Here is a 42,162-nt window from a genome sequence, read left to right as displayed (position 1 = left end):
GGACCCGTCCTCTCCCCCCGCGGCCTGTCATCGGACGGAAGGCCGCCGCCGGGAGGCTTCGCCCGGACAGCGCGGCGCGGCGCGAGATCCGGGGATCGGCCGCCGCGGCCCGGTCCGTCGCACTGGGCTCCGGTTCGGAAGACCTCACCAAGTCGCCCTGCGCGCCGGCCCGGTCCACGTCGGCCTCCGTGCCTACCTGCGGCGCGGTGACACGGCCGGCGGGGCGGGGCGTCCATCGACGCGGCTCAGGGCGCGGTGAGCGGGGCCGAACCACGGGTCTCGCCAAGCGCGGCGTAGACCGCCCACCTGCGTCAGGGCACCGAGCCGGACGGTGGCGGCGTGGTGATCTGGCCGTGGGGGTATGGGGGCGCGAGCCTGTCCGGAGCATCGGAGGAATCGTGCACCGGGACGACCGATTCCCGAGTAAAATCAGCCGCGCCTTCCCCGCCCCTTCCCAGGCTCAGCATCGGAGGAGTCATTGTGAGGAACCGTCTGTCATCAACCCGGCTCGCGGTGGCCCTGTTCGTGGTCGTCGCGCTGGTCGGCGCCTACCAGGCGTACGTGCACGCACAGGACGATCCGGTCGTCGCCAGGATCATCCAGCTCGGCAAGACCGACAACCAGGTCATGACCTGGAACGACTATGCGAGCAACCGGTTTGGCGGTCGAGAGACCGGCACCAACGCCTACACGGATGCGACGGCGTGGGCGGCCTGGCAGTTCAAGCAGTTCGGCCTCGAGGCGGAACTCGAAGAAGTGGGCGAGGTGCCCGTCGGATTCAACCGCGGCCCGTGGTTCGGCAAGATGGTGAAACCGACGGACAAGGCGCTGCGCTTCGGCACGCCCACCTACACCGCCGGCACCAAGGGTGTGCAGCGAGGCCCGGTCGTCATCCTCAAGGCGGACCCGTTCTCGATTCCCGGCCGGAACGCGAAGCCCGACGACGTCGAGAAGAAGCGTGCCGCCGTCCAGGTGGCCATCGCCGAGGTGAATGCGAACAAGGCGATCATCAACGGCGCGTGGGTGCTGATTCCTGGAGCGAGCACCGGCTTCGCGCGCGACGGGCGGCGCTCGACGAAGGAATATGCCGATGCGCAGTTGATCCCGGCTCTGACCAAGGCGCTGGTGGACGCGGGCGCGCTCGGCACGATTCAGTCGGCCAAGGAACCGATCAGCATGCTCGACGGCAACGTCCAGTCGTGGGACAAGCTGCCGGTCCTGCCCGACATCAAGCTGCTCGACACGCAGTACACGGAGATCAAGGACCTCGTCGAGAAGAAGCAGCCGGTCGAGCTCGAGTTCGACATCCGGAACTGGTTCAAGATGGGGCCCATCAAGTACCACAACGTCGTCGCGACGCTGCGCGGCTCGACGTACCCGGACGAATACGTGGTCGTCGGCGGCCACTTCGACTGCTTCAGCTCGGCGACGGGCGGCGTGGACGACGGATCGGGATTCGCACCGGGGATGGAAGCGCTGCGCCTCATCAAGGCGGCCGGCGCGCGCCCCAAGCGCACGATCGTCATGATTCTGTTCGCGGCTGAAGAGAACGGTCTCGTCGGATCGCAGGCGTGGCTGAAGAAGCACCCGGAGGTCCAGCCGAAGGTCGTGGTGATGATCAACCGCGATGGCAGCCCGAGCGCCATCACGGGTGCGGCGGTGCCGAGCGACTGGTACGGCGACTTCGAGAAGGTCGTGGCGCCGGTTCTCAACGTGAACCAGAAGTGGCCGTTCAAGCTGACGCGCAACATCTATCCGGGCGCGAGGCCCGAGACGCCGGGCGGCAGCGACTATTCGTCGTTCGCGATGCTCGGGATCCCGACGCTGAGCTTCCGAACCGAGACCGACTACACGTACTCGCGCGCCTGGCACACGCTGAACGACACCTACAGCGAGTTGGTGCCGTACATCGAGCACCAGCGCCACTCGGCGCTCGTCACGGCGGTCGTGGCGTACGGCGTGGCCAACCTGGACAAGCCGCTGCCTCGCGCCGGCATCTACCTGCCGGATGGACTCTACGCCGACATGTCCGTCGGCAGCGGCGATGCGCAGAAGCGGGTGATGGCGTCGCTCGACTTCGTCAACGCCCCAGTGCACACGGCGAACTTCATCCGGATCCTCGAGGGGAAGACCGGCCCGCCGGCAGCCGGCGGCCGCGGACCGATGGGGCCGGGCGGTCCGGCGGGGGCCGCGCGCCCGGACGCGCCGCAGGTCGGCAAGATCCTGGAGACGAAGGGTGGGGCGATTGCCGGCATTGTGGCGTCCGACACGCAGAAGGCCGCGGCGGTTGCCGTGCTGCCGAAGGAGCGGAACACCGCGATCAGGCACGACGTCGCCGGCGTGCTCGGAATGTCCGCGCCGAGCGCGTTCTATCTGACCACTGAGAAGAAAGCGGCGTTCGACAAGAAGAACACCGCCATCGGGAAGATCATCGCGGGCGCCGGCCTGTTGCAGGACATCAAGAAGGATGACGCGATTCGTACGGTGCGGTTCATCCGTGTCGGTCAGGCCGCGAAGGACTTCAAGGTGGACGACGAGTCGTTCAAGACACTCGTCGCGGCGGCCGGCAAGAAGAAGTAGAGACGGGGCGGGCCGTGCCCGCCCTTTCCTCGCAAGGATCTCTCAGCGATGACACGTACCTTCGTGAGGCGACTGTGCGGGAGCGGCCTCCTGCTGGCGTATGCGCTCGTGACGCCCGGCATCGGGTCGGCTGCGGCGGTACGGGCACCCCAATCGGGTGCGAGGTCTGCGGCGACACCAGCCACAGCGGCGAAGGCCGCAGCGAAGGCCTGGCCCAAGACGCGGCCCGAGGCCACCGGGTTTGCCGAGACGAGCCGCTACGACGACGTCATGGCGTTCATGAAAGCGATGGCCGGCGCGTCGCCGCAGATCCACCTCACCACCTACGGCTACACGTTCGAGGGACGGCCGATGCCGCTCGCGGTCGTCGGCGCACCCGACGGCACGCCCGAGAGCGTGCTGGCGACAAAGAAGATCCGCATCTACATCCAGGCCAACATCCACGCCGGCGAGGTGGAAGGCAAGGAAGCGTTGCTCTGGATGCTGCGGTCGATTGCCAAGGGCGAGCGGGCCGAGTGGTTCAAGTCGGTCGTGCTACTCATCAATCCGATCTACAACGCCGACGGCAACGAGCGGGTCACCGTGGCCAATCGGGGCAGCCAGAACGGTCCGATCGGCGGGATGGGGCAGCGCGCCAACGCACAGAACCTCGATCTCAACCGCGACTGCGTGAAGCTCGAGTCGGCCGAAGCGCGGTCGCTCGCGAGACTCCTCACACGGTACGACCCGCACATGGCGATCGACCTCCATACGACCGACGGCACCCCGGACAGCGGCTTCTACCTGACCTACGAAACGTCCCTGAGCCCGAACGACTCGAAGGCAACGGTGGGTCTCCTGCGCGACACCCTCCTGCCTCAGGTGACCCGGACGATCAAGGCGAAGCACGGGTGGGACTACTTCTACTACGGCGGCGTCATGCGAGGCAGCGCCGAGCGCGCGTGGGCCTCCGACGAAGACCTCGCGAAGCCCCGGTACACGTCGACGTACTTCGGCGTCCGCAACCGCCTGGGCATTCTCGTGGAAACGTACTCGTACGCCTCGTTCGAGGACCGCATCAAAGCGAACTACTGGTTCCTCGAAGAGGTCATCGACTTTGTCGTCAAGAACGGGGAGGTCGTGCGCAAAGCCGTCGCGACCGCCGACGGCGAATCGATCGTCGGCAAGCAGCTCGCGGTCCGCGAGAAGCTGGTGAAGTCGCCGGCGCCGGTGCAGGTCGTGTTCGCCGACACGCTGACCGAACGGAATCCCTACGTGGCCGATCGCCCGATCAGGCGCATGGTGCCGGGGACGCAGCGCACGGAGTCGATGGGGCATTACGCGACGACCGAGCCAACCGAGACGAGTGTCGTGCCGGCGGCCTACATCGTGCCGGCTGTGTCACTGGCCCCGGTGCCGTCTGGCTCGCCCTTCGGTCCGTCGCTCTCGCCGGCGGCGCGTTCGTTCAACGCCGTCATCGACCGGCTGGAGGCGCACGGCGTGCAGTACGTGAGGACGACAAGGCCGCTGGCGGTGAAGGGGGAGCGCTTTCGCATCGAATCGAACACGCTGGCCGCACGGGAGTACCAGGGCACGCACAAGATGCGGACGTTGACCGGCACGTGGGACGCCTCAGAACAGAGCGTGCCGGTCGGGTCGATCGTCGTTCCGATGGATCAGCCCCTCGCGCGTCTCGCATTCCTGTTGTTCGACGCCCGGTCCGACGACGGTCTGATGGCGTGGAACATCCTGGACGGGCTGATGGGTGAAAAGCCAGAGTTCTATCCGGTGCTCAGGACGATGGGCAAAGTGCAGTGAGGCCGGTGGCCCAGTGCTGGCGGGGCGCGCTTGGCCCGCCCACCGGAGTACGTCAAGAGAGGGCACCATGCCGGAAGCGACTGGATTCGAGAAGATGGCGCGGCCAGGCGTCGCCGAACTCGACGCGATCCTCGGCGAGCCGATCCTCGTGCTCGACGACGGCTTCGTGCGGGTCGTGGACTACATGGGCGACGACGCGGCGATCGTGCAGGCGGCGCGCGTATCGTACGGCAAGGGCACCAAGCGTGTGCACGAAGACCGTGCGCTCATCCGCTACCTGATGCGGCATTCCCACACGACGCCGTTCGAGATGTGCGAGATCAAGCTTCATGTCCGCGTACCGATGGACATCTGGCGGCAGTGGATCAGGCACCGGACGGCGAGCGTGAACGAGTACTCGACGCGTTACTCAGAGGCGATCGACGGGGCACAGCGGACGGCGGCCGACGCGTGGCGTGCACAGTCGAGCGGCAACCGGCAGGGGAGCGGGGGCTACCTCGCGGAGGACGTCGGCGCGGGGCTGACGGCCGACGAGCGGGCGTTGCAGGGTCGGGCGCGTGAGGTGTACGAGGCGCGCCTCGCGGCCGGTGTCGCCCGGGAACAGGCCCGCAAGGACCTGCCACTGTCCACCTTCACGGAAGCCTACTGGAAGATCGACCTCCACAACCTGCTGCATTTCCTCGATCTGCGCATGGATGCGCACGCACAGCAGGAAATCCGCGGGTACGCGACCATCATCGGCGAGCAGATCGTGTCGCGGTGGGTGCCGATGACGTGGGAGGCCTTTCTCGACTACCGCCGGCACGGGCTGCGGTTGTCGCGCGTCGAGGCCGAGGTCATCGCCGCGATCTCGTCGGGTCGGCCGACGCGCGCGACCGATTTGGCCGCCGAGCACGGCCTGCTGGACCGCCGCGACGACGGCCGCCTGAGGCCCAGCCGCGAGCGGAGCGAACTCGAGGCCAAGCTGTCGCGGCTCGGAATTCGCGCTCCCTGGAATGAGTGAATCGGACTGACCCTGCAGCCATTTTTCGATTTGTGCTATACTGCCACGGTCAGGTTGGATAACAGCACTCCGCTGTCCGCGTAACAGAAGAATCGAGCTTCACATCTCGCTTCCCCACACACGGCATCAGTCAGGAAGAGCCTTTCTCCACCCCGCTAGAGGTCCATATCCGGATCGACAGCGCTATCAACCGATGAACGGACGTTGACGGTCCGCCATCAAAAACCTCCCGCCCAGCGGGAAGGAGAGTGAGCCCATGGCTCGTAAGCTCTACGTCGGAAACCTGCCGTACGAAGTCGGTGAAGCGGAACTCCAGCAGCTGTTCGGTGCGGCCGGCACGGTCGAATCGGTCAACGTCATGCGCGACATGGCGACGGGCCGCGCGCGCGGCTTCGCGTTTGTCGAAATGGCCACGGACGATGAGGCCCAGAAGGCGATCAGCCAGTTCAACGAGTACTCGATGGGCGGCCGCAACCTGACCGTCAACGAGGCGCGTCCGAAGCCCGAACGGTCGGGCGGCGGCTTCGGCGGCAACCGTCGCCGCTCCGAACCGCGCTGGTAGTCGATACCGCGATACGTCCGGAGTGACGTCGGCAAATACTCCAACGTTTGCAGGGCCGGATGAGACGGGAATCCCCCGACTCGCCCGGCCTGCTTCGTCAAGGAGTCTTCATGAAGCCCTACGTCATCCTGCTCACCCTCACCCTCACCCTCGCCTTCCCAGCCAGCGCCGCCCGCGCCCAGGAGCAATCGTCCGGGTCGAAGGCCCAGGCCGCGACGCCGCGTCCCACGCCAGACCGTGCGCAGTTGATTGCCGCGGCGCGCGAAGTCATGCAGGCGCAGACCTACTGCGGCCTCGTCACCATCGATGCCTCCGGACGCCCACAGGCCCGGACGATGAACCCGTTCCCGCCGGACGACGAGATGGTCGTCTGGATGGCGACGAACACAGGCAGCCGCAAGGTGCAGGAGCTTCGCAAGGATTCGCGAGTGCTGCTCTACTACTCGGACCACGCCAAGGCCATCGGCTACGTCGCGCTGTCCGGACGTGCCGTGCTCGTGGACGACATGCAGGAGATCCTGAAACGGAAGCGGGCGTACTGGGACACGGCGTTCCCCGGCCTGAAGAACCTCGTGCTCATCAAGGTGATTCCCGAGCAACTGGACGTGATCAACTACAAGCAGGGCGCCGTCGGTCACACCGTGACCTGGCGGTCGCCTTCCCTCCCGCTCGAGGCCGTCCCTGCGAAGCAGTAGAGCACGGCCAGGCCGTTCGGCACCGGGGCGCACGGCGGACGGGTTGCACGACGCGCGCATTTCCGGCACGATCTACCAACCCCGTTCGTTGTTCGCCCCACGCCCCATTCCGCATCCGTCGACCGGGTTTCGACGGCAACCGGGGCGTCCCACACGCGCGACCTACGCGCGCAGTCGAGGAGAGACATGGAGTTCAAGCGGCTGGATGCCGGGGATATCGATCTGATCGTCGGGACGTTGAAGGAATTCACGGAGCGCGAGGCCCCGCTCGAGAAGCGTCTGAAATGGGACGAGTCCGACACGTGCCCGACCGACGTCGTTCGGGCCATGCTCGGTCCGGATGTCGGCCTGCACCTCGTGTTCCTCCCCGACGAGTACGGCGGGATGGGCGGCGGCGCGTACGACGTCTACCGCCTGTCGATGGAGTTCGCCAAGATCGACCTCGGACTCGCCACCGCGATGCTGGCCGTTGCGCTCGGCACCGATCCCATTCGTGTCGGCTGCACCGAGGCGCAGAAGGCGAAGTGGATTACCCGGATTGCGGAACAGGGACTCATTGTCGCCTACGGCGTCACCGAGCCCGAGGCCGGCTCGAACGTTCAGAGCCTGAAGACCGTCGCGGAGCGCATCACCGACGCCGACGGGAAGGTCACCCACTACCGATTGAACGGCGTGAAGCAGTTCATCTCGAACGGATCGATTGCCGATCTCTACACGATTCTGGCGAAGGCCCCCGAGGGGCCGACCTTCTTCGTCGTCGAGCGGCAGACGCCCGGCCTGACGCCGGGCCGGCACGAGATCAAGCACGGCATCCGGCTCTCCGATACGGCGCAGGTGTTGTTGCAGGACGTGGTGATCCCGGCTGACAACCTCGTGGGCGAGCGCGAAGGCCAGGGGCTCAAGCAGGCGAACGAGGTGTTCGGCTACACGCGGTTGATGGTGGCCGCGTTCGGTCTCGGCGCCGGCCTGGTGGCGCTCGAGAAGGCGGTGGCGTTCTCGAAGCAGAGGAAGCAGTTCGGCACCTATCTGGCTCAGAAGCAGGGGTTCACGCACAAGCTGCTGGTGCCCAACAGCGTGCGTCTGGCCGCCGCGAAGGCGTATATCGAATACGTGGCCGACCTGCTCGACAGCGGGAACACGGATCGCCAGGTCGAGGGTTCGGTCGCGAAGCTGTTTGCCACCGAGGCCGGCAACGTCGCCGCGGACCACGCCGTGCAGGCGCTCGGCGGCTACGGCTACTGCGTGGATTTCGAGGTGGAGAAGATCCGCCGCGACGCGCGCATCCTGACGATCTACGAGGGGACGTCCGAGATCCAGCAGAGCATCATCAGCATCTTCCGGATGCGGGAGAACGTTCGAAGCAAGGGGCAGTTCTACCTGCGCATGGCCGAGGAAGTCGAGCCGTTTGCCGAGGCGGGAGGGCCGGCCGTCGCGCGCGCCGCGCGGTTCCTGGCCGATGCCGCGCAGGTGGCCTTTCGCGCGAAGCTGGTGCGCCAGCAGCACGTCGCATTCGAATTCGCGACCGCGATGGCGGACGTCGAGACGGCCGTCGCGCTTTCCCGCGCCGCCATGCGGCAGGACGACGCCCTGCTCAGGGCCCAATCGCGCCTGTGGGCGAGCCAGGTGGCGCTCTCCGTGCCGACGCGCCTGCTGGCGGTCTTGAGTGCGGCGAGCGCGTTGCACGCGGACGACATGGCACGGCTGCAGCAACTCGGCGACCTCCCGGGCGGTGTGGCGCTGCAGGCCGGACGCCTCGCGGACATGAATTTCGTCGCCGAGAAGCTGACCGGGCTGGCGATCGGTGATTGATGCGGTGTAACGAGCTTCGGCTGACCGGGTCTGGCGGCGCCAATCGTGTCATGGAGGCGGAGTTGAAGCGCCTCGTGATGCGGTCTTGCTTCGAGGTCCGGGTTCCCAAACCCAGGCGCGAGGGTGAGGCGACCCTGCTCTATCCATTCGACGCCCGCATGGCCTGGGTGGCCGCGTGTCATCACCGGACGTCGTCGCGAATTTCGTGGGATCTCTTCTCGAGTCCCGCCGTGCGGCTCGAGCCGCTCTTCGAGGAGCTCCTGCCGGCGCTCCAGACCGACGACCGACTGCCTGCCGCCAAGACCGTGCGCATCTCGGTGGACCTCGGATCCGCCCACGACTTCGAGGCGTCGCCGCTCCAGTTGCGGGGCGTCGTGAAGAATGCGCTCGTCGAAGCACTGGCGTCGCGCGGGGTGACGGCAGAGGTTGACGCCGACTCGCCCGACGTGGTGTTCGTCGCGCGGCGCGCCGGCACGCCGGAGAGCCGCCGCACCGTGGTCGGCATCGACATCGGCCTCGGCGCGCGGCATCGTCGTGGCGCGCGAGTTGCCGCCGGCCCCGCTCCGCTGCGCGAGACCCTGGCGGCCCAGCTGATCATGCTGTCGCGGTGGGACGCACGAGTCGAACCGCTCGTCGATCCGATGGCCGGAAGCGGCACGATCCCCATCGAAGCGGCCGGCCTGGCAGTCGGTGCCGCGATTCGGCGTCCCGCGGACCTCCCGTTTCGGCACCTCGCGGCGTTCGCCGGGCTGCCGGCCGAGACGCCAGATCTCTTTCCCGGCACCGTGCCGAGGATCCTCGCGCTCGATGTCGACGAGGAGAGAATCCCGACAATGGTGGGGAACCTTCGTGCGGCCGGTCTGACCGGGCCGTCGTACAAGGAATCGATCGTCATCGGGCAGAAGGATATGCGTGCGTTGACGCCGGACTATGTGGCCGGCATGCTGCCGCGCGCGGCCGGCATGCAGCCGGGCGTATTCTGTTTCAACCCGCCGTACGGGGTCCGGATCGGCGGCGAGGGAGGGGAGCGGAAGCTGCTCGACCTCTACGCCGGCATGGGACACGCGCTCTCGCGTTTCTGGGGCTGGCGCGCCGCGTGCTTCGTCGCCAACCCGCGCTTCGTCGAGGCGTTTGGTCATGTCCCCGCGATGACCAAGCCAGCCACGAATGCCGAGTTGCCCGGCGCGTTTCTCGTGTACGAGCTGTAGTCCGCACGTCGCGGCCGAAGCCGAGACGGCCTCCGGACACCACTCCTCGATGCCCTGACCGTGTCGGATCGACGATGGGGCGATGTGTGCACTTTGACACAGACGCATCCTTGCGTCGGCGATACCGTGGAGCACTTGGCCATCCCATCCGAAGGTGCCCCGGCATGAACGAGCCCCTCGATCTCTTCTGGACCGCTGCCGTCGCCGACGTGCTCCGGCGGCTGGAGACGATGCCGCAGGGACTGACGAGCGCCGACGCGAGGCGGCGTCTCGACCGTGACGGCCCCAATGTCCTGCAGCCGAGGAAGCGAGCCGGCGAGCTGATCCTCCTCGTCGGCCAGTTCAAGAGCCCGCTCATCCTCATCCTGCTGTTCGCGGCCGGCCTGTCGTTCTTCCTGCACGACTCCGCAGACGCCCTGATCATCCTCGGCATCGTCCTGGCGAGCGGCGTGCTGGGGTACTGGCAGGAGCGCGGCGCCGCCCACGCGGTGGACAGGCTGCTGGCCGTCGTGCAGACGAAGGCGACGGCGCTCCGGGACGGTGCACAGAAGGAAATTCCGGTGACGGAGGTGGTCCCGGGCGACGTCGTGGTCCTGTCAGCCGGCAAGAGCATTCCGGGGGACTGCCTGTTGCTCGAGTCGAAGGATCTCTTCCTGGATGAAGCGACGCTCACGGGCGAGACCTATCCGGTGGCGAAGGCTGAGGGAACCGTCGCTCCAGACGCACCGCTCGGCCAGCGGACCAACACACTCTTCATGGGCACGCACGTGGTCAGCGGCAGCGCGGTGGCCGTGGTGGTGCGCACGGGGACGACGACCGAGTTCGGCAAGGTGGCGGAGCGGCTGCGTCTTCGTTCTCCTGAGACCGAATTCGAGCGCGGCGTCAGACGCTTCGGATACCTCCTCATGGAGGTCACGCTGGTGCTCGTGATCGCCATCTTCGCGATCAACGTCTACTTCCACCGCCCGGTTCTCGAGGCCTTCATCTTCTCGCTGGCCGTGGCCGTCGGTCTGACGCCACAGCTCCTTCCCGCGATCATCAGCATCAACCTCGCGCACGGCGCCAAGCGCATGGCGGTCGGCAAGGTGATCGTCCGGCGCCTCTCGTCGATCGAGAACTTCGGCAGCATGAACGTGCTCTGCTGCGACAAGACCGGCACGTTGACCGAGGGTGTGGTGCGCGTCCACTCGGCGCAGAACCTCGAGGGCCAGGAGAGCGAGGAGGTGCTGCGCTACGCCTACCTCAACGCCTTCTTCGAGACCGGCCTGGTCAACCCGATTGACGAGGCGATCCGCAGCCACCGCCAGTTCGATCTCGGCGGCAGCCGGAAGCTCGACGAGGTGCCGTACGACTTCATCCGCAAGCGCCTCAGCGTGCTGGTCGCCGACGGGAACCGGCACGTGATGATCACCAAGGGGGCACTGGCGGAGGTGCTCGCCATCTGCTCGAGGGCGAAGACGGCCGAGGGTGCGGACGTTCAGATCGCGACGGTCCGTGATCAGATCATGAAGCGATTTACGGACCTCTCCGGCCAGGGATTCCGGACCTTGGGCATCGCCTGTCGCGACGTCGGGTCGGCCTCGGACATCTCGACGGACCAGGAGTCGGAGATGGTCTTCGCCGGCCTGCTCGTCCTCGACGACCCTCCCAAGGCCGGGATTGGGGCCACGATCAGCGAACTGAAACGCCTCGGCGTGTTCGTGAAGATGATTACAGGCGACAACCGGCTGGTGGCGGCCCATACCAGCGCGCAGGTCGGGCTCTCGAATCCTCAACTTCTGAGCGGCACGGATCTTCGGCACATGAGCGACGAGGCGCTCCTGGGCCGGGTGAACGACGTGGACATCTTCGCCGAGATCGAGCCCAACCAGAAGGAACGGATCATCCTCGCGTTGATGAAGGCCGGCAATGTCGTGGGCTACATGGGTGACGGCATCAACGACGCGTCCGCTCTCCATGCGGCAGATGTCGGGATCTCGGTCGAGAGCGCGGTGGACGTGGCCAAGGAGGCCGCGGACATCGTGCTCCTCGAGCGAGACCTCGGCGTCCTGGTGCAGGGCGTGCAGGAAGGACGCATCACGTTCGGCAACACGCTGAAGTACGTGTTCATGGCCACCAGCGCGAACTTCGGCAACATGTTCAGCATGGCCGGCGTGTCGCTGTTCCTGCCGTTCCTGCCGCTCCTGCCCAAGCAGATCCTGCTCACGAACCTGATGACCGACTTCCCGGAGATGACGATTGCGACCGATACGGTGGACGCCGAGATGGTCGAGAAACCGCGGCGTTGGGACACGCGGTTCATCCGGAACTTCATGATGACGTTCGGCCTGGTCAGTTCGGTATTCGACTACGCGACGTTCGGCGTGTTGTATCTGCTCGGCTCGACACCGGAGCAGTTCAGGACGGGCTGGTTCCTGGAGTCGGTGGTGTCGGCGTCGCTCGTCGTGCTCGTTGTCCGGACGCGGAGACCGTTCTTCATGAGCCGGCCCAGCCGCCCGCTCGCCGTGGCGACCGGCGCAGTGGTTGCCGCGACACTCGCCCTTCCATACACACCGCTCGGCGCGATCTTCGGCTTCACTCCCCTGGGCCCCTGGTACCTCGCGGCGCTGGGAGCGGTGGTGGTGCTTTACATCGCGGCCGCCGAGTTGGCGAAACGAGCGTTCTATCGATCGTGAGCCGCAGGCCCGCCAACGGTCCCGAGTGACACGCCGGTCTGTGCAATCCGGGACAGACACATCCCCGCATCATCGGTACAGTGGAAGGCACGGTTATGCGAACCACCATTTCTCCATCTGCCGTGGCCGTTGTGCCCGCGGCGGCGAACCTCTACGGGGGTCAGCTCGCGCTGCCAGCGGTGGGCGACTCGTCCTTCCTCGAGGCGCCGCGAGCGGGAACACGTCCCGGCCTCATCGCTCGCGCCGGCGCCGGCGTCTACCGCGGACTCGGACGCGTGCTCTGGGTGCTCGGTGGCCTCGGCGAGATGCTCATCGTCGCCTACGCGTTTCCCATTGCCATCCTCGCCATCGGTGTTCCCCTCGCGCTGTTCGTCCGCCTGCTGGTGGGGATCGTGAGAGCGCTCTAGCGCCTGTAGGTGCACTCGGGGTGGGGCTTCGACGCCATGGCTCTCTGCACCTACGACACCGAGCGGTCGGGCGCCGCCTGGCCGTCGTCCGTCTTTGCGTCCGCTGCGTATCGCTCGACGGTTCGTGCGCCTTTGATGACGGTGTCCGCGAGGTCGTCGCGAATCGCCCGTCCTTTGCTCGTGTACTCCGTCGCCACGGCCCCTACCCGCGCGCGCGCGTCCAGGTACCGATCCGACGCGGTCTTCCCGAGGTCCTTCGCAGACGCAGCCACCCGCTTGCGGAACCCTGCGGCGGTCTGCGAGGCGAGGAGCATGCCCAGACCCGCGCCGAGCGCGGCGCCCGCGACGAGCCCGATCAGCAGGCGGTAGTCCCGAGTCTCCGGATCGTGTGAAGTCGTCATTGGCAATCCCTCCGATGTATCCGCTGGTCCAGGTTGACACGGCCGCCGCGCGGCGTGCATGAAGCTCCCAGAATCATCAGCCCCCATGGTAGTCGACGGCATGAGGGCGAGTCTGTTCACTTCGGAACATGCGGATCGGCGCGCGGTTCGGCTTGTGCGATGTTGAACAGACGCGCTGCCGTCTGACTGGTACGCTCGCCTCATCGGCACATGTGTCGCGATGATCGGTCGGGATGGGGCCACAGGATGAAGGCAGTACGATGGTTCCGTCCGGTGTCCGTCGCATGGCGGGTGGCGGCACTCGCGGCCATCGGCGCCCTCGTGTTCATCGGCCGCTGCGAGGTGCCTGCTCCCGGCGACCGGCCTGCTGCCCTTCGACTCAGTCCTTCGATGCACAAATACGGCAGCGTATTCGTGCCATCAGGACTTGGTGCTGAGCGAGCAACACCGGCCGCGTGCGCCGAGTGCGGATTGTGGCCGTAGTTGCGAGTCGAAGTACTCGGTGCCCTGCGCGACAGAAGTGCGCTCAAGGTTCAGGGTGGTACCGTTCACGAAGTTCTCGGGCGGGTGTCATTGCCACCGGGCTGTCTCTCTGGGATCTGACAAACCGCGACACGAGGACGCCGGCGTGGCTCCTGCACTTCGGCCTGCCGCTGGCGAAGAACGCGAAGCACGCGGCGTTCTTCATCGGCGAGGGCCGTCTGCTCTTCGACCACAGCGACGGTGTCAGCAACGCCTATCAATTCTGGGGCGGCGTGCGGGTCCAGTTACGGCGGTAACACCCGAATCCACCGCAGTTGGCGGTGAGGAGGTTGATGTGCGAATCATCGGAATCGTCATCCTGGCAGTCGGGATCCTGGCCCTCGTGTACGGCGGATTCAGCTACACCAAGCAGACCCACGAAGCCAAGATCGGGCCTCTGGATATCTCGGTCAGCGAGAAGCAACGAGTCAACGTTCCGGTGTGGGCGGGTGTGGCTTTGGCGGTCGTCGGCGGGGGACTCCTGGTCGTAGGGAAGAAGTAGCGTTTCACTCGTTGGCCGGAGCCTGGCGCTCGGCGGCGCAGGCGACACAGTAATCGAGGCTTCCGACTCATGTACCGGTTCCTGCTGGTGGTCTTCGCCCTGGCCGTTGGCGTTCTCCTCCTCTATAGGCTGGAACGCGTCGTCCTCGTGTTGATCCTGGCGATGTTCTTCGCGTACTTGATTGCGCCGCTCGTGGCTTTCGCCGAACGCCCGCTGCGTGCCGCCAAGGCTCCGCCCAACCTCTCACGAGGCGTTGCGATCGGCATCGTCTATCTCGTCATATCCGGTGTCGCGTGGGCTGGCGCTGCGATTCTCGTTCCGGCCGTCTCCCAGCAAATCGGTGATGCCGCGTCACGGGCGCCGGGGTATGCGCAGTCCCTGCGCAAGTGGGAGGGTGGCTTGGAGCGATCCTACGAGCGGCTGAGGCTGCCGATTGAAGTGCGACGACGCATCAACCAATCGCTTGTGGACGCCGGCGATCGTGCCGTCGAAGGTCTTCGCGAGTCACTTGTCGCAGGTTTCGGCGTGCTCTCGTATTTGCCGTGGCTGGTGCTGATCCCTGTCCTGGCGTTCTTCCTGCTGAAAGATGCCGAGAGCCTCCGCCAGTCCGCCCTCGATGCGCTTCCCGGTCGCTTTCGCGGTCGCGGTTACCGACTGTTCGAGGAACTGAACACGACGTTGGCGGCGTACATTCGCGCGCAGCTCGTGGCATGCCTTCTCGTCGGCTCGATCTGCGGCGTGGGGTTCGCAATGATCGGCGTGCCGTATGCCGTACTGCTCGGCGTGCTCGCAGGCGTCCTCGAGTTCATTCCGCTTGTCGGCCCTGTCGCGATTGCCGTGATCGCCGGCGTGGCTGCGGCACTGCACTCGCCGATCCTGGCGGTCTGGTCAACCGGGTTTCTCGCGGTTGTTCGAGTGGTTGAAGACTACGTCGTCTATCCACGCCTGATGGGACGGGGAATTCACCTGCATCCGCTCGCGGTCATTGTGGCCGTGCTCGCTGGTGTCGAGCTGGGCGGAATAGCAGGGATCTTCCTGGCGATTCCGGTGGTCGCAGCATTGTCGGTGGCGTGGCGCCATGGTCTCGGGTGGCTGGACGAGCGCCAGTAGACGCTGAATGCCCGTGCGTCCTCAGCGGAACGGGAGGAAAGGACAGGCCTGCCGCGCTGGCGTTGTGGAGTCAGGCCGCCGGCGAGACGGAGATCCCAAGGCGCACGCGCGGCTCTCGCGTCGCACACTCGTGGCTGAACCTGGCGTAGGCGTCGCGGTTGAGTTCCAGATTCCTCCGGTATGACAGGCTTCCAAACAAGGTGATCAGCGGCTGTCGACGGTGCCACACGTTCTTCCAGACGCGGCCGAGAATGCGCGTCATCGCGTAGAAGCGGCGGTCGCACGCCAACATCTCGTCGATCGCCTGATCCTGGGACAGGCGCTTGTAGCGGGCGACCGGGAAGGTCAGCGTGTAGTACTGCCAGTCCTCTGGGAAATCGTCGAGGACGACCCGGCCCTCCGCGATCATCTGGTCCCATAGCCGTGTGCCCGGCAACGGCGTGAGAAACAGCGTGTTCAGGCTGTCCACGCCGTACCGACGAGCGGCGTCGGCCGTCCGTCGCCCGATCCCGGCCGTGTCCACATCCAACCCGATGATGAACGAACCAACCACCATGATGTGGTGCCGCTGGATCCGCGCCACCGACTCGGTGAGATCTCGCCCCTTGAGCAGGTTGAACCGCTTGCCGACCTCCGTCAGGCCCTCCGCCGACGGCGACTCGAACCCGATGAAGACGCCCGCGCATCCTGCCTGCGTGGCCAATGTCAGCAGTTCCTCGTCGTCAGCGAAGTTGATCGTCGCCTGCGCGACCCATTGCTTGCCGAGATTCGCCGCCGCGAGCGCCCGAAACAAGTCCTTGGCGCGCGCGATGTGCTCTGGCCGCGTGCCGATGAGGTTGTCATCCACGATCAAGACGCGTTTCTCTGGAATCGCCTGGAACTCGCGCACGACCTCCGGGATGGCGCGCTGACGATAGCGGGCTCCGTTGAAGGCTGTGACACTGCAGAACGTGCAGTTCATCGGACAGCCGCGGGTGGTCTGAATCGCGCCGAAGGCATAGTCCTCAGTCAGCAGATCGTGGCGGGCCGGTCGGACCGTCTCCATCCCGGCGAGCCCTCCGTCGTACCGGCGCTGCAGGCGCCCGTGCTTCGCGTCCTCCAGCACCTGCGGCCAGATCGCGTCGGCTTCCCCTGTGACGACAGCGTCCACTCGCGGCATCACCTCGTCGACGCACATCGTGGCGTGGATGCCGCCCATCACGACGGGCACTCCCATCCCGCGAGCGCGAGCCGCGATCTCGTAGGCACGGGGTGCCTGCGAGGTGAATGCCGTGATGCCGACGAGATCCGGACGCGGCAGTTCGTGATATTTCGGAACCCCGACGTTCTCGTCGAGCAGGGTGACGTCCCACTCGGGCGGCGTCAGGCCGGCCAGCACCATCAGGCTCAGGGGCTGCCACACCCGGTACCGATTCCACCGGCTCTCCTCGAGTTTGACGATGCTGACCAGCGGGTTCGACGGGTTGATGAGCTGGAGTCGCATGGCACGGCCGGTCCTGCTCACTTCTCTTTGACCGCGTTCAGTTTCGCCGCGCGATAGCCCTGCTTGACGGCTTCCTCCTCGGTCAACCATTTGCCCTTCTTGGTGGTGCCGTACGACGGGTCGCCTTCTTTGTGATAGACCTTCGTGGTGCTGTTCGCCCAGACCATCCCGGCCTGTGGCGGCACCCGTGCCGCGCCGGTCAGCTTCCGATTGACCTTGTCGGCGGCCGACGAGGTGGCTGCCGCGCCCTTCTGAACGCCCTTGGCGCCCTCGCTCACGCCCTTCTCAACCCCTTTCGCGGTCGCCTCGGCGCCCTTCCCGACTCCGGCTGCCGCCTTCTGAGCGCCCTTCTCGGTCGCGACGGCGGCCTTTCCCAGCGGACCCACCTTCACGAGCGGCGTGATCTGCTCGATCGTGCTGGCCGACACCCCGGCCTTCGAGAGGTCAGCCACCGAACCGTACGGACGACCGGCAATGATCTGTTTCGCCGTGGCCGCATCGACGCCCGGCAGGCTTTCGAGAGAGGCCTGGCTCGCGGTGTTGAGGTCAATCTTCTCAACGACGGCTTGGCTGGCTGGCTCGGTCTGCACCGCGACTGCGGGAGCGGCAGCCAGAACGACGATCAGGGCGGCGGACGCCGACCAGAACAAGCGCCGTGCGGATAGCGAATTCATCTGCGTTCCTCCAACTTCCAAGTCACACGTGTTACGCGAAAGCCCTACTGGGGAGCGGGCCGCGCCAGGCACGCCAACGGGAGTAGTCCCCGCCGCCGAGCAGGAACCGGACGAGGGCAACAAGCAGCAGGGTCGACATATCTGCTCCGCTCTTGTCAGACAAAGCCAGAGGATCGCCATGCTGGAGTGCACGCCGGCCCTGTCGCTTCGTGGAGTTCCCATGGTAGGCGAGAGCGTGATGCTGAGTCTGTTCACTTCGGGACAACTCTGTGCGGCTCTGGGGTCGCCGAGCCTTCCACGGCGCCAATCGACACCGTTTCAAAGCCGAGGTCGCCTGGGCCTCCAGGCCTGCAACGATTCCAGCGCACGACGGCTGCCATGAGCGTGGTGCAATCTCTCATGGGTGTCTGTGCACTTGGAGACACTTCCGCGTTCCTTGTGAGGTGGTGTCGTCATCTCCCAACCTCGACCGGATCGCAGGTTGTCCGTTCTTGCACAGACGCCCGGCAGCCGTCCTGGTACCCTTCGACTCAGTCGTGTCGCAAATCCGCCTGGCGGGTCCGGCGCGGCCTGCCGGGCATCCGCAGGATGCCTGCCTGCGCAACACCAGTGAGCTCATGGCGTGGGCTCGGGGCGTCGGCGAGATCGTTGGTTCGGTGTCTTCGCTGACGGGGGACTCAGATGCCCAGGACAAGAAACGTAGTCGTTCTCGTGTTCGGGTTCGTGATCGCGACGGCCGGCGCGGCGATGGCCAGCCACCAACAGCCTTACCGGACCGACGACAGGCAGGTGGAGCGGTTGCTGATCCACGTTGGGGACCTGGCGGCGAGGCTCGACCGGAGCCTCGACGGAGCCTTCGACCACGGTCAACTCGATGACCCACGCGCGAGAGACGAGATCCGTCGATCTCTGGCGGACTTCCGCCAGGCGGCCGGCCGCCTGCTCGATCGCGTCAGGGCGCGCGAGTCCAACAGGCTCGATGTGGAGGAGGTGCTCCGACGCGGTGGCAGCATCGACAGTTTCATGCAGCGCTATCAGTTGCGTGCCCAGGCGGAACAGAACTGGCTCTCGGTGCGCAGCGATCTGGACGCGCTCGCCCGCACCTACCGCGTTGCATGGAGATGGGACGAGCCTGGGGCCGAGCCGGCTGAGCCTGGCGCTGGCTTCCACCATCGACTCACCGGAACGTATCAGCTCGAGACCAATCAGGGCGACGACCCGCGGCGAGCGGCGGAACTGGCCGCCCGTTCGGTGCCTGCCGACCAGCGAGACCGCACGTATCAGGGCCTGCTCGCCCGGCTGGAAGCGCCGGAACTGATCGCGATCGAGCGCAATGATGACAGCGTGACGATGGCCTCGACGCGGGGGCGGCGCGTGACGATGGAGGCGGATGGCAGGGACCACGTGGAGCGGTGGTCTGCTGAACGGACGATGAACACCCGCGCCACGCTGCAAGGCGAACGATTGGTGGTGGCGACCAACGGCAATCGGGGCCGTGACTTCACGGTGACCTTCGATCCGATGGCGAACGGCCTCGGCCTGCACATGACGCGCACCATCGATGGCGACGGCCTCCGTCAGCCGGTGACGGTACGGAGCGCCTACCGACGGGTGTCAGATGACGCTCGTTGGGATATCGATTCGAGCGGCACGCGGGGTCCCTACAGGAATTCGGAGGCCGGGGTCGGTGAGGTGGTCGTGCCTGACGGCACGCGGTTGGTGGCCTCGTTGGACGGGGTGCTCAGCACGATGAATGCGCGTGAGGGTGACCTCTATACGCTGACCACCCTCAGTCCATCGGCATACGAGGGCGCGGTCATCGAAGGCTACGTGTCCACGGTGAACGATTCGCGGCGACTGACCGGACGCGCGGGCATGACGCTGAACCTCCGGAGTATCCGACTCCGCGACGGCCGCGCGTACCAGTTCGACGGCGTCATCGAGGACATCCGCACCCCTGATGGCGAGCGGGTGCGGGTGGACCGCGAAGGCATGGTGGACTCGCACGGCGGGCAGGCGCAGAAGGTCGTAGAGCGAAGCGCAATCGGCGCGGCAATCGGCGCCCTGATAGGTGCTGTCGCTGGCGGCGGCAAGGGCGCCGCCATTGGTGCCGTGATTGGCGCGGGCGGGGGCGCGGGCACGGTCATCGTCGAGGGGCGAGACCGGTTGGATCTGCGGCGCGGGACCGAGTTGACGATCATTTCGGGCGACCCAAGGAACCGGCAAGAGTAGGTCACGAAAGGACCAGTTGTCATGACGTACACGTTACCCGGGCTCATCTTCCTCGTTGTCATCGCGGCCGTCTGCGGCGCCGTCGGCAAGGCGATCGCCGGCGGGGCCCGCGGTGGACTCATCGTGTCCACAGCGCTCGGATTCATCGGCGCCCTCATCGGGCCCTGGATCGCGGCTCGGCTCGCGCTGTCGGAACCCTTCGTCGTCCAGATCAGTGGGCATCCCTTCCCGGTGCTGTGGTCGATTATCGGCGCCGCGCTGTTCGTAGCGCTCATTCACCTGCTCTCCAGGCGCTGGTGACGAGTACGGGACGGGCGACGGCGGCGGTGGACAGGCCCGTATCGCCGGACCTTCATCGCACACCAGTCCTTTGGACCACTACTTGCTTTCCCGAGGATGCGAGGGGGGCGCTCTTTCGCCCGCAAGGCGTCTGCCTCGGGCGCCGTCTTGTGCACCGTTCCGTCCGGGTGGATTGCCGGCTGGCAGGTCGTGCACAGCGTCAACTGTGTCGCGTTCGGCAGAAGCGTCTCGGGGGAAGCCGTGCCTCCCCCGCGGGTCGCGCAACTGACCGTACGGCTTCGTCGACTCGTTGCCCGGAGAACTCCTCTGCAACACGTTGACGAAGCGATGGCCCGACTCCGGGACGGTCGTCATGGGCCTGCCCATGACGATCCGTCGCGCCGTGATCTTGTGACCGTAGACTTCCGCGTTGGCGTCGTTGTCCGGCCGCAGCAACGTGCCCGAGAGCGAGACGCCGGCGAACAACCCGCGCGATCTGGAGTAACTGAGAATCTCGGCTCGCATTGAGGCGTCAGTCGACGCTTCGACGGCGCGTCCCTTTGGGCCGGCCGCGGCCGAGGCGTTCCCGCCGAGTTTCACCTTGCTGCTGAGCAGCGCGTCCGCGCCGCGCCTGTTCATGACAAGAAGGACGAGGTCGGTGGACTCGGCACCGAGCTGGAGCCCGAAGCTCCCGCCTTCGAGCGTATACATGGCAGGGGCGCCCCACGGTCCCTCGAACGAGGCTCCCGACCGGCAGACCATGGCGCCTCGGCCGTAGCTGCCGCCGAACCCGATTGCCACCTTCGTCATCGACGGAATGACGAGGACGCACTCGGCCTTCTCGAGGAGTTCCTGGGGGATGTTGTCGGGAATGTTGAGGACCTCCTCCATCACGACGCCGCAGTTCTCCAGTCGGCTCTGTTCCTTGGTCTGGGCCCCGAGAGTGGCCATGCCGAATATCACGCAGAATGCGAATACGTATCGAACCATTCATCAACCCTTCTGGACCCAACATCGAGTGACGTGTGTGCACATCCTCAACCAAGGATCTCGTGCCTCGGCATGACTCGTGCAATCCGAACAGCGCTCCGATTCGACTATCTGGCCAACCGGCGGCCCTGAATGAGCCGAACCAGGAGAACGACGATAGCCACGACGAGCAGCACGTGGATGAAGCCTCCCATCGTGTACGAACTCACCATGCCGAGGAGCCATAGAACGAGCAGAATCGCGAACAGCGTCGTGAGCATCCCAACCTCCCATGTCGCTCCCGGCAGTTCACGCCCAGGAGCTGCCCTTCGACTCAGGTGCGTTGAGAAGATGCCGGCCATCCGAGTCCGCGTTCACGGTGTCGCGCGCTCGTGTGTCGTGCTCAACGCAGGTGAGCTCAGGGTGTAAGAGCAGTGTGTGCTTTGTCGATCACGCGCGATGTCCTGCATTGAACGCGCGTGGTCGATTGGACCGGATGTCATCGGCTGCGACGGCGACTGTGCAGTTGTGCACAGCTCCAGCGGACGGCTGATTCTAGGATTGGCGAGGGGGGACAGACCATGTACGAGTTCGACCCGACAATCTCCAGCATCGTCGAGACGAGTGAGACTCAACGACCCGCACGAGGCGGAGCGGCAGACGGTCCGCTGTCGGCGGCGCTCATGGACCGGATGCACCGATACTGGCAGGCTGCCAACTACCTGACGGTCGCGCAGATCTACCTTCTCGACAATCCACTGCTCGGTGAGCCCCTCCGACCGGAACATATCAAGCCGCGCTTGCTAGGCCACTGGGGCACATCCCCGGGCCTCAGTCTCGTCTACGTGCATCTCAATCGACTGATCGTGGAGAAGGACGTGGACATGATCATTCTCGCCGGCCCCGGGCACGGGGGACCGGCGATCATCGCGAACGTCTATCTCGAAGGCACCTACTCGGAGATCTATCCAGAGGTGGCGAGGGACACGGAGGGCCTCGGTCGCCTGTTTCGCCAGTTCTCGACGCCCGGCGGCGTGCCCAGCCACGTCAGTGTTCCGACGCCGGGCTCCATTCACGAAGGCGGCGAACTCGGGTACGTGCTCGCCCACGCCTTCGGAGCGGCCTTCGACAACCCGGGCCTGATCGTCGCGGCGGTGGTGGGCGATGGGGAGGCCGAAACAGGGCCGCTCGCCGGATCCTGGAAGAGCGTCAGCTTCCTGAACCCGGTCCGCGATGGTGCCGTGCTTCCAATCCTGCACCTCAACGGCTACAAGATCGGCGGGCCGACCGTGCTGGCCCGATCCTCCGACGAGGACGTGCGTCGGGTCATCGAGGGCCACGGCTACGACGTGCACTTCGTCGAGGGTGACGATCCGCTGGTTGTGCACCAGCAATTTGCGGCGACGCTGGACCGTTGCCACGCCCGGATCCGGATTGTCCAGTCCGAGGCCCGCACGGTGGGCGTCAAGGGGCGGCCGCGGTGGCCCGCGATCGTCCTGAGGACGCCGAAGGGATGGACGGGCCCGCGGGAAGCGGACGGGCTCCCTGTCGAGGGCACGTTCCGATCACACCAGGTGCCGCTGCACCGCGTGAAGTCAGACGCCGGCGAGCTCGCAGCGCTCGAGACGTGGATGCGGAGCTACCATCCGGAGACACTCTTCGACGCGAACGGCCGGCTGACCTCCGAGATCGCCGACCTGGCGCCGAGAGGGGGCCGCCGCATGGGTGCGAACCCCCACGCCAACGGCGGCGCGATCCTCCAGGATCTCCGGCTGCCAGACATCGGCGACTACGCCATCCCCGTGGCGCAGCCGGCCTCCACGCGTGACGAGTCCACCCGGGCGCTCGGGAAGATGATGCGGGACATCTATGTGAACAACGCCGGGCCGGCGAACTTCCGCCTCTTCTGCCCCGACGAGACGGCTTCGAACCGGCTGGACGATGTGTTCGCCGTCGAGAACCGATGCTTCGTGGGCCGGACCATCGGCATCGACGACCACGTGGCATCGGACGGTCGCGTCATGGAGGTGCTGAGCGAGCACCTGTGCGAGGGCTGGCTCGAGGGTTACCTGCTCACCGGCCGACACGGTCTCTTCGCCTCCTACGAGGCGTTCGCGATGATCACGGCCTCGATGGTCGTCCAGCACGCGAAGTGGCTTGCCGAGAGTCACCGGCTGCCGTGGCGCGCGCCGGTCGCCTCGCTGAACATCCTGCTGACGTCCACCTGCTGGCGCAACGACCACAACGGCTTCAGTCACCAGGGCCCCGGGCTCATCGACGTCGTGCTGTCGAAGCGCGGGACGGTGGCGCGCATCTACCTGCCGCCGGACGGGAACTGCCTGCTCTCGGTCGCGGACCACTGCTTCCGCAGCCGCGACTACGTGAACCTGATCGTCATCGACAAGCAGCCGCAATTGCAGTGGCTGGACCTCGCCTCGGCCAGGGAGCACTGTGCGCGCGGGGCGTCGGTGTGGCAGTGGGCGAGCAACGACGACGGCGGCGAACCCGACGTCGTGCTGGCGGCGGCCGGCGACGTGCCGACACTCGAGACAGCGGCCGCGGCGTGGTGGCTGCGCCGCCACGCGCCCGAACTCAGGGTCCGGGTGGTGAACGTGGTGGACCTGATGACGTTGTTTCCTCCCGATGCCCACCCGCACGGCATGTCGCTCGCGAGGTTCGTCGAGTTGTTCACCGAAGACAAACCGGTCGTCTTCGCCTTCCACGGCTACCAGCGGGCCATCCATGAGATCGTGCACGGTCGGCCGGCGGCCGCGAGGTTTCACGTGCGGGGATTCAACGAGCAGGGCACCACGACAACGCCGTTCGACATGGTTGCGATGAACGGCATGAGCCGCTATCACCTGTGCATCGAGGCGCTGCGGCGTACGGCACGGGTGGGCGCCCGTGGCGCGGCGCTCGTTGCCGAGTGTCGTACGGCTATCGAAGGGGCAGCCACGTACGCCCGGACGCACTTCGAGGACCCGCCCGAGATTCGCGACTGGGTGTGGACGGCCTGAGCGCGCGGCCGCGCATCCGACGGCCGGGGCGCTACCGGTCCAATACCCCGCGGAGCTTCCGTTCGAGCGCTTCCGCAGTGAACGGCTTCTGCAGAAACGTGATTTCGGGACCGAGGGCTCCGCGGCTGTCGTTCGAGGAGCCACTTGGCCAGATCCGGCCCGCTGGCACCCGGTAACACGACATCGGTCAGGAGCACGTCGATCGAGGCGTGCGTCTCGAACAGGCCCAGCGCTTCTCCGGCGCCCGCGGCCACCAGCACCGTCAGCGTGTCGGCGCGGGGCTGAGACGCGGGCGGCGACGGTGCGACGACCAACTCGGCGCCTTCTGCCCGCGGGAAGTAGACCGCGAACGACGTGCCCCTGCCGATCTCGCTGCAGACGTTGATGGTCCCCATGCCCCGCGGCATCTGCGTGTGCAAGAGTGCACAGCCGAAGCTGGCCGCCTCGAGGCATAGTGCTCTGGAAGGAGGAGCGATGGTCACCATTCTGCTCGTCGTGGTTGTTCTGATGTTGCTGGGGGCAATCCCAGCCTGGCCACACAGCCGGAGTTGGGGGTACTACCCCAGCAGCGGCCTCGGTCTCGTGTTGTTGGTGCTGGTTGTCTTGATGCTGGCGGGCCGGCTCTGAGGCTGCCCCGCGAGCCCGGAGGCCGGTGCCCGGTCCGTCAGTCGTGCAGGACGACGCTCAGGAGCGAGTTGTGAATCGTCAGCCCCCCGGCGTCAGTGATGAACCCGAGCTTCTTGAACCTGTTCATGAAGAAGTTCACACGCGACCGGGTCGTGCCCACCATCTCGGCGAGCGTCTCCTGTGAGATCCTCGGGATGACGCGCTGCGGCGTATGCTCCTCGCCGTAGCGGGCGAGGAGCAGCAGCGTGCGGGCCAGCCTCTTCTCGGCGGAGTTGAACAACTGGTCGATCAGGTCCTCTTCGATGCGGACGTTCCTGGTGAGCAGGTGCGTGATGAATCCGTCGGACAGCGCATGTTCCTCGTGCAGCAACCGCCGCATATCGGACTTGGCGACCGCGATGATCGTGGTTGCGATGTGCGCGGTCGCGCTGCCGATCCGGAGCGGCTGGCCAGCCAGCGCTCCTTCCCCGCAGAAACTGCCGGCGCCGAGGATCGCGACGATCGCCTCCCTGCCGGTCTTCGAGACCACCGAGAGCTTCACCTCGCCCTTCTTGATGTACAGAATCGTATCGCTCGACCCACCCTGCAGGTAGATCGGCTGCCCTGCTTCGTAGGACACTACCGTCTTGGCGACGCCCGTCGAATTGAGGAACGCCTCGGGGTCGAAAGGACGAGGTTTCTTGTTCTTGGGGGGCATGGCCCATGGTGGCAGGCTGGGAACCTCGCTGTCTGTGCAAAACGGAACATCCGGCCGCAGGCGCCCGACGCCGTGGCCGAGTCGGCGGCGCGGCGGCCACAATGTCGGTAGAGGGCTGTCAATCGTGCAGGACGACGCTCAGCAGGGAGTGATTGACCTTGAGGCTGCCGTTGTATTCGATGAACCCGAGCTTCCTGAACTTGTTCATGAAAAAATTGACGCGCGACCGCGTCGTGCCCACCATCTCGGCCAGGACCTCCTGCGAGATCTTCGGCAACACCCGGTGCGGTTCCTCCTCCTTCCCGTACCGAGCCAGCAAGAGGAGCGCGCGCGCCAGGCGCTTCTCGCTCCGGTTGAACAGTTGGTCGACCAGGTCGGCTTCGACGCGGAGATTGCGCGTCAGCAGGTGGGCGACGAGGCGGTCGGACAGCGCGTGCTCGTCGTGCAGCGCCCGTTTCATCTCGTCTCTCTCGACGACGAGCGCCGTCGTGTCGACGATGGCGGTTGCGTTGGCGATCCGGAGTGGCTGTCCGGCCAAGGCGCACTCGCCGATGAAATCCCCGGGGCCGAACATGCCCACGACCGCCTCTCGGCCGCCTCGGGACAGGACGCTCAACTTCACGGCGCCGCACTGAATGTAGATGACGCTCTCGGCGGGGTCGCCTTGAGCGAACAGCACCATTCCGGCGCTGTATGCGCTCACGGCTCTCGCCACTCCTGACGTCGAGAGGAACGCCTCGACATCGAACGGGGCCTGTTTCACCGCCACCACCTTGAACGGGCTCACGGGGCATTCTAGCACCCGCTGCCCGCCCCGCCAAAGGCGCCAGCTCATGCATGGTGATGGGGCTCGCAGACGGAACCGCGCCCGAGCTGACCGCGTCCTCGGTCAGGCTGTGGAGACAACTGAGCGTGTTGCTCGGAAGGATCCCTCGCCAGTGCCGCACGACGTAGCCATCGTCGTCATACAGCGACGGCCGTATCAGCCCGACGACGAGACGTCGGGTGGGAGCGAGCATGCCCGATCCCCGTCTCAGAAGCGGAACGCCGCCTTGTTCACCAGCCTGGCCTTCTCCGCCTTTGCCCGGTCCTCGTCAGCCTGCTTCTGCTGACGGTTGACCTCCCGCTGCGGCGCTTCCAGCGCGTCGAGGCGGGTGGACGCGGCCGTTGCGACGCGCGCGAGTTGTTCCGGCAGTCTCGCCAGCAGCACCAGTCCGAACGCGGACGGGTAGCTGGTGTGAACCAGGCTGACCAAGTACTGTGGGTCTTCCCACTGAGCGACCACGGTCCGGTCGACGCCCTGGCTCAGGTCGTCGTCTGCTGGCGGCGGTCCGGAGCCGATCCGGGTGGACGCGAGGATCGGGACGCCGTAGGAGACCGAGAGCGCGTCGACGAAGTCCCCAGCGGTCAGCCCTTCGATCCGGTCCCGGTCGTAGTCGACGGTGATCTGGTACAGGAGGCTATCGCAGAACGTGAACCGGACGTTCCTCACCGCCTCCGAGGCGGGTCTCGCTGCCGGACGTGGCTGCCAGCCCAGTTCCTGGATGAGGCTCGGACGCGAGTGGATCAGGCGCACGCCGATCGTCGGCACGTCCGCCTGCAGCGCGACGGCCGAGAGGGTCGTGCCGAGTCGGAACTCCCGATACCGGGACAGATCCTGGGCCTGGCTCGATGAGGCCCACCATGCCAGACACAGAAGCGAGACCGCCACCGACCGCAGGCTGAACATCTCCATCTCCCTTTTCAACATCACGACCGACCCGTCCGTGGGGTTTTCCTGATCGAAGGCTACGCCGCCGCGGCGTCCGAGTCTGTTCTGTAGTGCACATCCAGATTGGCCGGGTTCGGCTTACCATTTGCAGTGTCCGCGCCCGGATCCAGGCACGCCACGGCAGCAGTGTGGCTGGCCGCCTGGTGTGCCGAAGTGAACAGTGTCGCGACGGCGACTCTGCTACCATCAAGAGCGCCATTTCACACGTCGCGCCACCTGCGAGGTCGCGAGGAAGGACACCGCTCGCGTGGCATTCCGCCAACAGAACACCCGTGACAACGCGCACTCGTGGCGCGACGCCCTGACCCATCGGGCGGACCTCTCGGTCACGCTCTCGAGCGAGAAGCCTCCGCTGCGCGCGGAACTGTTCAGCCGCGAGCAGATGGCGCAGCACGGGAAGGTGCTGGCGGCGGCGCACCGGCTCGGCGGGCGGCGTGGGTCGAACGAACTGCTGGCGCGGCTGGCCGAGAACGAAACCCTGCTCGTCGCCGTCCGCAGCCTGCTGACGGAGGCCGTCAACACCGACCGACGGATCACGCCCGCCGGCGAGTGGCTGCTCGACAACTTCTACCTGATCGAGGAACAGATTCGCACGGCGCGCCGCCACCTGCCGGCAGGGTACAGCCGTGAGCTGCCGCGCCTGACCGACGGCCCGTCGGCCGGCCTGCCGCGCGTCTATGACATCGCGCTCGAGACGATCTCGCACGGCGACGGCCGCCTCGACACTGACGGCCTCGGCGGCTTCGTCTCGGTCTACCAGACGATCACACCGCTCACGATCGGCGAACTGTGGGCCATTCCGATCATGCTGCGGCTCGCCCTGCTCGAGAACCTTCGCCGCGTCGCGGCCCGAATCGGTGCCGATCGCGTGAATCGGAACCGCGCCGACCTTTGGGCGGACCAGATGACGGCAATCGCGGAGAAGGACCCGAAGAGCCTCATCCTGTCGATCGCCGACATGGCGCGATCGGATCCACCGATGGTCGGCTCGTTCGTCGCCGAGTTCGTCCGCCGCCTCCAGGGCAAGGGCCCCGCGCTGGCACTGCCGCTCACGTGGATCGAGCAGCGGTTGTCGGAGGACGGCCTGACGATCGAGCAACTCGTGCAGGCGGAGAACCAGCAGCAGGCCGCCGATCAGGTTTCGATCAGCAACAGCATCAGCAGCCTCCGGTTTCTCGGGGCCGCCGACTGGCGCGACTTCGTCGAAGCGCGCAGCGTCGTCGAGCAGGTCCTGCGGGAGGACCCCGCCGGCGTGTATCCCTTGATGGACTTCGCCACACGGGATCAGTATCGCCACGTCGTGGAGAGAACGGCCCGGCGGAACGGCCGGGCAGAAGGCGACGTAGCCCGCCACGCGGTCGACCTCGCGCGTGCGGCCGCGGCCGGCGCCGATCCGGTGGCCAGGGCCACTCATGTCGGTTTCTACCTCGTGGGCAAGGGGCTCTCACAACTCCATCGAGCGGTTCGGTCGCGCTTCTCGATTCCCGAGACCGTGCGGCAGGTGTGCCTCAGCCATCCGCTGACGCTCTATCTCGGCGGCATCGGCGCGCTCACGGTGGTGACGACGGCGGCGCTGATGGTGGAGGCGCGGGGGGCGCTCGTCAACGACTGGCTGTTCGGGCTCTTCGGGCTCATCCTGCTGTTCTGCATTGGCCAGGTGGCGGTCGCTCTCGTGAACGCCGTGGCCACCCGTCTGGCGACCCCTCGTGCCCTGCCGAAGATGGACCTGTCGGAGGGGATTCCCCTGGCCTCGCGGACTCTGGTCGTCGTTCCCACGCTGATCACGAGCGAGCAGAACGTCGAACACCTGGTCGAGGCGTTGGAGGTGCGTTTCCTCGGCAACCGGGACGACCACGTGGCCTTCGGACTGCTGACGGACCTGGTCGACGCATCCCAGGAAGTCCTGCCCGAAGATGAAACGCTGGTTGCGCTGGCCGCGCAGCGGATCGATGAACTGAACGAGAAATACGGAGGTCCGTTCTTCCTCTTCCATCGGGCGCGGCGCTGGAACCCGGGGGAGCGGGTCTGGATGGGGTACGAGCGCAAGCGCGGGAAGCTGGCGGACTTGAATGCGCTGCTCCGCGGCCGCTCGAACGGCAACTTCGCGCGCGTCGTCGGGAACACCGGAATCCTCCGGCAGGTCAAGTACGTCATCACCCTCGATGCGGACACGCAACTGCCGCGCGACGCCGCCCGCCTGCTCGTCGGGGCGATGATGCACCCGCTCAACCGCCCGCACTACGACGAGCGCGAGCAGCGCGTGACCGAGGGGTATGGCATCCTCCAGCCCCGGGTGGCCGTCAGTCTGTCCGGCGCGAGCCGGTCCCAGTACGCGCGGTTGATGGCCAGCGAGCCTGGCATCGATCCCTACACGCGTGTCGTGTCCGATGTCTACCAGGACCTGTTCGGCGAAGGCTCCTTCATCGGCAAGGGGATCTACGACGTGGACGCGTTCGACCGTGCGGTGGGCGACCGGTTCCCGGACAACCGGATCCTCAGCCACGATCTGCTCGAAGGGTGTTACGCGAGAGCCGGACTTCTGACCGACGTGCAGGTGTACGAGGAGTACCCGATCCGCTACGAGGAAGACGTGCGCCGGCGCTATCGCTGGATCCGTGGCGACTGGCAGTTGTGGCGCTGGCTGTTCCCGGCCGTGCCCGGCCGCGATGGGCGCCACACCAGGAATCCGCTCCCCGCGTTGGGTCGGTGGAAACTCCTCGACAACCTCCGTCGCAGTCTCGTGCCCGCGGCGCTGGTTGGGCTGTTCTTCTTCGCGTGGGCGGCGTTGGCGCCCGTGTGGGGATGGACCGTCGCTGGCGTGGGCTGCCTGCTGCTCCCGGCGTTGGTCACGTGGCTTCCCGGCCTCGTGCGAAAACCTGACGACGTGCCGCTCGTCGCTCATCTCGAAGGCAACGCCCGATCGCTCGGGCGTCAGGTCACGCAGGCGATGCTGATGCTCGCGTGCCTTCCGTACGAAGCGTGCTTCAGCCTCTCCGCCGTGCTGCGCACCTCCGTGCGGCTGCTCGTCACGCGCAGGCGGCTCCTCGAATGGACGCCGTCCGGCGTTCGCGCACACCGCGCCCGCGAGGGCGTGGTCGGAGCGTGGGAGAGGATGTGGATCGGGACCGCGCTCGCCGTCGGCGCATGTGTGTACTTGTGGCTGGCCCGGCCGGCCGCTCTCGCTGCCGCTGCGCCCATCCTGCTTCTCTGGTTGGCCGCACCGGCCCTGACGTGGCAGATCAGCCGCCCGATCACGCGTCGCGGCGCGCGGCTCACGATGGACCAACTGCGGTTCCTCCGCGGCGTCTCGCGCAGGACCTGGGGTTTCTTCGACACGTACGTCGGCCCGGACGATCACTGGCTGCCACCGGACAACTACCAGGAGTCGCCAGCTCCCGGCCTGGCGCACCGCACGTCGCCGACCAACATGGGGCTGGCGCTGCTCGCCAATCTCTCGGCCTACGACTTCGGCTACATCTCCGCAGGGCGGCTCGTGGATCGTACCGTGCGCGCGTTCCAGGCGATGTCCGCGATGGAACGCCACCGAGGGCACTTCTACAACTGGTACGACACCCTCTCGCTGGCGCCGCTCGAACCGCGGTACATCTCCACGGTGGACAGCGGCAACCTGGCCGGTCATCTCCTCACGCTCAGGCCTGGCCTGCTCGCCCTCGTGGGCGATCAGATCCTGACGACGCGTACCTTTCAGGGACTGCGGGCCACATTCGCCCTCGCAGCCGACACCCACCGGGGTGCGCCGACGACCGCCATGACGCGGCTCCGGAAGGCCTTCGATGTGGCGTGCGAGGCCGCCCCGATCACGATCGAGGAGGGGAGGCTGACGCTCGAACGCCTTGCCGCGGAGAGCCGCGCCCTGGCAGCCGCGCTGGCGTCGTCTCCCGGGCATGCTGCGAGCCGGTGGGCATCGGCGGCGGCCGACCAGTGCCGGGATGCCCTGGGAGATCTCGAGTACCTGGCGCCGTTTGCGACGGCCCCCGCCTCCGGGAAGGCGCCGGGGCGCGTTCCCGAGTTCAACTCCATCCCGACGCTCGGCGAACTGGCCGCGCTCGACGGTGAGTGGGCCGGCCCCGCCAGGACGAGAGTGGCGGCCATCAACCGCCTCGCGGCGCAGGCGATCGACCTCGCGGAGATGGAATGGAGCTTCCTGTTCGACCAGACCCGGCAGCTCCTGTCCATCGGCTACAACGTTGCCGAGCGTCGGCGCGATTCGAGCTACTACGACCTGCTGGCGTCCGAGGCGCGTCTCTGCACGTTCGTCGCGATCGCACAGGGACACCTGCCGCAGGAGAGCTGGTTTGCGCTCGGCCGCCTGCTGACGACGGCGGCTGGCGAGCCGGTGCTGCTCTCGTGGAGCGGCTCGATGTTCGAGTACCTCATGCCGCTCGTGGTGATGCCCGGCTACGACGACACGTTGCTCGATCAGACCTGCAAGGCGGCCGTGAAGCGCCAGGTGGAATATGGCAGGCACCGCGGCGTGCCCTGGGGCATTTCCGAGTCGGGCTACAACCTCCTCGATGCGCGGCTCACCTATCAGTACCGCGCGTTTGGTGTGCCCGGCCTCGGCCTCAAACGCGGCCTCGCCGCCGACCTGGTCGTCGCGCCTTATGCGTCAGCCCTCGCGCTGATGGTGGCGCCCGAAGAGGCGTGCTCCAACCTGCAGCGGCTGGCGGCAGAGGGCTTCGAGGGAGACCTCGGCTTCTACGAGGCGATCGACTACACCCCGACGCGCCTGCCGCGCGGTGATTCGCACGCCGTCGTTCGCTCCTACATGGCCCATCACCAGGGGATGACGTTCCTGTCGCTGGCGCACCTGCTGCTCGACCGCCGCATGCAGGAGCGTTTCGCGTCCGACCCGGCGTTTCAGGCGACGGCGCTGCTGCTCCAGGAGCGAATCCCGCGCGCGACCGCGCTCTATTTGCCGCCGACCCCTGCGGCGGACGCCCGTACGGCGCCCACCGGCGCCCACGTCGAGGTGCGTTCGTTCAGCGGCCCAGACACGCCGAACCCCGAGGTGCAGCTGCTCTCCAACGGCCGATATCACGTCGTCGTCACGAACGCCGGCGGCGGCTACAGCCGATGGAAAGACCTGGCCGTTACTCGCTGGCGCGAGGACGCAACCGCGGACAACTGGGGCGCGTTCTGCTACATCCGGGATGTCTCGGACGGCGCCTTCTGGTCCACGGCACACCAGCCGACGCTGCAGCCATTCGATCGGTTCGAGGCGGTGTTCTCCGAGGCGCGTGCCGAGTTCCGCAGCAAGAGTCACCAGATCGAGAGCTACACCGAGATCGCCGTGTCACCGGAGGACGACGTCGAACTGCGGCGGCTGCACTTGACCAACTGCGGTCGCACGCGCCGGACGATCGAGGTGACGAGCTACGCAGAGGTCGCGCTGGCGTCCCCCGCCGCGGAGGCGCTGCACCCGGCGTTCAGCAACCTCTTCGTCCAGACGGAGGTCGTTCCCGACCAGCGAGCCATCCTCTGCACGAGGCGGCCCCGCTCGCGTGACGAATCGTCGCCCTGGATGTTCCATCTGCTGGCGGCGCACGGCGCGGCGGCCGGCGGCGCCCTCTCGTACGAGACCGATCGGTTGCGTTTCCTCGGACGCGGCCGGACGGCCGCGGATCCGTGCGCGATGCGAGAGCCGGGGCCGCTGTCGGGCACGGAGGGTTCGGTTCTCGACCCCATCGTCTCGGTTCGGGGCCGGTACGGGCTCGACCCGGACGAGACGATCACGATCGACATCGTGTCGGGCATGGCCGACACCCGCACCGCCTGCCTGGGCCTGGTCGGCAAGTACCAGGACCGACGTCTCGCCAATCGCGTCTTCGCGCTGGCGTCCACGCACGCGCACGTCGTCCTGCGGCAGTTGAACGCCAGCGAAGCGGATGCACAGCTCTACTGCCGGCTGGCAGGATCGATCATCTATGGGAACCCGTCGCTGCGCGCCGATCCCGCCGTCCTCGCCGCGAACCGGCGCGGCCAGTCCGGGTTGTGGGGCTACTCGGTCTCCGGCGATCTGCCGATCGTGCTGCTGCAGATCGGCGACGCGGCGAACATCGAGCTGGTGCGCCAGCTCGTGCAGGCCCACGCCTATTGGCGCCTGAAGGGGCTGGCGGTGGACCTCGTGATCTGGAACGAAGACCGTGCGGGATACCGGCAGGCGCTTCAGGAGCAGATCGTCGGCCTCATCGCGGCCGGCGTCGAGACGAATGCGCCGGTTCGCCCCGGCGCCATCTTCGTGCGCCCGGCCGAGCAGATCTCGAACGAGGACCGAATCCTGTTCCAGTCGGTCGCCCGAGCGATCATCTCCGACAGCCGCGGCTCGCTGGCCGAGCAGATTGACGGTCGCCCGGCAGACCCGCTGCCCGCACGATTCACGGCCGCGCGGTCCCGGCGCGGGTCGGTTCCCGATCCGGTGCTGCCGCCCCGGGACGACCTGGTGTTCTGCAACGGCTTGGGCGGCTTCACCCCGGACGGCCACGAGTACGTCGTCACGACCGGATTGGGCGCGGTGACGCCGGCACCCTGGGTGAACGTCCTGGCCAACCCCGGGTTCGGCACGGTCATCTCTGAAAGCGGCTCCGCGTACAGTTGGTCGGAGAACGCCCACGAGTTCCGCCTGACGCCGTGGCACAACGACTCGGTGACCGACGCGACCGGCGAGGCCTTCTACCTTCGCGACGAAGAGAGCGGGCGCTTCTGGTCGCCAACGCAGCTACCGGCCGGAGGTGAGCGTGCGTACACGAGCCGCCACGGATTTGGGTACAGCGTGTTCGAGCACGCTGAGGACGGCATCACCTCTGAGTACTGGGTGTACGTGGACGTCGCGGCGTCGCTGAAGTGGCTGGTGTTGAAGGTCCGCAACGCCTCAGGCCGACCGCGGCGCCTCACCGTCACCGGCTACGTGGAATGGGTCCTCGGTGACCTGCGGGGGAAGGCCGCCGCCCACGTCGTGACCACGATCGACCCCGAGACGGGCGCCGTGTTCGCCGAGAACGCGTACAACGCCGAGTTCGGCGGGCGCACGGCGTTCTTCCACACCGACGACCTGAGCCGCCGTGTGACGGGTGACCGCACGGAGTTCGTCGGACGCAATGGCACGCTCCGGCGCCCGGCCGCGATGCTGCGGTCGACGCTGTCCGGCCGCGTCGGCGGCGCGCTCGACCCGTGCGCGGCCATCCAGGTGGCAGTCGACCTGGCCGACGGAGAGGAGCGGGAGACTGTCTTCCGGCTCGGTGCGGGACGCGACCGAGACGATGCCGCGCGCATGCTCGGCCGTGCCGCGGGTGCGGACGCCTCCCGTCGCGCGCTCGAAGCGGTCTGGCACTACTGGAGCCATACGCTCGGCGCGATCAACGTGGAAACGCCCGATCGCGCACTCAATACACTGGCCAACGGCTGGCTCCTGTACCAGACGATGGTGTGCCGGCTGTGGGGGCGCAGCGGCTTCTATCAGTCTGGGGGCGCGTTCGGGTTCCGCGATCAGCTGCAGGACGCGATGGCGCTCATCCACGCCGACGCTCCGCTCGTGCGGCAACACCTGCTGTTGTGCGCGTCCAGGCAGTTCGTGGAAGGCGACGTGCAGCACTGGTGGCACCCGCCGGCGGGCCGCGGCGTCCGCACGCATTGCTCGGACGATTTCCTCTGGCTGCCGATGGCCGTCTGCCGATACGTGAACGCCACGGGGGACACGGGCGTGCTCGCCGAGGAAGTCCGCTTCCTCGAAGGCCGTACCGTGAATCCCGACGAGGATTCCTACTACGACCTGCCGGGCGCCTCCGAGGACCGGGCCAGCCTGTACAACCACTGTGTTCGAGCCATCGTCAGGGGATTGCGCTTCGGTGTCCACGGTCTGCCGCTGATTGGCTCGGGAGACTGGAACGACGGCATGAACCTGGTGGGGGTGGGCGGGCGCGGCGAGAGCGTTTGGCTGGGGTTCTTCCTCCATGCCGTGCTGAGGCCGTTCGCCGACCTGGCCCGGCGCCGCGGCGACGCCGCCTTCGCGGAGCGCTGCCTGTCGGAGGCGGCGGCGCTACGCGTGCGTCTCGAGGAGACGGGGTGGGACGGATCATGGTACCGACGCGCGTATTTCGATGACGGGTCGCCGCTCGGTTCCGCGAGCAATCCGGAGTGCCAGATCGATTCAATCGCGCAGAGTTGGGCGGCGCTCTCCGGGGCCGCAGACCCGACACGCGCCCGCACCGCGATGGACGCGGTGGACGCACGGTTGGTTCGTCGCGACGAGGCGCTCGTGCGTCTGCTCGACCCGCCGTTCGACACCTCCGAACTCGACCCGGGCTACATCAAGGGATACGTCCCCGGCGTTCGGGAGAACGGCGGGCAGTACACCCACGCGGCGATCTGGGCTGCCATGGCCTTCGCCGAACTCGGCGATGCGCGGCGCGCGTGGGAGGTGTGGGAGCTGATCAACCCGATCGCACACGGGTCATCGCCGGCCGCGATCGAGACCTACAAGGTGGAGCCCTACGTCGTGGCGGCCGACGTCTACGCCGTCGCCCCGCACGTCGGGCGCGGCGGGTGGACCTGGTACACGGGGTCGGCCGGGTGGATGTACCGGCTGATTGTCGAGTCGCTGCTTGGCCTGAGGCTCGACGGCGACCGGTTGCGGATCGAGCCGTGCCTGCCCGCGGACTGGACCGGCTTCACCGTGCACTACCGGTACCGCGAAACCGTCTATCACATCCGCGTGCACCAGACGCCGCCCACGACCGGCGAAGAGCGCGTCACCGTTGATGGGCGCGACCAAGCCGACATGTCGATCCCGCTGGTCGATGACCACGAGGAGCACCGGGTGGAGGTGCTGGTCGCGCCGGCGGTGCCGGCCACGCTGTAGCCCCGCGTGCTGGTTCGGGCCGGCACGACTCCGGAGGAGCAGGTGACCGGGGCAAGGTGTTCGTGAAGCTGGGGTCTGTGGACTCACTGGTTTCGCGGGCGAGTGCCATCATGCCGACTTACTATCAGCCGAGCGCGATGCAGGTCGTCGAGAAGGGCGACAAGACGATCCGCCTCCGCATCACCGAGTTCGAAACGCCGCACACGATCGTCGAACATCGAATCAAGGGTTGGATGGAACGGGCGCTCGAGATCTCCGGCGTGAAATCACCACGCGCCACGATCGGTCTCTCCATGGCAAGCGGCGCACACCACACCGAGTATCAGATTACCTGGAGCTGAGGCTCGACGAGAGAATCCCCACCGGCTCGGCTGACCCGGCTCGGCTGACCCGCCGCGACTGGCCGTCGCGACGGAGTCAGCGAGATCGGACGGCTGTGGCTAGCGCCGGAAGTCGATGGCGCTGCCGAGCGTCGCTGGCCGCGGCGTGCTGCCCACCCAGAGGTTCCTGACCGTCATGCCCACGCGCGTGCCGTCGTTCCGCACGAAGGCGCCGTTGTTGGTCCCGATGAACGCGTACACCTTCCCCGGGTTCCAGTTGCTGGTGCCCGGGGTTGCGTCCGCTTTTTGGTCGTACACCACGGGGCCCGTCGTGCCGCCCTCTTTCACAACCAGCCTGAACGAGGTCGGCGTCCAGAACCCCTGCCACAGGTACACCTTCGACGGGTCGAGGGTGAAGACCATTTGAAAGCGGTCGACGTATGCCTCCACCGAGTGGTCGTTGTCGCCGAGTACGGCCTTCCAGGTGATGCAGTTGTCGGGAACGCCGCCGACGCCGCGGTATTGCACGTTGAACGAGTACTTGCTCGAGGACGCAATCGCCCCCAGCCGATCGAGCATCGAGAAGATCCTCGCCTTGCCAGGCTGGCCGCCGGGAGAGAGCCCGGTAACCTCGACCGACATCTCGCCGCTGCTGAAGACCTGCGGCAGATCGTAGACGACGTAGGCGAGCTCGTCGTTCATCCGGATGCCCTGCCCGGGCACCCACGTGATGTTGCCGGAGCCGCCGATCGTGCCGATCGTTACGTTGTTGACGAGCGGATCGTAGAGCGCGCCCGGCTTGTTGTAGCCAACCAGTTTCGTCTTGAACGTCCGGACATCGGACCAGTCGGAGTTGGTCGTGCCCTGCACCATCCGGGCCCGCCAGTAGTATTTCGTGGTGGGCTGGAGGTCCTGTGTGGGGGTGAACGTCGTCTTGCCGCTGGGGTCCTCGGCGACGCCAGTACCGCTCACGGTCGTCGCGTAGAAACCGTCGAAAGCCGCCCTGGCCGAGAAGCTCGAACTGTCGGACACCTGGAACTCGTACGTCTTGGTTCCGGACTGGTTAGAAGTGCCGTTCACGACGGTCAGCGTCGGCCGGACGTTGTCGAGTTGCGCGCCATCCGAGGGCGAGTCCAGAGCGGGCTTGGTCAGCGTCGGCGGGGTCGTCGGTGCCGTCGGGGTGGACGGGGTGGACGGCGTCGACGAACTGTTGCTGCACGCCGACACGGCCACGACGACCATGAGGGCCGGAATGATGCTCACTAATCTCACGTGTCTATCTCTCCTTCGATCGCACGGGCTCCCGCCCGGTCTTCGTGGTGTGCCTGGCGCTCTGTGACTCCAGGACAATGATGTTGCGCTGGCGGATGGTAACGCTGCGCGAGCGGCGAGCCTCTCTCAGGATGTCGCCGAGGGCCTCGAGCGCGGTCCGCTCGTCAGGAGACGCCGACCCGGCGGCCAGCGTATCGCGAACCCGGACTTCGAACTCGGCGACTCCGGTGCCTTCGTCGAGCGAGATCAGGGCCCGGCCATCGGGCAGCGGCACGAGCTGCACGCCCTGCAACCGCTCGAGGATCTTCGTCGGCTCGAGGACGATCACGGCGCTGTGGCCGTAGTGGGACAACTCGACCGGACGGCGCGGCACGATCTTCGACCCGGACGCCTCGGCCAGGCGCACGATCGCGCGGCTCAGGTCTGGATCCACGGACCTGAACGCCGCCACGATGTCATCCGGGAGGGTGATGGTCACGGCCTGCGCCGGGCGGCCGAACTTCGTGGGTCGCCCTCGACGGGGCACAGGGTATGTCATCGGTGTGTCTTCAATTTCTTTATGGTAAATGCGCGTCGTGTCGACTTTCAATACAAATATTCGCGGCCGGGGGCACTCACCTCGAGGTCGAGGCCAGGGCACGAGCAGACGGCGAGGGAATGGGCCGCGCGACCAGATGCGCGCGCGGCCCGAGGAGCGAGTTGGGACTACCGGTTGGGAATGGTCAGCTTCTGGCCGACCCGGATCTGATTCGGATCCTTCAACTGGCCCGTATTGGCATTGAAGATGTCCATGTACCGGTTGGCGTCGCCCAGGAAGCTCTTTGCGAGCTTCGACAGGGTATCGCCCGACTTCACCTCGTAGATACCGTAGATGTCGCTGTTCTCGGCCTTGATGTCGGCCGCGACTTCGCTCTCCCAGCCGGCGTGCTCCTTGATCTTGTCCCAGAGCAGGTTCGCCTCGAGCTGGTAGGTGGTCGTCCCCCACATCTGGATCTTTCCGCCCTCTTCCTTCCAGTTGCCGTTCTTCACGCCCAGTTGTTGCGCGAGCCCGAGCACGTCTCCGTACTTGTCAGCCAGTGCCATCTTGACCTCCTGTGACGAGTGAGCCGAATGGCGACGGATTACCGGCCGAGTGATCCGAGCAGCGATCCGATCGCGTCTTCGAGGGCGTTGCCCTGCGGCATCGTGCCCTGCGGCGTCAGGTGATCGATCAGGCCGGGAAGCACGGACGCCAGCGCGCCGCCGGCGGACGCCGGCGAGACCCCAGCCGCCTGTGCGAACTGCCCCAGCGCGTCCGCGCCCATGACATGCTCGAGTTGAGAACCGGTGACCGGCGGATTCGGGCCGGTCGAGATCCAGGAGGACACCATATCGCCGAGTCCCTTCTGCTGGAAAGCTCCGACCAGACCGGCAAGTCCGCCCGAGCCACCGACGGAGGTGTCGCGAGAGCTGAGGAGCGACAGCGCCGCCTTGACGACCTGAGGATTGGCAGCCGCCATCTGCGCGATGGCGGGACCTTGCTTGAGGAGTGCGTCGAGGAAACCCATGCCCGCGCCCCCTTTCGGGAAGGATGTGGACGAAACTGGTGTACGGGTCGCCGCTCAGGGATTGTAGCCTGTCTGGAGGCGCGAATCTCGCCCTTCGTCGCGCCGGCGGGGTTGGCGGCCAATCCTCCCTCGAGCGTGGGCCCCTACGCCGCCGCCGTCCCTCCGACTCCGAGGAGCTGACGATGAGGCAGCCGCTGGTCGAGCTGAGAACCGTGTGGGTGGCGACCGCGCCCTCGCCCGCCATCGCAAGATGCCACTGGTATCACACCGAACAGGGCGGTCGCTGACGAGCGTCTGTGCAGTTGGGGACATCTGGTCGTCTCCGGCCTCGCAGGGCTCGTACCCGGGCGGCCACCCGCATTGAAGCGGTAGAGGCTCTGAGGGTAGAGTTGAAATCCAGTTCAGTCCTTCGGAGTGAAGTCGAGGGAGGATGCCATGAACAGCACTCGGATTGGCAGAAGAGCCGCGGTCTCGGTCGCGGCGGCCATTGCGGTGACCGCCATCGCGGGCTTCGCCATCGCCCAGGACCGCGCCCTCGAGTTGACCATGGTGCGGCAGGCCGATCTGCACTTCGTGGCCATGCCCAACGGCACCTACCAGGCCCGCGTGGTCGGCGATGTCGACAAGCCTGGTCCGTACGCGGCCCGCACCAGGCTGCCAGCCGGTCTTCGTATCCCGCCGCACTTCCACCCTGAGGAGCGAATCGTCCTTGTCATGAGCGGCACGCTGCTCGTCGGGTACGGCGGGAAGTTCGACGAGACGAAGATGACCGCGTTGCCGCCCGGCAGTGTCTTCACCGAGCCGCGGAAACAACCGCACTTCACGTGGGCGAAGGATGGAGAGGTGATCCTTCACGTGACGGGGACGGGCCCGTCGGCGACGACGTGGCTGGATCGGGACAAGTAGATGTCGCCGCCGACCCGGGTCGCGGCCCTTGCCGGAGCGGCGCCGGCGGAGCCACGCGGCTGGCACGGCCAGGCGCGCATGGCCCGACACAAGCCGGTGATGACACCGGCCGTCATCAGGTAAAATCCACGCAAATGTACATGCTGAGCTGGCGTGCGTTCGGACATCGGGGGAAGAAGCGCCGCGCGACCGCGGGCGTGGGGCCCGTCGCGATGCTGCTCTTCGGGTTGACCGTCGCCGCGCTGCCCGCCGAAGCCCTCAACCCCACGCGTGCGCTCACGCAGTATCAGAACGATCGCTGGCAGACCGAACAGGGCCTGCCGCAGAGCACCGTCCAGGCGATCACCGAGACGAGGGACGGCTACCTCTGGGTGGGGACGCTCGACGGCCTCGCCCGCTTCGACGGCGTCCGCTTCACGGTGTTCGATGCCCGCACGGTCCCTGCACTCGGCTCGGGTTCGGTGCTCGGCATGATGCAGGACGCAGAGGGAAACCTCTGGATTGGGCGGTCAGGCGCCGCCGTCATCCACAAGGACGGACGTTTCCGGATCGCGTTCGGTGAAGAAGTGACCGCCGGGTCGGCGGTGTGGTCCTTCTGCCAGGCGAAGGACGGGGCCGTGTGGGCTGCGACCAACAACGGCCTGGTCCGTTGGGCAAAGGGCGCAACCCGGGTGTTCCGAAAGGCCGACGGCCTGCCCACCGACAAGTTGCGCTCGGTCGCCTTCGACCGCGACGGCACGCTCTGGATCGGCACGACGGGTGGGGGACTCGTGTCATATTCGGGCGGCCGCTTCGAGACGCTTCAATCCAGCACCGGGTTTCCGCACGCCGAAGTCCGCGCCGTGCTGTCAGACGCCGAGGGCGGGGTCTGGGCGGCGACGGCGGGCGCCGGCCTCGCACGCGTGTATCACGGCAGGGTCACGACATACACCGTGGCCGACGGCCTTCCCAGCAACCAACTCGCGGCTCTCGCGCTCGACGCGCAGGGGACGCTCTGGATCGGGACGTGGGGTGCGGGAATCTGCCGGATGAGCGCCGGACGCTTCTCCTCCCTCTCGTCGGCCGGAGGTCTCTCGGCAGACCAGGTGTGGTCGCTCTATGCGGACCGCGAGGGCAGCCTGTGGGTGGGAACGTGGGTGGGCGGGCTGAACCGCCTGCGCGACCGGCGCTTCCTCGTCTTCGGGGTACCCGAGGGCCTCTCGAACAACAACACCCGCGCCGTGCTCCACACGCGCGACGGCGCGACATGGGTGGCGACCGCCGGCGGCGGCGTGAATCGGATCGAGGGGAACACCGTCACCACGATACGCACGAAGGACGGCCTGCCGAGCGATGAGGCGTCGTCGCTCTGCGAGGACCGGGACGGCTCCCTCTGGATCGGGACCTACACCTCAGGGCTCGCCCGGCTGAACAAAGGACGGATCACGGTGTACGGAATCGCGGAGGGCCTTCCGGGCGCCGACGTCCGCGCCGTCTATCAGGATCGCGCCGGAACGCTCTGGGTCGGGACGATGACGGGCCTCGGCCGATTCGACGGGCACCGCATCGTCGCGGTCACCGCCCCAGGGGTACCGCTCGACGGAGTCGTCTCGATGTTCGAGGATCACGCCGGGACGCTCTGGTTCGGAACGGCCGGCGACGGGCTCGTTCGGCTTCGAGGCGGAGCGTTCCGCGCCCTGACGACCAAGGACGGCCTCGCGTCGAACAAGGTCATGGCGTTTCACGAAGACGCCCGCGGCAGCCTCTGGGTCGGCACCGGCGGCGGCGGGATTACCCGCCTGCGTGATGACCGACTCGTCACGATCCGCACGTCGGACGGACTCTGGGATGGCTTCGCGGAGACGATTCTCGAGGATCGCGCGGGCAACCTCTGGATGACGTGCAACCGGGGCTTCTTTCGCGTCTCTCGGAATCAGCTCGACAGTTTCGCGGACGGGCGCATCGGCAAGGTGACGTCGGTGGCCTACGGAGCGTCCGACGCGCTCCGGAGCACGACGTTCGCGGGAGGTCAGTCCCCCTCGGGCGCTGTCGATTCTCGAGGACGCTTGTGGCTTCCCAGTTACAGAGGACTTGTCGTCGTTGACCCGTCGAACATCCCGGCGCCGGCCAGCGCGCCGATGGTTCGACTGGAGGAAGTGACGGCGAACGGCATCACACGGGATCCCGGTCAAGCGGTGCGGCTTCCCCCTGGCGCGGGCACGCTCACGATCCGCTACACG

The 42,162-nt window shown here is 66.9% G+C and carries 31 protein-coding genes (1 of these 31 cut by a window edge); 19 read left to right on the top strand and 12 right to left on the bottom strand.

From position 1 onward, the window contains the following. Positions 1–480 precede the first annotated feature (480 nt). The 9 genes from VGK32_22785 to VGK32_22745 all read left to right on the top strand — a co-directional run bounded on the left by VGK32_22785 (position 481) and on the right by VGK32_22745 (position 12,736). Positions 481–2,580, top strand: a complete 2,100-nt coding sequence (locus VGK32_22785) for a M20/M25/M40 family metallo-hydrolase (protein HEY3384596.1) — start codon at positions 481–483, stop codon at positions 2,578–2,580. A gap of 48 nt (positions 2,581–2,628) precedes the next feature. Then, positions 2,629–4,377: a M14 family metallopeptidase gene (locus tag VGK32_22780; protein HEY3384595.1), complete on the top strand. Its 1,749-nt coding sequence runs from the start codon at positions 2,629–2,631 to the stop codon at positions 4,375–4,377. 67 nt (positions 4,378–4,444) lie between these two features. Then, entirely contained in the window at positions 4,445–5,380 is a 936-nt protein-coding gene (gene thyX, locus VGK32_22775) for an FAD-dependent thymidylate synthase (GenBank protein ID HEY3384594.1), read from the top strand. Between the two features lie 256 nt (positions 5,381–5,636). Beyond that, the gene (locus tag VGK32_22770; protein HEY3384593.1) at positions 5,637–5,942 is read left to right on the top strand and encodes an RNA-binding protein; all 306 of its coding nucleotides are present in this window, start codon (positions 5,637–5,639) and stop codon (positions 5,940–5,942) included. 110 nt (positions 5,943–6,052) lie between these two features. Further along, on the top strand, positions 6,053–6,637 hold the full coding sequence (locus VGK32_22765) for a pyridoxamine 5'-phosphate oxidase family protein (protein HEY3384592.1): 585 nt from the start codon (positions 6,053–6,055) through the stop codon (positions 6,635–6,637). 186 nt (positions 6,638–6,823) lie between these two features. Beyond that, positions 6,824–8,446 carry an acyl-CoA dehydrogenase family protein gene (locus tag VGK32_22760; protein ID HEY3384591.1) on the top strand — a complete coding sequence of 541 codons (1,623 nt, stop codon included), beginning with the start codon at positions 6,824–6,826 and terminating at the stop codon, positions 8,444–8,446. After that, on the top strand, positions 8,446–9,654 hold the full coding sequence (locus VGK32_22755; GenBank protein HEY3384590.1) for a hypothetical protein: 1,209 nt from the start codon (positions 8,446–8,448) through the stop codon (positions 9,652–9,654). The genes VGK32_22760 and VGK32_22755 overlap by 1 nt, the downstream gene beginning before the upstream one ends. A 164-nt stretch (positions 9,655–9,818) precedes the next feature. Further along, positions 9,819–12,329, top strand: coding sequence for a magnesium-translocating P-type ATPase (gene mgtA, locus VGK32_22750; GenBank protein ID HEY3384589.1), 2,511 nt, complete (start codon positions 9,819–9,821; stop codon positions 12,327–12,329). A gap of 95 nt (positions 12,330–12,424) precedes the next feature. Then, positions 12,425–12,736, top strand: a complete 312-nt coding sequence (locus VGK32_22745; GenBank protein HEY3384588.1) for a hypothetical protein — start codon at positions 12,425–12,427, stop codon at positions 12,734–12,736. 50 nt (positions 12,737–12,786) lie between these two features. Here VGK32_22745 and VGK32_22740 read toward each other — a convergent pair whose 3' ends face one another. Continuing rightward, on the bottom strand, positions 12,787–13,137 hold the full coding sequence (locus VGK32_22740; GenBank protein HEY3384587.1) for a hypothetical protein: 351 nt from the start codon (positions 13,135–13,137) through the stop codon (positions 12,787–12,789). An 817-nt stretch (positions 13,138–13,954) separates the two neighbouring features. Here VGK32_22740 and VGK32_22735 point away from each other — a divergent pair. Beyond that, positions 13,955–14,161: a hypothetical protein gene (locus tag VGK32_22735; protein HEY3384586.1), complete on the top strand. Its 207-nt coding sequence runs from the start codon at positions 13,955–13,957 to the stop codon at positions 14,159–14,161. Between the two features lie 69 nt (positions 14,162–14,230). Then, positions 14,231–15,271 carry an AI-2E family transporter gene (locus tag VGK32_22730; protein ID HEY3384585.1) on the top strand — a complete coding sequence of 347 codons (1,041 nt, stop codon included), beginning with the start codon at positions 14,231–14,233 and terminating at the stop codon, positions 15,269–15,271. A gap of 70 nt (positions 15,272–15,341) precedes the next feature. Here VGK32_22730 and VGK32_22725 read toward each other — a convergent pair whose 3' ends face one another. After that, on the bottom strand, positions 15,342–16,754 hold the full coding sequence (locus VGK32_22725; GenBank protein HEY3384584.1) for a radical SAM protein: 1,413 nt from the start codon (positions 16,752–16,754) through the stop codon (positions 15,342–15,344). A gap of 17 nt (positions 16,755–16,771) precedes the next feature. After that, a complete protein-coding gene (locus VGK32_22720) occupies positions 16,772–17,428 on the bottom strand; it encodes a helix-hairpin-helix domain-containing protein (protein HEY3384583.1) in 657 nt (218 codons plus the stop codon). 681 nt (positions 17,429–18,109) lie between these two features. Here VGK32_22720 and VGK32_22715 point away from each other — a divergent pair. Further along, positions 18,110–19,660, top strand: a complete 1,551-nt coding sequence (locus VGK32_22715; protein ID HEY3384582.1) for a hypothetical protein — start codon at positions 18,110–18,112, stop codon at positions 19,658–19,660. Between the two features lie 21 nt (positions 19,661–19,681). Then, the gene (locus VGK32_22710) at positions 19,682–19,960 is read left to right on the top strand and encodes a hypothetical protein (protein ID HEY3384581.1); all 279 of its coding nucleotides are present in this window, start codon (positions 19,682–19,684) and stop codon (positions 19,958–19,960) included. 78 nt (positions 19,961–20,038) lie between these two features. On the opposite strand, the gene VGK32_22705 is transcribed toward VGK32_22710, so the two are convergent. Together VGK32_22705 and VGK32_22700 are read right to left on the bottom strand one after the other, a co-directional pair. Then, positions 20,039–20,929 (bottom strand): lipid-binding SYLF domain-containing protein, encoded by an 891-nt coding sequence (locus VGK32_22705; protein HEY3384580.1) that lies wholly within the window; start codon positions 20,927–20,929, stop codon positions 20,039–20,041. Between the two features lie 107 nt (positions 20,930–21,036). After that, positions 21,037–21,189 carry a lmo0937 family membrane protein gene (locus VGK32_22700; protein HEY3384579.1) on the bottom strand — a complete coding sequence of 51 codons (153 nt, stop codon included), beginning with the start codon at positions 21,187–21,189 and terminating at the stop codon, positions 21,037–21,039. Positions 21,190–21,489: 300 nt separating this feature from the next. Between VGK32_22700 and VGK32_22695 the strand changes: the two genes are divergently transcribed. Then, a complete protein-coding gene (locus VGK32_22695) occupies positions 21,490–23,925 on the top strand; it encodes a phosphoketolase family protein (GenBank protein ID HEY3384578.1) in 2,436 nt (811 codons plus the stop codon). A 474-nt stretch (positions 23,926–24,399) separates the two neighbouring features. Further along, positions 24,400–24,552 carry a DUF3309 family protein gene (locus VGK32_22690; protein HEY3384577.1) on the top strand — a complete coding sequence of 51 codons (153 nt, stop codon included), beginning with the start codon at positions 24,400–24,402 and terminating at the stop codon, positions 24,550–24,552. Between the two features lie 37 nt (positions 24,553–24,589). Here the strand turns inward: VGK32_22690 and VGK32_22685 are convergent, their stop codons facing one another. From VGK32_22685 to VGK32_22675, 3 genes are all read right to left on the bottom strand, one after another. Next, positions 24,590–25,249, bottom strand: a complete 660-nt coding sequence (locus VGK32_22685; GenBank protein ID HEY3384576.1) for a Crp/Fnr family transcriptional regulator — start codon at positions 25,247–25,249, stop codon at positions 24,590–24,592. Positions 25,250–25,367: 118 nt separating this feature from the next. Continuing rightward, a complete protein-coding gene (locus tag VGK32_22680; GenBank protein HEY3384575.1) occupies positions 25,368–26,036 on the bottom strand; it encodes a Crp/Fnr family transcriptional regulator in 669 nt (222 codons plus the stop codon). Positions 26,037–26,282: 246 nt separating this feature from the next. After that, a complete protein-coding gene (locus VGK32_22675) occupies positions 26,283–27,002 on the bottom strand; it encodes a hypothetical protein (GenBank protein ID HEY3384574.1) in 720 nt (239 codons plus the stop codon). 265 nt (positions 27,003–27,267) lie between these two features. Here VGK32_22675 and VGK32_22670 point away from each other — a divergent pair, with 265 nt between their 5' ends. Both VGK32_22670 and VGK32_22665 read left to right on the top strand, forming a co-directional pair. Continuing rightward, complete coding sequence (locus tag VGK32_22670) at positions 27,268–35,898, top strand: glucoamylase family protein (protein ID HEY3384573.1); 8,631 nt, start codon at positions 27,268–27,270, stop codon at positions 35,896–35,898. A 110-nt stretch (positions 35,899–36,008) separates the two neighbouring features. Continuing rightward, positions 36,009–36,239: a hypothetical protein gene (locus tag VGK32_22665; GenBank protein ID HEY3384572.1), complete on the top strand. Its 231-nt coding sequence runs from the start codon at positions 36,009–36,011 to the stop codon at positions 36,237–36,239. Between the two features lie 99 nt (positions 36,240–36,338). Here VGK32_22665 and VGK32_22660 read toward each other — a convergent pair whose 3' ends face one another. The 4 genes from VGK32_22660 to VGK32_22645 form a co-directional block, all read right to left on the bottom strand. After that, a complete protein-coding gene (locus tag VGK32_22660) occupies positions 36,339–37,490 on the bottom strand; it encodes a hypothetical protein (protein HEY3384571.1) in 1,152 nt (383 codons plus the stop codon). 4 nt (positions 37,491–37,494) lie between these two features. Beyond that, the gene (locus tag VGK32_22655) at positions 37,495–38,028 is read right to left on the bottom strand and encodes a hypothetical protein (GenBank protein ID HEY3384570.1); all 534 of its coding nucleotides are present in this window, start codon (positions 38,026–38,028) and stop codon (positions 37,495–37,497) included. A 167-nt stretch (positions 38,029–38,195) separates the two neighbouring features. Beyond that, positions 38,196–38,573: a LysM peptidoglycan-binding domain-containing protein gene (locus VGK32_22650; protein ID HEY3384569.1), complete on the bottom strand. Its 378-nt coding sequence runs from the start codon at positions 38,571–38,573 to the stop codon at positions 38,196–38,198. A 38-nt stretch (positions 38,574–38,611) separates the two neighbouring features. Beyond that, positions 38,612–39,037 (bottom strand): YidB family protein, encoded by a 426-nt coding sequence (locus VGK32_22645; GenBank protein HEY3384568.1) that lies wholly within the window; start codon positions 39,035–39,037, stop codon positions 38,612–38,614. A gap of 435 nt (positions 39,038–39,472) precedes the next feature. On the opposite strand from VGK32_22645, the gene VGK32_22640 reads away from it, so the two are divergent. Together VGK32_22640 and VGK32_22635 are read left to right on the top strand one after the other, a co-directional pair. Further along, on the top strand, positions 39,473–39,943 hold the full coding sequence (locus VGK32_22640; protein HEY3384567.1) for a cupin domain-containing protein: 471 nt from the start codon (positions 39,473–39,475) through the stop codon (positions 39,941–39,943). Positions 39,944–40,083: 140 nt separating this feature from the next. Further along, a protein-coding gene (locus VGK32_22635; GenBank protein ID HEY3384566.1) for a two-component regulator propeller domain-containing protein crosses the window boundary here: on the top strand, positions 40,084–42,162 show its 5' portion. Its footprint extends 540 nt past the window's final position; only the first 2,079 of its 2,619 coding nucleotides appear in the window; the start codon lies at positions 40,084–40,086; the stop codon falls past the right edge of the window.

The sequence above is a fragment of the Vicinamibacterales bacterium genome, from assembly GCA_036504215.1.
Classification (GTDB): Bacteria; Acidobacteriota; Vicinamibacteria; order Vicinamibacterales; family Fen-181; genus FEN-299.
Note: the sequence above shows the minus strand (reverse complement) of the source record. Positions and strands in the feature narration are given on the sequence as shown.

Coding starts and splice junctions, on each gene's coding strand:
- VGK32_22780 (HEY3384595.1), top strand. CDS start 2,629: ATGACACGTACCTTCGTGAGGCGACTGTGCGGGAGCGGCCTCCTGCTG.
- thyX (HEY3384594.1), top strand. CDS start 4,445: ATGCCGGAAGCGACTGGATTCGAGAAGATGGCGCGGCCAGGCGTCGCC.
- VGK32_22770 (HEY3384593.1), top strand. CDS start 5,637: ATGGCTCGTAAGCTCTACGTCGGAAACCTGCCGTACGAAGTCGGTGAA.
- VGK32_22765 (HEY3384592.1), top strand. CDS start 6,053: ATGAAGCCCTACGTCATCCTGCTCACCCTCACCCTCACCCTCGCCTTC.
- VGK32_22760 (HEY3384591.1), top strand. CDS start 6,824: ATGGAGTTCAAGCGGCTGGATGCCGGGGATATCGATCTGATCGTCGGG.
- VGK32_22755 (HEY3384590.1), top strand. CDS start 8,446: ATGCGGTGTAACGAGCTTCGGCTGACCGGGTCTGGCGGCGCCAATCGT.
- mgtA (HEY3384589.1), top strand. CDS start 9,819: ATGAACGAGCCCCTCGATCTCTTCTGGACCGCTGCCGTCGCCGACGTG.
- VGK32_22745 (HEY3384588.1), top strand. CDS start 12,425: ATGCGAACCACCATTTCTCCATCTGCCGTGGCCGTTGTGCCCGCGGCG.
- VGK32_22740 (HEY3384587.1), bottom strand. CDS start 13,137: ATGACGACTTCACACGATCCGGAGACTCGGGACTACCGCCTGCTGATC.
- VGK32_22730 (HEY3384585.1), top strand. CDS start 14,231: ATGTACCGGTTCCTGCTGGTGGTCTTCGCCCTGGCCGTTGGCGTTCTC.
- VGK32_22725 (HEY3384584.1), bottom strand. CDS start 16,754: ATGCGACTCCAGCTCATCAACCCGTCGAACCCGCTGGTCAGCATCGTC.
- VGK32_22720 (HEY3384583.1), bottom strand. CDS start 17,428: ATGAATTCGCTATCCGCACGGCGCTTGTTCTGGTCGGCGTCCGCCGCC.
- VGK32_22715 (HEY3384582.1), top strand. CDS start 18,110: ATGCCCAGGACAAGAAACGTAGTCGTTCTCGTGTTCGGGTTCGTGATC.
- VGK32_22710 (HEY3384581.1), top strand. CDS start 19,682: ATGACGTACACGTTACCCGGGCTCATCTTCCTCGTTGTCATCGCGGCC.
- VGK32_22705 (HEY3384580.1), bottom strand. CDS start 20,929: ATGGTTCGATACGTATTCGCATTCTGCGTGATATTCGGCATGGCCACT.
- VGK32_22700 (HEY3384579.1), bottom strand. CDS start 21,189: ATGCTCACGACGCTGTTCGCGATTCTGCTCGTTCTATGGCTCCTCGGC.
- VGK32_22695 (HEY3384578.1), top strand. CDS start 21,490: ATGTACGAGTTCGACCCGACAATCTCCAGCATCGTCGAGACGAGTGAG.
- VGK32_22690 (HEY3384577.1), top strand. CDS start 24,400: ATGGTCACCATTCTGCTCGTCGTGGTTGTTCTGATGTTGCTGGGGGCA.
- VGK32_22685 (HEY3384576.1), bottom strand. CDS start 25,249: ATGCCCCCCAAGAACAAGAAACCTCGTCCTTTCGACCCCGAGGCGTTC.
- VGK32_22665 (HEY3384572.1), top strand. CDS start 36,009: ATGCCGACTTACTATCAGCCGAGCGCGATGCAGGTCGTCGAGAAGGGC.
- VGK32_22655 (HEY3384570.1), bottom strand. CDS start 38,028: ATGACATACCCTGTGCCCCGTCGAGGGCGACCCACGAAGTTCGGCCGC.
- VGK32_22650 (HEY3384569.1), bottom strand. CDS start 38,573: ATGGCACTGGCTGACAAGTACGGAGACGTGCTCGGGCTCGCGCAACAA.
- VGK32_22645 (HEY3384568.1), bottom strand. CDS start 39,037: ATGGGTTTCCTCGACGCACTCCTCAAGCAAGGTCCCGCCATCGCGCAG.
- VGK32_22640 (HEY3384567.1), top strand. CDS start 39,473: ATGAACAGCACTCGGATTGGCAGAAGAGCCGCGGTCTCGGTCGCGGCG.